General features: G+C 65.6%; 58 protein-coding genes and 1 other RNA gene. 27 read left to right on the top strand and 32 right to left on the bottom strand.

Translation table 11 applies throughout. The annotated features are described in order from the left end of the window. The first annotated feature begins 91 nt into the window (after positions 1-91). Complete coding sequence (locus HV798_RS10870) at positions 92-1,144, top strand: glycosyltransferase family 2 protein (protein ID WP_025137507.1); 1,053 nt, start codon at positions 92-94, stop codon at positions 1,142-1,144. Beyond that, positions 1,144-2,733 carry an ArnT family glycosyltransferase gene (locus HV798_RS10865; protein WP_175195589.1) on the top strand — a complete coding sequence of 530 codons (1,590 nt, stop codon included), beginning with the start codon at positions 1,144-1,146 and terminating at the stop codon, positions 2,731-2,733. Before HV798_RS10870 ends, HV798_RS10865 begins: the two co-directional genes overlap by 1 nt. On the opposite strand, the gene HV798_RS10860 is transcribed toward HV798_RS10865, so the two are convergent. Beyond that, positions 2,690-3,085 (bottom strand): GtrA family protein, encoded by a 396-nt coding sequence (locus HV798_RS10860; RefSeq protein WP_029953778.1) that lies wholly within the window; start codon positions 3,083-3,085, stop codon positions 2,690-2,692. The genes HV798_RS10865 and HV798_RS10860 overlap by 44 nt on opposite strands. 36 nt (positions 3,086-3,121) lie before the next feature. On the opposite strand from HV798_RS10860, the gene HV798_RS10855 reads away from it, so the two are divergent. Then, entirely contained in the window at positions 3,122-3,988 is an 867-nt protein-coding gene (locus HV798_RS10855; protein ID WP_175195587.1) for a ChbG/HpnK family deacetylase, read from the top strand. Positions 3,989-4,030: 42 nt separating this feature from the next. On the opposite strand, the gene HV798_RS10850 is transcribed toward HV798_RS10855, so the two are convergent. Continuing rightward, a complete protein-coding gene (locus HV798_RS10850) occupies positions 4,031-4,894 on the bottom strand; it encodes a LysR family transcriptional regulator (RefSeq protein WP_175195585.1) in 864 nt (287 codons plus the stop codon). A gap of 103 nt (positions 4,895-4,997) precedes the next feature. Between HV798_RS10850 and HV798_RS10845 the strand changes: the two genes are divergently transcribed. Beyond that, positions 4,998-5,477 (top strand): multidrug/biocide efflux PACE transporter, encoded by a 480-nt coding sequence (locus HV798_RS10845; protein WP_025137503.1) that lies wholly within the window; start codon positions 4,998-5,000, stop codon positions 5,475-5,477. Here HV798_RS10845 and HV798_RS10840 read toward each other — a convergent pair. From HV798_RS10840 to HV798_RS10800, 9 genes are all read right to left on the bottom strand, one after another. Beyond that, positions 5,464-6,114 (bottom strand): GntR family transcriptional regulator, encoded by a 651-nt coding sequence (locus tag HV798_RS10840; RefSeq protein WP_025137502.1) that lies wholly within the window; start codon positions 6,112-6,114, stop codon positions 5,464-5,466. The two genes, HV798_RS10845 and HV798_RS10840, sit on opposite strands and share 14 nt — an antisense overlap. Then, positions 6,114-7,079: a branched-chain amino acid ABC transporter permease gene (locus HV798_RS10835; RefSeq protein WP_025137501.1), complete on the bottom strand. Its 966-nt coding sequence runs from the start codon at positions 7,077-7,079 to the stop codon at positions 6,114-6,116. Before HV798_RS10835 ends, HV798_RS10840 begins: the two co-directional genes overlap by 1 nt. Before the next feature lies 1 nt (position 7,080). Then, positions 7,081-7,983 (bottom strand): branched-chain amino acid ABC transporter permease, encoded by a 903-nt coding sequence (locus HV798_RS10830; RefSeq protein ID WP_175195583.1) that lies wholly within the window; start codon positions 7,981-7,983, stop codon positions 7,081-7,083. A gap of 115 nt (positions 7,984-8,098) precedes the next feature. Then, a complete protein-coding gene (locus HV798_RS10825; protein WP_175195581.1) occupies positions 8,099-9,304 on the bottom strand; it encodes an ABC transporter substrate-binding protein in 1,206 nt (401 codons plus the stop codon). Positions 9,305-9,386: 82 nt separating this feature from the next. Continuing rightward, positions 9,387-10,136: an ABC transporter ATP-binding protein gene (locus HV798_RS10820; RefSeq protein WP_175195579.1), complete on the bottom strand. Its 750-nt coding sequence runs from the start codon at positions 10,134-10,136 to the stop codon at positions 9,387-9,389. After that, positions 10,129-10,884 (bottom strand): ABC transporter ATP-binding protein, encoded by a 756-nt coding sequence (locus HV798_RS10815; protein WP_175195577.1) that lies wholly within the window; start codon positions 10,882-10,884, stop codon positions 10,129-10,131. The genes HV798_RS10820 and HV798_RS10815 overlap by 8 nt, the downstream gene beginning before the upstream one ends. Before the next feature lie 74 nt (positions 10,885-10,958). Then, positions 10,959-11,870, bottom strand: coding sequence for a dihydrodipicolinate synthase family protein (locus HV798_RS10810; protein WP_175195575.1), 912 nt, complete (start codon positions 11,868-11,870; stop codon positions 10,959-10,961). 187 nt (positions 11,871-12,057) lie between these two features. After that, the gene (locus tag HV798_RS10805; protein ID WP_175195573.1) at positions 12,058-12,945 is read right to left on the bottom strand and encodes an alpha/beta hydrolase; all 888 of its coding nucleotides are present in this window, start codon (positions 12,943-12,945) and stop codon (positions 12,058-12,060) included. Between the two features lie 71 nt (positions 12,946-13,016). Further along, the gene (locus HV798_RS10800) at positions 13,017-13,904 is read right to left on the bottom strand and encodes a LysR family transcriptional regulator (protein WP_175195571.1); all 888 of its coding nucleotides are present in this window, start codon (positions 13,902-13,904) and stop codon (positions 13,017-13,019) included. A 94-nt stretch (positions 13,905-13,998) separates the two neighbouring features. On the opposite strand from HV798_RS10800, the gene HV798_RS10795 reads away from it, so the two are divergent. Both HV798_RS10795 and HV798_RS10790 read left to right on the top strand, forming a co-directional pair. Next, a complete protein-coding gene (locus HV798_RS10795) occupies positions 13,999-14,418 on the top strand; it encodes a CidA/LrgA family protein (RefSeq protein ID WP_175195569.1) in 420 nt (139 codons plus the stop codon). After that, entirely contained in the window at positions 14,408-15,100 is a 693-nt protein-coding gene (locus HV798_RS10790) for an LrgB family protein (RefSeq protein WP_175195567.1), read from the top strand. Before HV798_RS10795 ends, HV798_RS10790 begins: the two co-directional genes overlap by 11 nt. Positions 15,101-15,166: 66 nt before the next feature. Here the strand turns inward: HV798_RS10790 and HV798_RS10785 are convergent, their stop codons facing one another. Further along, on the bottom strand, positions 15,167-15,811 hold the full coding sequence (locus HV798_RS10785) for a LysE family translocator (RefSeq protein ID WP_025137491.1): 645 nt from the start codon (positions 15,809-15,811) through the stop codon (positions 15,167-15,169). After that, positions 15,808-16,734, bottom strand: coding sequence for a DMT family transporter (locus HV798_RS10780; protein WP_175195565.1), 927 nt, complete (start codon positions 16,732-16,734; stop codon positions 15,808-15,810). Before HV798_RS10780 ends, HV798_RS10785 begins: the two co-directional genes overlap by 4 nt. 174 nt (positions 16,735-16,908) lie before the next feature. Between HV798_RS10780 and HV798_RS10775 the strand changes: the two genes are divergently transcribed. From HV798_RS10775 to fusA, 4 genes are all read left to right on the top strand, one after another. Next, a complete protein-coding gene (locus HV798_RS10775; protein ID WP_175195632.1) occupies positions 16,909-18,303 on the top strand; it encodes an aminotransferase-like domain-containing protein in 1,395 nt (464 codons plus the stop codon). Positions 18,304-18,353: 50 nt separating this feature from the next. After that, positions 18,354-18,698, top strand: a complete 345-nt coding sequence (locus tag HV798_RS10770; protein ID WP_025137488.1) for a protein tyrosine phosphatase family protein — start codon at positions 18,354-18,356, stop codon at positions 18,696-18,698. A gap of 87 nt (positions 18,699-18,785) precedes the next feature. After that, positions 18,786-19,250 carry a universal stress protein gene (locus HV798_RS10765; protein ID WP_025137487.1) on the top strand — a complete coding sequence of 155 codons (465 nt, stop codon included), beginning with the start codon at positions 18,786-18,788 and terminating at the stop codon, positions 19,248-19,250. 306 nt (positions 19,251-19,556) lie between these two features. Further along, on the top strand, positions 19,557-21,668 hold the full coding sequence (gene fusA, locus HV798_RS10760; RefSeq protein ID WP_175195563.1) for an elongation factor G: 2,112 nt from the start codon (positions 19,557-19,559) through the stop codon (positions 21,666-21,668). Positions 21,669-21,711: 43 nt separating this feature from the next. Here the strand turns inward: fusA and HV798_RS10755 are convergent, their stop codons facing one another. Beyond that, entirely contained in the window at positions 21,712-22,668 is a 957-nt protein-coding gene (locus tag HV798_RS10755) for a DMT family transporter (protein ID WP_246288692.1), read from the bottom strand. Positions 22,669-22,911: 243 nt separating this feature from the next. Here HV798_RS10755 and HV798_RS10750 point away from each other — a divergent pair, with 243 nt between their 5' ends. After that, positions 22,912-23,382 (top strand): Lrp/AsnC family transcriptional regulator, encoded by a 471-nt coding sequence (locus HV798_RS10750; RefSeq protein ID WP_175195561.1) that lies wholly within the window; start codon positions 22,912-22,914, stop codon positions 23,380-23,382. Positions 23,383-23,440: 58 nt separating this feature from the next. Here the strand turns inward: HV798_RS10750 and HV798_RS10745 are convergent, their stop codons facing one another. Further along, positions 23,441-24,250, bottom strand: coding sequence for an alpha/beta fold hydrolase (locus HV798_RS10745; RefSeq protein WP_175195559.1), 810 nt, complete (start codon positions 24,248-24,250; stop codon positions 23,441-23,443). Positions 24,251-24,335: 85 nt separating this feature from the next. Here HV798_RS10745 and HV798_RS10740 point away from each other — a divergent pair, with 85 nt between their 5' ends. Continuing rightward, on the top strand, positions 24,336-24,833 hold the full coding sequence (locus HV798_RS10740) for a YbaK/EbsC family protein (protein WP_175195557.1): 498 nt from the start codon (positions 24,336-24,338) through the stop codon (positions 24,831-24,833). A gap of 78 nt (positions 24,834-24,911) precedes the next feature. Here the strand turns inward: HV798_RS10740 and HV798_RS10735 are convergent, their stop codons facing one another. The 10 genes from HV798_RS10735 to HV798_RS10690 all read right to left on the bottom strand — a co-directional run bounded on the left by HV798_RS10735 (position 24,912) and on the right by HV798_RS10690 (position 33,914). Then, positions 24,912-25,718 carry an ABC transporter ATP-binding protein gene (locus HV798_RS10735; protein ID WP_175195555.1) on the bottom strand — a complete coding sequence of 269 codons (807 nt, stop codon included), beginning with the start codon at positions 25,716-25,718 and terminating at the stop codon, positions 24,912-24,914. Continuing rightward, positions 25,715-26,758 carry a FecCD family ABC transporter permease gene (locus HV798_RS10730; RefSeq protein ID WP_175195553.1) on the bottom strand — a complete coding sequence of 348 codons (1,044 nt, stop codon included), beginning with the start codon at positions 26,756-26,758 and terminating at the stop codon, positions 25,715-25,717. The genes HV798_RS10735 and HV798_RS10730 overlap by 4 nt, the downstream gene beginning before the upstream one ends. Then, positions 26,758-27,450, bottom strand: coding sequence for a tol-pal system protein YbgF (gene ybgF / locus HV798_RS10725; protein ID WP_175195551.1), 693 nt, complete (start codon positions 27,448-27,450; stop codon positions 26,758-26,760). Before ybgF ends, HV798_RS10730 begins: the two co-directional genes overlap by 1 nt. Before the next feature lie 85 nt (positions 27,451-27,535). Next, complete coding sequence (gene pal / locus HV798_RS10720) at positions 27,536-28,033, bottom strand: peptidoglycan-associated lipoprotein Pal (protein ID WP_025137478.1); 498 nt, start codon at positions 28,031-28,033, stop codon at positions 27,536-27,538. Between the two features lie 31 nt (positions 28,034-28,064). Further along, the gene (gene tolB, locus HV798_RS10715; RefSeq protein ID WP_425486137.1) at positions 28,065-29,387 is read right to left on the bottom strand and encodes a Tol-Pal system beta propeller repeat protein TolB; all 1,323 of its coding nucleotides are present in this window, start codon (positions 29,385-29,387) and stop codon (positions 28,065-28,067) included. A gap of 20 nt (positions 29,388-29,407) precedes the next feature. Continuing rightward, positions 29,408-30,523: a cell envelope integrity protein TolA gene (tolA, locus tag HV798_RS10710; RefSeq protein ID WP_025137476.1), complete on the bottom strand. Its 1,116-nt coding sequence runs from the start codon at positions 30,521-30,523 to the stop codon at positions 29,408-29,410. 39 nt (positions 30,524-30,562) lie between these two features. Beyond that, on the bottom strand, positions 30,563-31,021 hold the full coding sequence (locus HV798_RS10705) for an ExbD/TolR family protein (protein ID WP_006392914.1): 459 nt from the start codon (positions 31,019-31,021) through the stop codon (positions 30,563-30,565). After that, on the bottom strand, positions 31,021-31,701 hold the full coding sequence (gene tolQ / locus HV798_RS10700) for a protein TolQ (protein WP_025137474.1): 681 nt from the start codon (positions 31,699-31,701) through the stop codon (positions 31,021-31,023). The genes HV798_RS10705 and tolQ overlap by 1 nt, the downstream gene beginning before the upstream one ends. Before the next feature lie 2 nt (positions 31,702-31,703). Then, positions 31,704-32,126, bottom strand: coding sequence for a tol-pal system-associated acyl-CoA thioesterase (ybgC, locus tag HV798_RS10695; RefSeq protein WP_025137473.1), 423 nt, complete (start codon positions 32,124-32,126; stop codon positions 31,704-31,706). A gap of 57 nt (positions 32,127-32,183) precedes the next feature. Then, positions 32,184-33,914: a proline--tRNA ligase gene (locus HV798_RS10690; protein ID WP_175195547.1), complete on the bottom strand. Its 1,731-nt coding sequence runs from the start codon at positions 33,912-33,914 to the stop codon at positions 32,184-32,186. 65 nt (positions 33,915-33,979) lie between these two features. Between HV798_RS10690 and HV798_RS10685 the strand changes: the two genes are divergently transcribed. From HV798_RS10685 to HV798_RS10660, 6 genes are all read left to right on the top strand, one after another. Further along, complete coding sequence (locus HV798_RS10685) at positions 33,980-34,552, top strand: RNA pyrophosphohydrolase (protein ID WP_006217428.1); 573 nt, start codon at positions 33,980-33,982, stop codon at positions 34,550-34,552. Further along, entirely contained in the window at positions 34,533-35,219 is a 687-nt protein-coding gene (locus HV798_RS10680) for a response regulator (protein ID WP_025137471.1), read from the top strand. The genes HV798_RS10685 and HV798_RS10680 overlap by 20 nt, the downstream gene beginning before the upstream one ends. Positions 35,220-35,228: 9 nt before the next feature. Continuing rightward, positions 35,229-36,761: a sensor histidine kinase gene (locus HV798_RS10675; RefSeq protein ID WP_246288689.1), complete on the top strand. Its 1,533-nt coding sequence runs from the start codon at positions 35,229-35,231 to the stop codon at positions 36,759-36,761. Positions 36,762-36,977: 216 nt separating this feature from the next. Next, positions 36,978-37,457 (top strand): tripartite tricarboxylate transporter TctB family protein, encoded by a 480-nt coding sequence (locus HV798_RS10670; protein ID WP_175195624.1) that lies wholly within the window; start codon positions 36,978-36,980, stop codon positions 37,455-37,457. A gap of 6 nt (positions 37,458-37,463) precedes the next feature. Continuing rightward, positions 37,464-38,987, top strand: a complete 1,524-nt coding sequence (locus HV798_RS10665; RefSeq protein ID WP_025137468.1) for a tripartite tricarboxylate transporter permease — start codon at positions 37,464-37,466, stop codon at positions 38,985-38,987. A gap of 113 nt (positions 38,988-39,100) precedes the next feature. Continuing rightward, positions 39,101-40,030, top strand: a complete 930-nt coding sequence (locus HV798_RS10660; RefSeq protein WP_175195545.1) for a 2-hydroxyacid dehydrogenase — start codon at positions 39,101-39,103, stop codon at positions 40,028-40,030. Here HV798_RS10660 and HV798_RS10655 read toward each other — a convergent pair. After that, positions 40,024-40,962 carry a LysR family transcriptional regulator gene (locus tag HV798_RS10655; RefSeq protein WP_025137466.1) on the bottom strand — a complete coding sequence of 313 codons (939 nt, stop codon included), beginning with the start codon at positions 40,960-40,962 and terminating at the stop codon, positions 40,024-40,026. The genes HV798_RS10660 and HV798_RS10655 overlap by 7 nt on opposite strands. Positions 40,963-41,088: 126 nt before the next feature. Between HV798_RS10655 and HV798_RS10650 the strand changes: the two genes are divergently transcribed. Beyond that, positions 41,089-41,721, top strand: a complete 633-nt coding sequence (locus tag HV798_RS10650; protein ID WP_025137465.1) for an FMN-dependent NADH-azoreductase — start codon at positions 41,089-41,091, stop codon at positions 41,719-41,721. Between the two features lie 48 nt (positions 41,722-41,769). Here the strand turns inward: HV798_RS10650 and HV798_RS10645 are convergent, their stop codons facing one another. The 4 genes from HV798_RS10645 to HV798_RS10630 form a co-directional block, all read right to left on the bottom strand. Beyond that, complete coding sequence (locus tag HV798_RS10645) at positions 41,770-42,675, bottom strand: NAD(P)-dependent oxidoreductase (protein ID WP_025137464.1); 906 nt, start codon at positions 42,673-42,675, stop codon at positions 41,770-41,772. Between the two features lie 52 nt (positions 42,676-42,727). Next, entirely contained in the window at positions 42,728-44,332 is a 1,605-nt protein-coding gene (locus tag HV798_RS10640) for a gamma-glutamyltransferase family protein (protein ID WP_175195543.1), read from the bottom strand. A gap of 205 nt (positions 44,333-44,537) precedes the next feature. Continuing rightward, positions 44,538-46,043, bottom strand: coding sequence for a tripartite tricarboxylate transporter permease (locus tag HV798_RS10635; RefSeq protein ID WP_175195541.1), 1,506 nt, complete (start codon positions 46,041-46,043; stop codon positions 44,538-44,540). Between the two features lie 13 nt (positions 46,044-46,056). Beyond that, the gene (locus HV798_RS10630; RefSeq protein ID WP_175195539.1) at positions 46,057-46,521 is read right to left on the bottom strand and encodes a tripartite tricarboxylate transporter TctB family protein; all 465 of its coding nucleotides are present in this window, start codon (positions 46,519-46,521) and stop codon (positions 46,057-46,059) included. Positions 46,522-46,917: 396 nt separating this feature from the next. On the opposite strand from HV798_RS10630, the gene HV798_RS10625 reads away from it, so the two are divergent. The 4 genes from HV798_RS10625 (at position 46,918) to HV798_RS10610 (ending at position 48,825) form a co-directional block, all read left to right on the top strand. Further along, positions 46,918-47,448, top strand: coding sequence for a hypothetical protein (locus tag HV798_RS10625; RefSeq protein ID WP_175195622.1), 531 nt, complete (start codon positions 46,918-46,920; stop codon positions 47,446-47,448). Continuing rightward, a complete protein-coding gene (locus tag HV798_RS10620) occupies positions 47,448-47,759 on the top strand; it encodes a cell division protein ZapA (protein ID WP_025137459.1) in 312 nt (103 codons plus the stop codon). Before HV798_RS10625 ends, HV798_RS10620 begins: the two co-directional genes overlap by 1 nt. Before the next feature lie 42 nt (positions 47,760-47,801). Continuing rightward, positions 47,802-47,986: non-coding RNA, 6S RNA (gene ssrS, locus HV798_RS10615), on the top strand. 74 nt (positions 47,987-48,060) lie between these two features. Then, positions 48,061-48,825 (top strand): SIMPL domain-containing protein, encoded by a 765-nt coding sequence (locus tag HV798_RS10610; RefSeq protein ID WP_175195538.1) that lies wholly within the window; start codon positions 48,061-48,063, stop codon positions 48,823-48,825. Here HV798_RS10610 and lgt read toward each other — a convergent pair. Beyond that, a complete protein-coding gene (gene lgt, locus HV798_RS10605; RefSeq protein WP_175195536.1) occupies positions 48,800-49,588 on the bottom strand; it encodes a prolipoprotein diacylglyceryl transferase in 789 nt (262 codons plus the stop codon). The two genes, HV798_RS10610 and lgt, sit on opposite strands and share 26 nt — an antisense overlap. A 134-nt stretch (positions 49,589-49,722) precedes the next feature. Between lgt and ilvD the strand changes: the two genes are divergently transcribed. Genes ilvD through msrA form a run of 3 tightly spaced genes read left to right on the top strand, consistent with a single transcriptional unit; the run spans position 49,723 to position 52,310 of the window. Further along, complete coding sequence (gene ilvD, locus HV798_RS10600) at positions 49,723-51,408, top strand: dihydroxy-acid dehydratase (protein ID WP_175195534.1); 1,686 nt, start codon at positions 49,723-49,725, stop codon at positions 51,406-51,408. Next, positions 51,392-51,727 (top strand): c-type cytochrome, encoded by a 336-nt coding sequence (locus tag HV798_RS10595; RefSeq protein WP_175195532.1) that lies wholly within the window; start codon positions 51,392-51,394, stop codon positions 51,725-51,727. The genes ilvD and HV798_RS10595 overlap by 17 nt, the downstream gene beginning before the upstream one ends. A gap of 28 nt (positions 51,728-51,755) precedes the next feature. Further along, positions 51,756-52,310, top strand: coding sequence for a peptide-methionine (S)-S-oxide reductase MsrA (msrA, locus tag HV798_RS10590; RefSeq protein WP_025137454.1), 555 nt, complete (start codon positions 51,756-51,758; stop codon positions 52,308-52,310). Between the two features lie 84 nt (positions 52,311-52,394). Here msrA and hppD read toward each other — a convergent pair whose 3' ends face one another. Beyond that, positions 52,395-53,507: a 4-hydroxyphenylpyruvate dioxygenase gene (hppD, locus tag HV798_RS10585; RefSeq protein ID WP_175195530.1), complete on the bottom strand. Its 1,113-nt coding sequence runs from the start codon at positions 53,505-53,507 to the stop codon at positions 52,395-52,397. 156 nt (positions 53,508-53,663) lie between these two features. Between hppD and HV798_RS10580 the strand changes: the two genes are divergently transcribed. Next, positions 53,664-54,140: an Lrp/AsnC family transcriptional regulator gene (locus HV798_RS10580; protein WP_025137452.1), complete on the top strand. Its 477-nt coding sequence runs from the start codon at positions 53,664-53,666 to the stop codon at positions 54,138-54,140. Positions 54,141-55,288 lie beyond the last annotated feature (1,148 nt).

The raw sequence follows: 55,288 nt of genomic DNA, 5'->3' as shown, positions 1-55,288 counted from the left end.
CCATGGACTACGAAACATTTCATGAAAATTCGACGAGCCCCTGCGCATACTGCTTGCCATACCGTCCCGCATTCCAGTTTTTCAGAGCCTTATGCACATCCAATTCCGGTCCGAGCCCATGGGGCAGCAAGTCCTGACCAAAGCGTTTCCCGTGGAAACGGTCTGGCCGACGGCTGCCGCCAACGTGCCCTACGACACCTGCGTGACTTGCGTCATTCCCTGCCTGAATGAATGCGAGAACCTGCGCGTGCTGCTGCCGTTGCTGCGCAGCCGCCTGGCCGCGCTGTGCAGTGGCTGGGAAATCATCGTGGCCGATGACGGCAGCACGGATGGCACCGAAGCGCTGATGGCCGAATGGACCCAGTACGACGGCTTTCGCTACGTGCAGCTGTCGCGCAATTTCGGCAAGGAAGCCGCGCTGAGCGCCGGCCTGGAAAGCGCCACCGGCGACGTGGTCATCTGCCTGGATGCCGACATGCAGCATCCGCCCGCGCTGATCGAGCAGATGCTGGCCCGCTGGGCCGCCGGCGCCGAGATGGTCTACGCCGTGCGCGAGACCCGCAACGACGAATCGTGGATCAAGCGCACGGGCGCCCGCTGGTTCTACAAGCTGCTCAGCGGCGCCCGCGGCGTCGATGTGCCGGCCCATGCCGGCGACTTCCGCCTGATGGACCGCGGCGTGGTGGATGCGCTCAATGCGCTGCCCGAACGCACCCGCTTCATGAAGGGCCTGTACGCCTGGGTGGGCTTCAAGGGCGAAGCGTTGCCCTACACGCCCGACGAGCGCATGCACGGCAACAGCCGCTTCGGCAACATGCGCCTGGCGCGCCTGGCGCTGGACGGCCTGACCGCCTTCACCACCTGGCCGTTGCGCCTGGTCAGCCTGGTCGGCGTGCTGTTCGCCGTGATCGCGATGGCGTACGCAGGCTATCTGGTGGTCGAATACCTGGTGTCCGGCAATGAAGTGTCGGGCTGGACCACGATCGTGACGGCGGTGCTGTTCTTTGCCGGCGTCAACCTGATTTCGCTGGGCGTGGTGGGTGAATACGTCGCCCGCATCTTCGACGAGGTCAAGGGACGCCCGCTGTTCGTGGTGCGCCGCCGCCAGGGGCATGCTGCCCGTACCGACAAGGCCGCACACTGATGAGCACCGCGATGCAACGCCCGGCGCGCTCCGAATGGACCCCGCCGGCAGGATGGTTCCTGCTCGCGATCGGCTTCTGGCTGATCTTCCTGGCCTGGGTGCGTCCGCTGACGCTGCCCGATGAAGGCCGCTACGCAGGGGTCGCCTGGGACATGCTGCGCAGCGGTTCGCATGCCGTGCCGCTGCTCGATGGCATGCCGTATTTCCACAAGCCGCCGCTGTACTACTGGATGACCGAGCTGTCGTTCACGCTGTTCGGCGTGCACCCGTGGGCCGCGCGCGTGCCGTCGCTGCTGGCGTCCTGGGCCGCCATCGCCGCGCTCTACGCGTTCGTGCGCCGCTATCGCGACGCCGCCAGCGCGTCGATCACCGCGCTGGTGCTGGCCACGCTGCCGTTCTTCTACGGCGGTTCGCAATTCGCCAATCTGGATATGCTGGTGGCCGGCCTGATCACGCTGTGCGTGCTGGCCGCGGCCGATACCGTGCTGCGCGCCGAACGTGGCCAGGCCTATCGCTGGATGTCGCTGGCGGCCGCCGCGCTGGCGGGCCTGGCGGTGCTGGCCAAGGGCCTGATCGGCCTGGTGCTGCCTGGCGCGATCCTGTTCATCTGGCTGGTGTGGTCCCGCCGCTGGCGCGGCCTGGCCGCATTGGTGTGGCCGCCGGCTCTGCTGGTGTTCGCGGTGGTCGCCGTGCCCTGGTTCGTGCTGATGCAGATCCGATACCCGGGTTTTTACGACTACTTCTTCGTCTACCAGCACTTCCAGCGTTTCGCCGAGGGCGGCTTCAATAACGCCCAGCCGTTCTGGTTCTACCTGCCGGTGGTGGTGGGGCTGGCGCTGCCCTGGTCGTTGTGGGGCGGCGGCATCCTGCGCAAGGCTTTCTGGGCCGAAGGCCCGCAGCGCGACCTGCGCCGCCTGGCCCTGGTCTGGTTCGTCGTCGTGGTCGGCTTTTTCTCGCTGCCCAATTCCAAACTGGTCGGCTACGTGCTGCCTGCACTGCCAGCGCTGGCATTCCTGTTGGCCGAAGTCATCGTGGCCGCCTGGCGCCAGAAGGGCGACACGCTGGCGCCCCGGCTGGTGCGCATCTGCGTCGGCGTCGGCGCGGGCATCTGCGTGCTGGCCATCGGCATCGCCGCGCACAGCGCCCGCGGCAGCGCCGGCCCCCTGGCCGCCGTGATCCGCCCGCTGGCGCAGCCCGGCGATACCTATGTGTCGCTGCACACCTATCCGTTCGACCTGGCGCTGTATGCCCAGGCGCCCCAGCCGTCATGGGTGGTGGACGATTGGCTCAATCCGGATGTGCCGGTGCGCGACAACTGGCGCAAAGAACTGTACGACGCCGCCAAGTTCGAACCGCAGATCGGCAAGCAGGTGCTGATCAGCCAGCAGGAATTCGATGCCCGCCTGTGCGCCGCGCCGCAAGGCTCGCGCTACTGGGTCTGGGGCACCAGCTCGGACGGCGGCAACTACCGGGCCCTGCAAGGCTTGCAGCCGGTGGCGACCAGCGTGAAATACGTGATCTGGCAGGTGGTGACGGACGCCGCCTTCAAGCAGCGGGCTTGTGGCGAAATGCCCAAAGCCGGCTCGTGATGAAGGTGGCGACCGCCAAGGCGACAAGAATGAGGGCCAGCAGGATGTCGTAGCGTACCGCCGTTACTCGCAGCAACCAGGCGTAAGCGGATTCATTGATGATGAAGCCCACGGCTGAAATGAAGAAGAAACGGCGGACTGCTATGGTCCAGGGTGTGTGGGAATGTCTGAACGTAAGCCGGTAGTGCCCGCTGAAGGAAACCACGAACGCCACCAGCCAGCCGATGAGGTTGGCCAGGAGCGGCGCGGCGCCCAGGGCCTCGACGCAGGTGACGGCCACGCCCCAGTGGGTAGCGGCCGCTGCGCATCCGACGGCGATGAACAGACTGACTTGTTGAAGCAGGGCGCGCATGTGGGGCGTGTCGACGAAGAATGGCGGGGTGAAAACATGACCAGACGCATAGTGGTCTGCGGTGACGATTTTGGCATGAATGCCGACATCGATGAAGGCATGATTGCGCTGGCCGGCATGGGCCGCCTCAGCGCCGTCAGCTGCCTCGTCCAGGGCCCGACCTTTGCCGCCAACGCGCCCCGTCTGGCGGCGTTGGACGTCGACATCGGCCTGCACCTGAATTTCTCCGAATCGCTGGGCCCGGACGATGCCGACGTGCCGTCGCTGTCGCGCTTGATCCTGCGCGCCTATGCCCGCCGGCTGGATGCGGCCTGGGTCGAGCAACGCCTCGAACGCCAGTTCGACGCATTCGAAGCCGCGTTTGGCGGAGCGCCCGATTATGTCGATGGCCATCAGCATGTGCACCAACTGCCCCTCATCCGCGAACGCCTGCTGAGCCTGCTCAAGCGCCGCTACGGCGCCAACATGCCCTGGTTGCGCCAGACCGCGCCGGGCGCGCTCTGCGGCATTCCCGCCAAGGAATCCATCAAGGCCCGCATCATCGGCGCGCTGGGCGCGGCCGAACTGGGTCGCCAGGCACGCCAGGAAGGCTTGCGCACCAATCGCCGGCTGCTGGGCGTGTATGGCTTCGAAGGCGGCAAGCGGCGCTATGCCGATCTGCTGCAGAACTGGCTGTTCAACGCCCACGATGGCGATCTGCTGATGTGCCACCCCGCACTGGACACCCAGGGCGCCAGCGTCATGGCGCGCCAGCGCCGCGCCGAATACGATGTGCTGGCCAGCCCCAAGCTGGGCGAATGGCTGGCTGCCAATGGCGTGCGCATCACGCGCCTGCCGCTGGTGCTGGCCGGCGCTGCCGCGCGCACGCCACGCACGCCGCGCCGCCAGGCCGCGCCGGGCTAGGGCGCAACGTTCATCCTTGCCGCCTGGTGACGACGCCGCCGCCTAGGCCTGCGTCAGATTCTGCAGCAACCACGCACCGGCCGGCCCCAGCGGCCGCCGGGTCGACCAGACCGCATCCACCCGGATCTGCCGCGGCCAGCCCGGCACCGCCAGTTCCACCAGCTGTCCGCGGCCAAAGCGCTGCAGCATCCAGCGCGGCAGCTCGGCCCAGCCGAAGCCCAGGTTGGCCATTTCCAGCAACATCAGATAGCCGGGCGCCGACCAGGTCGACTGCGAGGGCGCGGGGTCCTTGTCGTCGAGCTCGTAGGTGCTCAGGCGCAGTTCGCGCTCGCTTTTCAAGTGGTCGGCCGTGACGCCCTTGAGCGCGGCCAGCGGATGGCTGCGCCCCACGCACAGCACGATCTCGGACGCATCGCGCAGGCTGGCATGCGCCATGTCCGGCGGGTAGCTGTCCTGCGCCGCCATCAGCCCCAGGTGGGCGCGGCCCTGCTGCACCAGCGCCACCACGTCCTCGTATTCCGCGATCAGGCATTCGAAGCGCAGCGCCGGATAGCGCTGGTCGATCTGGCTGAGCATGTTTTCAAAGGTTTCGGACTGAAACGTGTCCGACAGCACCACGGTCAGGCGCGGTTCCAGCCCGGCCGATAACTGGCTGGCGCTGCGGTTCAGGCGGTCGTTGGCGGCCAACACCTGCAAGGCCTGGGTCAAGAGCACCTGGCCGGCCTCGGTCAGCGCCGGTTGGCGCTGGCTGCGGTCGAACAGGGTCACGTTCAGGTCGACTTCCAGATTGGCGATGGTTTCGCTGACGGTGGACTGGCTTTTGCCCAGTTTGCGGGCCGCGGCGGAAAACGTGCCTTCGGCGGCCACCTGGGCGAAGGTGGCCAGGGATTCCAGGGAGTGGCGCATAAGGGGTTTTTATATCGGTTTTTCCGATGGATATTATCTTTATCGTACCGGAAATATCGTCGAAAATCGCCGGGTTACTCAAGCAACCGACCTCAGGTGGGTCATGACGCAAGCCAAGAAAACTCTCAAAGAACGCTTTTTCCACGCATTCCTGTTCGAAATCCTCGCCATCGGCCTGTGCGCGCCCATCGCCGCCTGGGCCATGGGCAAGTCACTGTTCGAAATGGGCGTGCTGACCGCCGTGATCGCCTGGATCGCGCTGGTCTGGAACATGATCTACAACGCCGCGTTCGACCGGCTGGAAAACCGCCTGGGCATCACCCGCAACCTGCGGGTGCGGGTGGTGCATGCGTTCGGCTTCGAGGTGGGGCTGATCCTGATCGTCATCCCGCTGGCGGCCTGGTGGCTGCAGATCAGCCTGTGGCAGGCGTTCGTGCTGGACATCGCGCTGGTGCTGTTCTACCTGCCCTATGCGTTCTTCTACAACCTGGGTTACGACCGTGCCCGCCCGCGCGTCATGGCCTGGCTGACGCGGGGCGCCACCGACGCGGCCGAGCCGGCCGCCGCCGCTACGCGTCAATGACCTTGCGCGTGAACATCTCCAGGTAGTCCATCAGCGAGTCGGCGCCGCGGATGGCCGCGGCGGCATCGCCCGTGGCGATGCCCTCGGCCATGGCCATGTGGCGCCGCGCGCCTTCCGTAATGTCGCCTTCGTGCTGGTAGGCATACCAGAAGCGGCGGCACTGGATGATCAGCGGTTCCACCGCATTCACCGCCGACACATTGCGACAGGCGTTGTGGCAGACGTGGTCCAGCGATTGGTCGGCCTGCATGTAGTCATCCAGGTTGCCGCCTTCGGCCGCGCGGATCATCTGGGCCGCGCATTCCACGATCTGGCTGCGCTGGGCCGGCGTGGCGCGGCGCGCGGCGCTGGCGGCGATCAGCTGTTCCAGCGCCCGGCGGGTCTGGATCAGGTCCATGTGGTCGGCCAGCTGGATCATCGACACCCGCAGCCCGCGGCGCGGTTCCTGGCGGATCAGCCCGGCCGCCACCATGCGCAGCAGCGCTTCGCGCAGCGGGGTGCGGCCCAGGCCGGTTTTCTCGACCAGGTCGGCCTCCACCACCGCGCTGCCCGGCTGCAATTGCAGCGTGGCGATCATGCTCTCGATCTGGTCGTAGGCGACGTCGGCGGCGCGCCGTTTGGGTTCTGCTCCGGCCATCAATTATTGTTTTCCTTCGTTTTGCGCCACTGCGTGTAGGCCAGCCATTCGCCGACGAACCCGCGCCGGAAGAACGACACGCACAGCACGAAAATCAACCCGATGACGATGGTGACGACATCGCCCAGGGTGGCAAGGTAGTTCTGCAGGCTGACCACCAGGGTGGCGCCCACCACGGGGCCCCACACGGTGCCGATGCCGCCCAGCAGCGTCATCAGCAGCACCTCGGTGGAGGTGGCCAGCGACACGTCGTTCAGCGCCACCAATTGCAGCACCAGCGCCTTGAGCGAGCCGGCCAGGCCGGCGACCGAGGCGGACAGCACGAAAGCCAGCAGCTTGCACCGATCCGTATCGTACCCCAGTGAAATCGCCCGCGGCGCGTTGTCGCGGATGGTCTTGAGCACCTGTCCGAAGGGCGAATGGATCACCCGATACACGAACAGGAAGCCCAGCACGAAGACCCCCAGCGCGAAGTAGTACATATGGGTGTCCGAGCTCAGGTCCACCAGCCCCAGGAACTTGCCGCGCGGGATGCCTTGCATGCCGTCCTCGCCGCGCGTCCACTTCACCTGCACCGCCATGAAGTACGCCACCTGCGACAGCGCCAGCGTGATCATCGCGAAATAGATGCCGGTGCGGCGGATGGCCAGCCAGCCGATCGCATAGCCGATGGCAGCGGCCATGGCCACGCCGCACAGCATGGCCAGTTCGGGCGGCAGGCCGGCCGCGCCGTACAGGATCATCATCTGGCCGGCGGCATAGCCCGCCCAGCCGAAGAACGCGGCATGGCCGAACGACACCAGGCCGGTGAAGCCGGTCAACAGGTTGAAGGCCAGCGCAAACAGCGCGAAGCACAGCACCTTCATGACGAACACGGGGTAGACGACCTGTGGAAAGAACGGCACCAGCAGGGCCGGCACCAGCAACAGGGCCAGGATACGGATCGAAAGCGGGAAGCGGGACACCTTATTTCTCCTTGCCGAACAGGCCCGCGGGGCGCATCAGCAGCACCACCGCCATCACGATGAACACGACCACGGTGGACGCTTCGGGATAGAACACCTTGGCCAGCCCTTCCAGCAGGCCCAGCGCCAGGCCGGTGACAATGGCGCCCATGATCGAACCCAGGCCGCCGATCACCACCACCGCGAACACGATGTTCAAGAGGTTCGATCCCATCAGCGGATTGATCTGCATCACCGGCGCGGCCAGCACCCCGGCCACGCCGGCCAGCGCCACGCCAAAGCCGTAGGTCAGGGTGATCATCACGGGCACGTTCACCCCAAAGGCCTGCAGCAGCCGGGCGTTTTCGGTGCCGGCCCGCAGCAGCGCGCCCAGCCGGGTGCGTTCGAACAGGTACCAGGTCACCAGGCAGAGCGACAGCGACGCCACCACCACGAAGGCGCGGTACGCCGGCAGGAACATGAAGCCCAGGTCGAAGCCGCCCTGCAGGATCTCGGGCGGCTCGTAGCCCACGCCGGAAATGCCGTAAAAGTAGCGAAAGCCGCCCTCCATCATCAGCGCGATGCCGAAGGTCAGCAGCAGGCCGTACAGATGGTCCAGGTGATAGAGGCGCTTGAGCAGCGTCTTCTCTATCACCACGCCGACCGCGCCGACGATCAGCGGCGCCAGCACCAGCGCGGTCCAGAAGTTGACCTGGACGCCGGGGCCCAGCAACTGCGGCAACTGGGTGAAGCCGATCCACGCCAGGAAGGCCGCCATCATGAACTGGGCGCCGTGGGTGAAATTGACGATGTTGAGCAGGCCGAAAATGATGGCCAGCCCCATGCTGAGAATGGCGTAGAAGCAGCCGTTGATCAGCCCCACCAGCAGTTGGGCGAGCAGGGCGGGAAGCGATATGTCGAACATAGTGGGCGGCAGGCGGACACGCGGACGCGTCGGTTTCCAGGAAGGCGCGCAGACAGCGCGCGCCTCGAGCGGGTCGAACCGGCGCCGGGCGAGGCTGCCCGGCGCCGGCCACGCATTACGACTTGTTCAACGGGCAGGCGGCCTGCGGCTTGGGGAACACCTCGTCGCCCTTGAGCACCGATTTCACGTGGTAGTAGTCCCACGGCGCCTTGGATTCGGCCGGCGCTTTCACCTGCAACAACAGCATGTCGTGCACCAGCGCGCCGTCGGCGCGCAGCTTGCCGTTGCGGATCACGGCATCGTTGATGGTCATCTCGCGCAGCTTGGCCATCACGGTCGGGGCGTCGTCGGTGCCGGCCGCTTCCACTGCCTTCAGGTAGGACAGCGTGGCCGAATACACGCCTGCCTGCGAGGCCGTGGGCATCTTCTTGGCCTTGTCGAAGAACTTGCGGGCCCAGGCGCGCGAGGCGTCGTCGAAGTCCCAGTAGAACGCCTCGGTCAGGTACATGCCCTGCGCCTTGGCCAGCCCCATGCTGTGCACGTCCGAGATATAGGTCAGCAGCGGCGCCACGATCTGCTTTTTGGTGATGCCGAATTCATTGGCCTGCTTGACCGCGTTGACGGTGTCGTTGCCGGCGTTGGCCAGCGCGATCACGTCGGCCTTGGATGCCTGCGCCTTCAGCAGGAACGACGAGAAGTCGTTGCCGGGGAAGGGGTGGCGCGACACGCCGACCACGCTGCCGCCGTTTTCCTGGATCACTTCGGTGGCGTCTTTTTCCAGCGAGTGGCCGAAGGTGTAGTCGGCGGTGATGAAGTACCAGGTCTTCTTGCCTTCCTTGACCAGCGCGCGCGCCGTGCCGGCCGCCAGGGCGTAGGTGTTGGTGGTCCATTGCGCGTTCAGCGGCGAGCATTTCTCGCCCAGGATGGCCGTGGACAGGCCGGCCGACGGCATCGTCACGCGGTTCTTCTGCTTGGCGATCTCCATCACGGCCAGCGCGGTCGACGCGGTGGGAAAGTCGGTGATCATGTCGACCTTGCCCTGGTCGAACCATTCACGCGCCAGGTTGGCTGCAACGTCGGGCTTGTTCTGGTGGTCGGCGGCCACCACTTCCACGGGCTTGCCCAGCACTTTGTTGCCCATTTCCTCGGCGGCCATGCGGGCCGCGATTACGGAGCCGTTGCCGGCCAGGTCGGAATACACGCCCGACAGGTCGGTCAGCACGCCGATCTTGACGACGTCATCGCTGATGCCGCCCTGGGCGTGGGCCACGCCTGCCAGGCCAAGGGTGCACAACGCTGCTGCGATTCGATTCAATTTCATCTGACTACGCTCCGGATAGGAATGGGGGAACTGCGGTCGGAAAACCACGGGACACTGCAACGACGGGGAACTGCGCGAACTGTCAGATGCCGAGCAGCGCGTTCAGCCGGTCTTGCGACTGCTGCACTTCGGCGCGGTCGATCACGGCGGCCACCTGGCCGTGCTCGATGACGTAATGGCGGTCGGCCAGGTGCTGGGCGAAGCGGAAGTTCTGCTCGACCAGCACGGTGGTGTAGCCACGCTCTTTCAATTGCCGGATCACCCGGCCCAAGGCCTGCACGATCACGGGGGCCAGGCCTTCGGTGATTTCATCGAGCAGCAGCAGGCGCGCGCCGGTGCGCAGGATGCGCGCCATCGCCAGCATCTGCTGCTCGCCGCCGGAAAGCCGCGTGCCGGGGCTGTGGGCGCGCTCTTTCAGGTTGGGGAACATGGCGTAGATCTCATCGATCGACATGCCGCCTGGCCCCACCGAGGGCAGCAGCATCAGGTTTTCCTCGGCGGTCAGCGACGCATAGATACCGCGCTCTTCCGGGCAGTAGCCGATGCCCTTGCGGGCGATCTTGTGCGGCGGCAGGGCGATGGTTTCCTGCCCCATCACCTTGATCGAGCCGCTGCGGCGTCCGACCAGCCCCAGCACGGACTTCAAGGTCGAACTGCGGCCCGCGCCGTTGCGGCCCAGCAGCGTCACGCATTCGCCCGCCCGCACGTCCAGGTCGATGCCGTGCAGGATGTGCGATTCGCCGTACCAGGCGTGCAGGTTGCGGATTTCCAGCATGGCCTGCGATGGGGCGGCGCCCTGCGCGGCAGTGTCGATCGCCAGGGTCTCATTCATCTTCCGCTCCCATGTAGGCTTCGCGTACGGCCGGGTTGGCCGCGACCTCGGCATACGGCCCTTCGGCCAGGATTTCGCCGCGCTGCAGGACGGTGATGGCATCGCAGATGTCGGCCACCACCTTCATGTTGTGTTCCACCATCAGGATGCTGCGGCCCGCGGACACCTGCTTGATCAGGTGCTTGACCCGATCCACGTCTTCGTGGCCCATGCCTTGCGTGGGCTCGTCCAGCAACAGCAGTTCGGGTTCCAGCGCCAGCGTGGTGGCGATTTCCAGCGTGCGCTTGCGGCCGTAGGGCAGGTCGCCTGCCGCCACGTCCAGCTGGCCGCGCAGGCCGACCTGGTCCAGCAATTCGTCCACGCGCTGGTGCAACCGCTCCAGCGTGCTTTCCGAGCGCCAGAAGCAATAGTCCACGCCCAGCTTGCGTTGCAGCGCCACGCGCACGTTCTCGCGCACCGATAGTTGCGGGAACACGGCGGAAATCTGGAACGAACGCACGATGCCGCGGCGCGCGGTCTGCGCCGGCCGTTCGGCGGTGATGTCCACGCCGTCGTAGACGATCTCGCCGCGCGTGGGAACATGGAATTTGGTAAGCAGGTTGAAGACCGTGGTCTTGCCGGCCCCGTTCGGTCCGATCAGCGCATGGATCGCCCCGCGCCTGACGCTCAGGTTGACGTCGTTGACCGCCACGAAGCCGCGGAATTCCTTGGTAAGGCCCCGGGTCTGAAGGATGATGTCGCTTTGCATGGTGTCCGAGACGCTGCGGGAGGACCGCGCGGCCTTCGCGGGCCGCGCCTGTCCTTCGTCCGGGGCTGGGTGGCTTACTTCGACTGGTATTGGCGCGGCCGCTTGGCCAGTTGCGCCTCGATGATGGCGGTGCAGCGCTCGCGTTCGGCGCCCACCAGCGGCAGGCGCGGGCGGCGTACGTGCTCGTTGCCCACGCCGGCCAGCGTTTCGGCCAGCTTGATGTTCTGCACCAGCTTGGTCGAGACATCCAGGTGCAGGAGCGGCGTGAACCACTGGTACAGCGCCAGCGCTTCCTGCCACTTGCCGGCCTTCATCAGGTCGTACAGCGCTACGGTTTCGCGCGGGAAGGCCGTCACCAGGCCGGCCAGCAGGCCGTCGGCGCCCAGCGCCAGGGCTTCGAACGACAGGTCGTCCACGCCGATGAACAGCTGGTAGCGGTCGCCCAGCGCATTGCGCAGGTCGGTCACGCGGCGGATGTCGTCGCTGCTTTCCTTGATGGCCACCAGCCACTTGCAATCGGCCAGCTCGGCCATGTGCTCCGGCTTCAGGTCCACCCGGTAGGCCACCGGGTTGTTGTAGATCATGCAAGGCTTGGCGGCGGCTTCGGCCATCGTGCGGATGCTCTGCATCGCTTCGCGCGAATCGGCCACGTAGATCAGCGACGGCATCAGCATGAAGCCGTCCACGCCCAGCGCCACGGCTTCCTTGATGAAGCGCAGCGCTTCGCGGGTGCTGGTCTCGGACACATTGGCCAGCACCGGAATGCGGCCGGCGCTGACTTCCACGGCGCAACGCGTCACGGCCAGCTTTTCTTCCAGCGTCAGGGTGCTGGCTTCGCCCAGCGAACCGCAGGTGACAAGGCCATGTACGCCGTTGTCGATCAGGAAGCCGAAATGCTTGCGCATCGCTTCGAAGTCGAGGGTTTCGTCGGCATGGAACTTACTGGTTACGGCAGGAAAGACGCCCTGCCAACGCACGTTACTCAACTTGGTTCTCCTCGTAAGGCCGGCGCCGCGAGGGGGGAGCGGCGGGCAGGAGAAAGTCTAATATCGGTTAAATATATTTAGAAGATATTTTGATTTGGGAGTTTCCCGAGAGCGGGTTTTCCCCGGGGCAGGTGATAGAAGGGAACGCGGCGGCAGGGCGACGCCCGCCGCCCCAAGCGCGGGCGGCTCAGCCCGACTTGCGCTGGAACGCCCGGCTGGCGTCCTGCATGAAGGTCTTCACGGCCTTCTCGTACTGCGCGCCGCTGCGGAATGCGCCCGAGTGGGTGGCGCCTTCGATCTTGACCAGCCGCTTCAGGTCCGGTGCGACGTTGCGGGCGGCGGCATACAGCTCGTCGCTCATGGTGTGCGGCACCACGCGGTCGGCGGTGCCATGCATGAACAGCATGGGCGTGTGCAGGGCGGCCAGCTTGTCGACCGAGTCGAACGGCTGCGTGACCAGAAGGCCGGCGCCGGGCACCCGGCCCCACTTCATGGTCGCCAGCATGGCGCCGATGCTGGTGAAGCTGGATTCGACGATCAGGCCGGCGAAGTCGGGCTGTTCCGGCCGCGCGGCCAGGTCGATGGCGATGGCGCCGCCCAGGCTGTGGCCGTAGACGAAGCGGCGGGACGCGTCCGGCTGCAGCCGCGCCAGTTCCTTCAGCCCGGCCATGGCGTCTTCCAATGCACTGGCCTCGGACGGCAGGCGCGGCGTCGACGCGCCGAAGCCGCGGTAGTCGATCGCCAGCACCGAATAGCCCATGCGGGTCCAGCCGTCGATGCGAAAGGCGCTGCCGTTCAGGTTCCAGCGCGCGCCATGCAGATACAGCACGGTGGGCGCATTGGCCTGCGGGCTTTGCCAGTACCAGGCGCGTACCTTGTCGCCGTTGGCCAGCGCCAGGTCATACACCTGGGTGCCCGTGGCAGGCTCGCGCCACCAGGTCTGGGGTTCGGATTGCGGCGAAAAAATGGTCTGCCGCTGCCAGGAATCCAGCTGCGAGCAGCCAACCACGCCGGCGGCGGTCAGCAGGGCGGCGCCGAACAGGCGGCGGTAAGTGAATCGGGGCAGGGCAGGCATGGAGAATATGACTCGCGCGAACGGATGCGGTTCCGCCGGCAGCTTACAACGCGGCCCGGCAGCCGATCGCATCAAGCCGTATCTGGATGCATCTCGCGGGCCAGCGCCAGCCAGGCCTGCGCGGCCTGCGACAGGTAGCCGCCACGGCGCCACACCAGGCCCATCTCCCAGTCCGTGCGGGCATCGCGCAGCGGCACCTGCGACACGCCCGCGCAGCGTTCCTCGTCGGCCTTGATGCGCGGCAGGAAGGCCACGCCCAGGCCCGCCGTCACCAGCGCCACGATGAAATCGATCTGCCCGCTGCGGGCCGCGACGGCGGGCGCAAAACCCGCTCGCAGGCAGGCGTCCTGGATGATGCGGTTCAGTGCAAAGCCGCTTTCGAACAGGATGAAAGGCGAATTCCGCAGGTCGGCCAGGCCGACGGATGCCGCGTTGGCGCAGGGGTGGTCGGCGGGCAGCAGCGCGATCAGCGGCTCGCGCGCCACCGGCTGCCATTCGAAGTTGGCGGATTCTGGCCGCAGCGAGGCGGCCAGCTCGATGTCGCCGGCCATGACCATCTCTTCCAGCCGGTGGCCGCCGTGTTCCAGCAGGCTGATCTCGATGCGCGGATAACGGCTGCGAAAGCGCGCAAACATCGGCGCGAACAGCGCGTTGCTGCCCAGCGGCGGCAGGCCCAGGCGCAGCGAGCCGCGCGCCAGGCCGCGCAGTTCGTCCAGCTCGGCGTACAGATCGTCGCGTTCGGCCAACATCTTCACGGCGCGGCGATAGACGATATCGCCGGCTTCGGTCAGGCGCGGCGGCTGGGCCTGGCGGTCCAGCAGGGGCATGCCGATTTCGTCTTCCAGCTGGCGCACGGCCTTGCTGACCGTGGGCTGGGTGGCGAACACCGTCTTGGCCGCCTGCGAAAAACCGCCCTGGCGAACCACCTCCACCAGCGCGCGCAAGGTACGCAGATCCATGGTTATGCCTATATAGAATAGAGTGAATTCAACAAATTCATTTTATCTATGGCGTGCGCAGGCGTAAAACGTTTCCATCCGCTGGAATCGCCCCATGTCACCGCTGCTCTTGCTCCCCACCCGCACCCCCGTCCGATTGCGCAGCCTGCTGCGCCGCAGCCGCGTGCTGCAGATCACCCTGCTCATCCTGTTCTCGCTGCTGGGCCAGGCGCTGGCCAACGCCGCCGGCCTGCCGGTGCCGGGCGGCGTCATCGGCATGGCGCTGGTACTGGCGCTGCTCGCCAGTGGCCTCTTGCGGGTGCGCAACGTGCATCGCGGCGCCAACTGGCTGCTGGGCGAGATGCTGCTGTTCTTCGTGCCCGCGGTGATGTCGCTGCTGGATCACCGCGAATTCCTGGGCGTGCTGGGCTTGAAACTGCTGGTGATCATCCTGGTGGGCACCGCGCTGGTCATGGCAGGCACGGCGCTCACGATCGATCTTTGCTACCGCTGGATGAATCGCCATGCGGGCTGATTTCAACCTGCTGTTCTGGCCGCTGGCGACCGTGCTGGCCTACGTCTGCGCGCGGTTGTTCTACCGCCGTTATGCCTACTGGTGGACGTCCACGCTGGTGGTGGCGCCGGCCTTGCTGCTGGTCCTGGCTCTGGCGTTGCACACGGGCTATCGCGACTACATGTCCGGCTCGCACTGGCTGATGATGATGCTGGGCCCGGTCATCGTCGCGTTCGCGCTGCCGCTGTACGAGCAGCGCGCGCTGATCCGCCGCTACTGGCCGGTGCTGGTGGCCGGCGTGGCGGTGGGCAGCCTCATCGCGGGCGCCAGCGCCTGGGTGTTGGGCAGCCTGCTGGATCTGCCGCCCGACCTGCGCCTGAGCCTGCTGCCGCGGTCGGTGGCCACGCCGTTCGCCATTGCGGTGTCGGCGCACGTCGGCGGCGTGCCGGACCTGACCGCGGTATTCGTGATTGTCACGGGCGTGTTCGGCGCAGCCATCGGCCAGTTGATGCGCGGCTGGCTGCCCTTGCGGTCGGCACTGGCGCGTGGCGCACTGTTCGGCATGGGCGCCCATGGCGCCGGCACTGCCAAGGCCCGCGAACTGGCCGCCGAAGAGGGCGCCGTGGCGGGCCTGGTCATGGTGATGGCGGGCTTGTTCAACGTGCTGGTCACGCCCGCCGTAGTGGCGGGTCTGCTGGCTTAGGCGCAGCGCCGGGTCGGGTTGGCCGGCCGTGGGGCGCGGCGCCGACGCCGGGTAGCCATTGACGGGTCAGTGCAGCGCTTCGAGCACCACGGGGTACAGCGAGGCCACCAGCAGCAGCGCCATGCCGATGTTGAACGCGCGGATCGCCCAGGGCTTGTGCAGCACGCGGCGCAGCGCCGTGCCGAACGTGACCCAGATGCCGATGCTGGGCAGGTTGACGATGCCGCACACCACGGTGGCGATGACCAGGTTGGCGAAGAAACCGGCCTGCGGCGTATAGGTGGCCACCACGCCCACCGCCATCACCCAGGCTTTGGGGTTGACCCACTGGAATGCCGCGGCCTGCAGAAAGGTCAGCGGCTTGGCGCGGGCCTCGCCTTCTTCCATGCCGCCCGAATTGGCGATCTTCCAGGCCAGGTACAGCAGGTAGGCGGCGCCCACGTACTTCAGCACCGTGTACAGCACGGGCACTTGCTGGAACACCGAGCCCAGCCCGACGCCCACCAGGAAAATCATCAAGGTAAAGCCCAGGTTCACGCCCAGCAGGTGCGGCATGCTGCGGCGAAAACCGAAATTCAGGCCGGACGAGGCCAGCATCACGTTGTTCGGGCCGGGCGTGATCGAGCTGACCAGGGCGAACAGCGCCAAGGGGCCCAGCAACGACAACGAGGCAAGCGGCACATCGGCCAGATTGGCGGGGAACAGCGTCATTTCTTGACTCCAACGATCGCGCGGCGTCCGCCGGCGATGACAACGATGACGGCGGCGGCAAACAGGAACGTCGCCAGGTCCACCGATTCACCAAAAAACAGGGCAGCGGCCAGTACCGTCAGGAACGGTTGCAGCAGCTGGATCTGGCCGACGCGCGCGATGCCGCCCGCGGCCAGGCCGCGGTACCAGGCAAAAAAGCCCACGAACATCGACCCGAACGCCAGGTAAGCGCAGGCCCAGACCACGTTCGCGCCGGGCCAGGCAGCCTGCTGCCACGCCATCCAGCCCACCGGCACGGCGATCACCGGCGCACTGACCGCCAGCGCCCAGCAGATGGTGCGCCAGCCGCCCAGGGTGCGCGCGGCGCGGGCGCCTTCGGCATAGCCCATGCCGCCCAGCACCACGGCCAGCAACAGCCAGAAGTCGCCCACGGCCAGCGTGCCGTGTCCCTGGCGCAGGGCGAACGTGCACACCAGCGCGGCGCCCACCAGGGCCCAGGCCCAGAACGACGGCGATGGCCGCTCACCGCTGCGCCAGGCCGCGAAGGCTGCGGTCGACAGCGGCAACAGACCGTTGAACACCGCGCCGTGCGACGACGACACGCTCTGCATGGCCAAGGTCGAGGCCAGGGGCCACCCCACTACGATGCCCACCGCGGCCAGCAGCACGCCGGGCCACTCCCGGCGGTCGGGCCGGCGGCTGCGCGTGATCCAGAGCAGTACCAGCGCCGGTACAGCGGCCAGCAGCGCGCGTCCCAGGCCCACCAGCAAAGGCGGCAGTTCGGACACCGCCACGCGGGTCATCGGCAGGGTCAGCGAAAAGATCAGTACGCCCAGGAAGCCATAGCCATAGCCCTCCCAGGGCGACGCCACCGGCGCGGCGGGCGCGGTCTGGGGCGACGGGTACAGCACGGAGGGGCGCATGGAGATCATCCAGAAAACAGGGTCCCATGGTCGCCTACTTGCGGGCCTGGGGCATTGCTGTCACTCTACGCATAGTTATCGGTACAGTACCGGTACACTTTGGCATATCACTTTAACCACTGGCCTGGTGAAATCCCCATGACAGTTGCTTCCCCCTCTATGCCCTGGCAGCCCGTGCGCCAGGCCGACGCCACCCTGGTGGCGCAATTGGCCGACGGCCTGGCCCGCCGCATCGACGAGCAGGGCCTGCGCCCGGGCACCCGTCTGCCGTCCATCCGCAAGATGGCCGAGCAGTCCGGTGTCAGCCGCTTCACGGTGGTGGAAGCCTACGACCGGCTGGTGGCGCGCGGCCTGGTGCAGTCGCGCCGCGGCGCCGGCTTTTTCGTGCGCGCCCGCAGCGGCCCGTTGGCGCCGGCCGCCACCCAGGTGGTGCAGCCGTTCGCGGCGCCCGCGCGCATCGACGTGGCCTGGCTGCTGCGCAGCATGTTCCGCGCAGGCGGCGGCCCGGGCATGCCGGGCGGCGCCGGCCTGTTGCCGGCTGAATGGCTGGACCCGGACATGGTTGCCGGCGCCGTGCGCGCTGTCGGCCGTTCGGTGCGGGGCCAACTGGTGTCGTATGGGCATCCCCAGGGCTTCGCGCCGCTGCGCCAGCAGGTCGCCGCCTCGTTGCAGAGCGAAGGCGTGCCGGCGCACCCCGAACGCAATCTGCTGACCACCAACGGCGTCACCCATGGCCTGGACCTGATCGCCCGCCACCTGGTGCAGCCGGGCGACGTGGTGCTGGTCGAAGACCCCGCCTGGTTCGTCATCTTCGGCCGCCTGGCCGCGTTCGGCGCCCGCCTGATCGGCGTGCCGCGCGGCCCCAATGGCCCCGACGTCGCGCAGCTCGAGCAATTGGCCGCGCAGCACAAGCCCAAGCTGTTCATCGTCAACAGCGCGGTCCACAACCCCACCGGCCATACCTTGTCGGCCGGCGTTGCCTACGACATCCTGCGCATCGCCGAGCGCCACGATTTCATGGTGGTCGAAGACGACACCTACGGCGACCTGCACCCCGGCGGCGCCATGAAGCTGGCCGTGCTGGACCGGCTCAACCGCGTCATCCTGGTCAGCGGTTACTCCAAGATGCTGGCGGCCAGCCTGCGGGTCGGCTATGTCGCCGCCAACCCCGACATCCTGCAGAAACTGGCCGACCTGAAAATGCTGGCGGGGCTGACCTCGCCCGAGCTGGGCGAGCGGGTGGTGCACCGCGTGCTCATGGAAGGGCAGTACCGGCGCCACATCGAGCGCGTGCGCCTGCGCGTGGACGAAGCCCGCCAGCGCTGCGTCAAGGGGCTGCTGAAGCTGGGCCTGACGATTCCGCACGAGCCGCACGCCGGCATGTTCGTCTGGGCCGATTGCGGCCGCGACAGTGAAGCGCTGGCCCGCGCCGCCGCCGACCGGGGCATGCTGCTGGCCCCGGGCACGTTGTTTTCGCCGTCGCAGGCGCCGTCCACCATGTTGCGCTTTTCCGTGTCCATGGCGGACGACCGCGGCGTCTGGAGCGTGCTGGAAAAACTGTTCGCCTGAAACCGCCCCGACAAGCAATAATATTTAGCTGTCCCCATCAAGGAATCGCCATGTCCGCACCCATCAAGCCCCTTACCGAGAACTTCGCCGTCGCCCCGCAGCTGGGCCCCGACGACATGGCCGACGTGGCCGCCGCCGGCTATAAAAGCGTCATCATCAACCGCCCCGATTTCGAAGGCGGCCCCGACCAGCCCACCGCGGCCGACGTCTCCAAGGCCGCCGCCGCCGCGGGCCTGAAAATCGAATACCAGCCCGTCGTGGGCAGCGCCATGACCGCCGCCGACGTGGTCCGGTTCGCCGAGCTGCTGCGCACCCTGCCGGGTCCGGTGCTGGCGTACTGCCGCACGGGCACCCGCTGCACCAACCTGTTCGCGGCCGCCCAGCAGCTGGGTTGACGCGCATCAAGCCCCCCAGGTTCGCTTGATGTGAACCTGGCGGGTTTCCGGTAGCATGGAGCTTCCTCTCAAACAGGAGCAGGCAAGATGTTCAAGAAGATCCTGATTCCCACCGACGGCTCGCCGCTGTCGGCCCAAGCCGCCAACGCCGGCATTTCCTTCGCACGTTCCGTGGGCGCCGACGTCGTCGCGCTCTACGTGACGCAGCCTTTCGCCGCCACCATCGGTTTTGACGGCATGGCCGCCGCCTACGCCATCACCGACGAAGACTACGAAAAGGCCTCCGCCGAACAGGCCGACAAGTACCTCAAGCAGATCACCGACCGCGCCGACACCGGCGGCGTGAAGGCCGAGGCGCGCGCCGTGTCCAACTTCAACGTGGCCGACGGCATCGTCCAGGCCGCCGCCGACGCCGGCTGCGACCTGATCTTCATCGGCAGCCACGGCCGCAGCGGCCTGTCGCGCCTGCTGCTGGGCAGCGTCACCGCCAAGGTGCTGTCGCTGGCCAGCACTGCCGTGCTGGTCTACCGCGTCAAGGAAGAAAAGAAGTAATCGCCAAAGCGTCAGGCGGCTGTCAGGCCGCCCGGCGTTGCCAGGCCGGAAACCTGGCCGATGCATGGCTAAGCCCCTCGTCTTGCGAGGGGCTTTTTTCATGCCCGGCCCGCCGCGCGCGCCATCCCCTATGGCGCTTATGGCTAAAGCTTGTAAACGCGCCTGCGGCGCGTAATATTTACGGATAAGTGCGGGCGCGATTTCGCAACATCCCGAGCACACCTCTCACGCGGCATGGCGCCCGCCGCGGCAGCGTCCGGTCGGACCCTGCCGTTCTTCCTGGTGATTACTGCAAGGAACGAGGCCATGACTCGCAAGACGCCTATCGAGCTATACCGGAACATCGGCATCAGCGCCCACATCGACGCGGGCAAGACGACGACCACCGAGCGCATCCTCTTCTATACCGGTATCACCCACAAGATCGGCGAAGTGCACAACGGCGCCGCCGTGATGGACTGGATGGAACAAGAGCAGGAACGCGGCATCACCATCACGTCCGCCGCCACCACGGCCTTCTGGAAAGGCATGGCTGGCAACTATCCCGAACACCGTATCAACATCATCGATACGCCGGGCCACGTCGACTTCACGATCGAGGTCGAACGCTCGATGCGCGTGCTGGATGGCGCCGTGATGGTCTACGACGCCGTGGGCGGCGTGCAGCCGCAATCCGAAACCGTCTGGCGCCAAGCCAACAAGTACCGTGTGCCGCGCCTGGCGTTCGTGAACAAGATGGACCGCGTCGGCGCCGACTTCCTGCGCGTGCAGCGCCAGATACACGAACGCCTGAAGGGCGATGCCGTGCCGGTGCAGCTGCCGGTGGGCGCCGAAGACGGCTTCGAAGGCGTCATCGACCTGGTCAAGATGAAGGCCATCATCTGGGACGACGCCAGCCAGGGCGTGCGCTTCGAATACCGCGACATTCCCCCCGCGCTGCAAGCGCAGGCACAGGAATGGCACGACAAGATGGTCGAGAAAGCCGCCGAGGCCAACGAGGCGCTGCTTGAAAAGTACCTGGGCGGCGAAACGCTTACCGAAGCCGAGATCAAGCAGGGCCTGCGCCAGCGCACGGTTGCCAACGAAATCGTCCCCATGCTGTGTGGCAGCGCGTTCAAGAACAAGGGCGTACAGGCCATGCTGGACGCGGTGATCGACTACCTGCCGTCGCCGGTCGACGTGCCCGCCATCAAGGGCCACGACGAACGCGACCACGAAATCGAACGCCATCCCACCGACAAGGAACCGTTCTCGGCGCTGGCCTTCAAGATCATGACCGACCCCTTTGTCGGCCAGCTGGTCTTCTTCCGCGTGTATTCCGGCGTGGTGAAGTCCGGCGACTCGGTCTACAACCCGGTCAAGGAAAAGAAGGAACGGCTGGGCCGCATCCTGCAGATGCACGCCAACGAACGGCGCGAGATCACCGAGGTCTACGCGGGCGACATCGCCGCGGCCGTGGGCGTCAAGGACGTCACCACGGGCGACACGCTGTCCGATCCCGCGCACGTCATCGTGCTCGAACGCATGGTCTTTCCCGAACCGGTCATTTCGCAGGCGGTCGAGCCCAAGACCAAGGCCGACCAGGAAAAAATGGGCATCGCCCTGGGCCGCCTGGCGCAGGAAGATCCCTCGTTCCGCGTGCGCACCGACGAAGAATCCGGCCAGACCATCATTTCGGGCATGGGCGAGCTGCACCTGGAAATCCTGGTCGACCGCATGAAGCGCGAGTTCGGCGTCGAGGCCACGGTGGGCAAGCCTCAGGTGGCCTACCGAGAAACCATCCGCAAGACCTGCGACGAGGTCGAAGGCAAGTTCGTCAAGCAGTCCGGCGGCCGCGGCCAGTACGGCCACGTCGTGCTCAAGCTTGAGCCGCAAGAGCCGGGCAAGGGCTACGAATTCGTCGATGCCATCAAGGGCGGCGTGGTGCCGCGCGAGTTCATCCCCGCGGTGGACAAGGGCATCCGCGAAACGCTCAACGCAGGCGTGCTGGCGGGCTACCCGGTGGTGGACGTCAAGGTGACGCTGTTCTTCGGCTCGTACCACGACGTCGACTCCAACGAAAACGCCTTCAAGATGGCGGGTTCGATGGCCTTCAAGGACGGCATGCGCCGGGCCGACCCGGTATTGCTCGAACCGATGATGCAGGTCGAGGTCGAAACGCCCGAAGACTTCACCGGCAACGTCATGGGCGACCTGTCGTCACGCCGCGGCATGGTGCAGGGCATGGAAGACATCGCCGGGGGCGGCGGCAAGGTGGTGCGCGCCGAGGTGCCGTTGGCCGAGATGTTCGGCTATTCGACCTCGCTGCGTTCGCTGACGCAAGGCCGCGCCACGTACACGATGGAGTTCAAGCACTACGCCGAAGCGCCGCGCAACGTGGCGCAGGAAGTCATCGCGGCCCAAGGCACGGGCCGTTGATCGGCAACGGCCGGCAGCGTAGCCGCTGCCGGCCGCCCCGGCTTTACGCGGGGGCGGCGGCCGTCGCGGCGCGGGCGCGCAGCCGCGTCGACGCCAGCTTCACGCCCAGCAGGATCATCACGAAGCCGTAGGCGTGGAACAGCTGCGGCGCCTCGCCCAGCAGCGGCCAGGCCAGCAGCGCGGCATACACCGGCACCAGGAACATCGACAGGCCCGCCGTCGCCGGTCCGGCGCGGCTGATCAGTCGGCCATAGACGTAATACGCGCCCAGGCTGGGCACCACCGCCAGAAACAGCAGCACCGCCGCCAGGCGCGGATCGGTCCAGGGCGGCGTGGCACCGGCCGCAGCCTCGATGCCGGCAAACGGCGCCAGGGCAATCACGCCGCCCAGCATCATCGTCGCCAGGCGCGCGCTGTCCGGCACCGCCGGCAGCGTCAGGCGCTTTTGCAGCACCGTGTAGAACGCCCAGCCGGTGGCGGCCAGCAGCACCCACAGGTCACCCTGGCCGAACGCCAGCCGCGCCAGGGCGTGGGCATCGCCGCGCGTCAGCACGACCAGCACGCCGCCCAGCGCCAACGCCAGGCCGGCCGCGCGCAGCGGCGGCAAGGGCTTGCGCCACAGCAGGGCTTCCAGGAGCGCCACCAGGATCGGGCTGCAAGAGAAGATCAGAGCGATGTTGGTGGCGCTGGTGGACTGGGCGCCGATGTATTGCGGCGCCACGGCCACGCCCATGCCCAGCACCGCCAGCGGCAGCAACGCGGGCAGGCCGCGCCACAGGGCCTGGCGATGCCGCAGCAGGGCCGGCGCAGCCAGCGGCAGCAGGATCAACAAGGCGATCAGCCAGCGGCCGAAGGCCAGGAAAACGGGGGGGAGGGCGGCGTCGTGGGCCCAGCGGGCGGCCACCATATTCGAGGCGAATAGCGCCGGTGCGGCCAGGAGCATGGCGGTGCCGGACAGGCCCAGGCCGGTTCTTGCGGGTACTGCTGCTGCGTGAGACATGATTTTCCGCCGCGCGGATCGACGCGCGGCCTGCTGCGAGAGACGCCCGGCGCGGGCGCCGGGTTGTGCCGCGGCGCTTCACGCTGGATACGACGGGCGGGGTAATGCCCGTCTTGCTGGAAAGTCTACGGCCAGGCCGGGAAAATAGGTTTCCTGTTTCCCGTCAGATTGCGTGAAAAAGGAAAAGGCTTATCCTCTAAAATCGTCTTTTGCAGGGAAATTCTCTTCTACGGATCCGCCGCCGTGTCCACCGCCCCGAAAATCGACGAAACCGACCGCAAGATCCTGCGCGCGCTGCGCACCGACGGCCGGCTCACCAATCTCAAGCTGGCCGAACAGGTCGGCCTGTCGCCCACGCCGTGCTGGAACCGGGTCAAGGCCCTGGAAGATGCCGGTGTCATCGAAGGCTACGCGGCGCTCTTGAACCAGAAGGCGCTGGGCCTGCCCGATACGGTCATGATCGAGGTCACCCTCGAACACCACGATGACGACACCCTGGCGCGCTTTGGCGACGCCATCACCCGCTTGCCGCAGGTGGTCGAGGCGTTCCTGGTCACCGGCGAATACGACTACCTCATCAAGGTGGCCGTGGCCGGTACCGAGGGCTATGAGGAATTCCTGCGCAAGCGGCTCTACAAGCTGCCCGGCGTGCGGCACAGCCGCTCCACCTTCGTGCTCAAGCGCCTGAAGCACACGCCGTCGGTCGAACCCTGACGGCGCGGGCGGGCCTGGCGGCTGACCGCCGCGCACAGGCCGATGATCGGCAACCCGCCTAGCCGCGCAGAAAGGCTTCGATGGCGCCGTTGAAGGCGCGCGGATTGCCCAGGTTCATGCCGTGCGACGAGCCCGCGATGGTCACGCGTTGCGACTGCGGCAGCCATTGTTCCAGCGTGTCGAGCAGGGCCGGGTAGGGCGCAGGGCTGAGCGCGCCGCCGATCAGCAGCGTGGGCAGCGCAATCGATCCGATCTCGGCGGCGCCCAGCGCGGCCGGCGTTTCGCGGGCCTGGCCGAACAGCGTGCCGACGTTGTCGCGCACCATGTCCTTGAACCACGGCACCATGCGCTGCCAGGTGTCCGGCCCGGTCACCGTATCCACGAACAGCGCCAGGCCTTCCTCGATGGCGCCGTCGCGGATCAATTCCAGCGCACGCTGGCGAAAGCCGCCGCGCGCGTCATCATCGCCGGGCAGCGCCAGGCCGGGGTCGGCCAGCGTCAGGCTGCGCAGCGCGTCCGGCCGCGTCAAGGCGGCTTCCAGTGCCACGCGGCCACCACGCGAGTGGCCCACCAGATGGGCGGGTTCGCCCGCCACGCGATCGATGAATTCCAGTACGTCGGCGGCATGCTGGGCTACCGAGAAGCCGTCGCCTTCGCCATCCCAGGTCTCAGGCCAGTAGCGCCGCAGGCACACCGCCAGCACCCGGAACGAGCGCCCCAGCGGCGCCATCTGCGATTTCCAGTAGCGGCTGTCAGACAGCGAACCGTGCACCAGCACCAGGGGCGCACCCTCGCCGTATTCGGTGTAGGACAGGGCGTAGCCGCCGATTTCGGCGGTCTGCAGGGGCAATACGGGTTCGGAACGCATGGGGTACGGGTAGGAAAAGCCAGGCCCGCATTTTAGGCTGATACACTCATTTCCCGATTTCTTCCCTACGAACGGAGTCCGCCCGATGTCATCCGCCACGCTCGCCGAGCTTCCCGAGTCCGCCCAGCGCGTCGCCCGCCTGCTGCAGCAACTGGGCCACGACAAGCCCGTGGTGGTGCTACCGCAAACCGGCAAGACCTCGGCGGAAGCAGCAGCAGGCCTGGGCTGCGAAGTGGCGCAGATCGCCAAGTCGATCATCTTTCGCCGCGCTTCCGATGACGCGCCGGTACTGGTGATCGCCAGCGGCATCAATCGCGTGGACGAGGCCAAGGTGGCGGATCAGGTCGGCGCACTGGCCAAGGCCGACGCCAAGTTCGTGCGCGAAATGACGGGCTACGCCATCGGCGGCGTCTGCCCCATCGGCCACGCCGTCAAGCCGGTCATGCTGCTCGACCAGGACCTGTTCCAGTACGACAGCCTGTGGGCCGCCGCAGGGCATCCGCACGCCGTGTTCAACCTGACCCCGCAGCAACTGGCCGCCATGACGGGCGCGCCCGTGGCCGACGTGGCGCTGCGCGCCTGAGACGGCGCAGGGCGCGCGGCTCGGGCGCGTCATTTTGGAGCGGGCGGGCAGCCTGAATCCGGCTTCACCCAGATCGCGTCAGTGCGGCCGCGCTTGCAGGTCGTCGATCAGCACTTGCAACCGGCCGCGCGAGCAGGCCTCGACCCGGCCCTGTACGCCGTATACGGCCGCCAGCGCGGCCGGCGTGATCACCTCGGCAGGCGCGCCAGCCGCCACCAGCCGGCCGCCATGGATCATCACCGCGCGGTCGGCGTGCTGTAAGGCCACGTTCAGGTCGTGCAGCACGATCACGGTGATCAGCCCGTGGTCGTCGGTTTCCTGCTTCAACAGCCGCATCACATGGAACTGGTAATTCAGGTCCAGCGCCGATAGGGGTTCGTCCAGCAGCAGCACCCGTGGTCGGCGCACCAGCGCCTGGGCCAGGCCCACCAATTGCTTCTGTCCGCCGGACAGCGCATCCAGGTAGTGCAGGGCCAGGTGGCCGATGCCCAGCCGCTCCAGCAGGCGGTCGATATCGTGCAGGCTGGCCGGCGGCCCCACGGCCTCGCTGGCGCGAGCCGCCACCAGCACCGACTCGAATACCCGCAGGTGCACCGCGGCAGGCAGGCTTTGCGGCAGGTAGACCAGGTGCCGCGCACGCGTGGCGAAATCCAGGTGCACCAGGTCCAGCCCATCCAGCTTCGCGTGGCCGGTACGCACCCGTATCAGGCCGGCCAAAGCCTTGAGCAACGTCGACTTGCCGCTGCCGTTCGGGCCCAGCAGGGCGGTGACTTCTCCCGCCTTCAGATCAGGCAGCGACAGGTCGTGCAGCACGTCCGCGCCGCCATAGCCGGCGCTGATGTGGCTGACCGCCAGCGCGGGGTGCGGGGCAGGCGCCGCCGTCACGGCATGCTCCGGCGCAGCACCACCGCCACGAAAAAGGGAATGCCGATCAACGAGGTCACGATGCCCACCGGCACGATCACGCCCGGCGCCAGGTTCTTCGATGCCACCGACGCCAGCGACAGGATGACGCCACCCACCAGGGCGCTGCCCGGCAGGAAAAAGCGGTGGTCTTCGCCCACCAGCCGGCGGGCGATATGCGGGGCGATCAGGCCGATGAACCCGATCGTGCCGACGAAGGCCACCGCCAGCGCCGACAGCAGGCTGACGCGTGCCAGGGCGGTCACGCGCACACGCCGCACGTCGACGCCGAAGCTGGCCGCGCGTTCTTCGCCCAGCCGCAGCGCCGTCAGCTTCCAGGACTGCCGCATGGCCAGCGGCAACGCCAGCGCGAATGCCAGGCCCAGCGCGGCCACCGTGGTCCAGCTGGACCGCGACAGGCTGCCCATGGTCCAGAACACCAGGTTCTGCAACGCCTCGGCGCTGGCCGTGAACTGCACCAGCGACACCAGCGCATTGAAGGTGAACACCATGGCGATACCGAACAGCACCACGCCGGATGTATTCATGCCGCCGCGGCGCGCCACGAAATCCAGCAGCAGGGCGGCCAGCATGGCAAACAGGAATGCATTGCCGGCGATCAGCCAGCCGTCCGGAATGCCGGGGATGCCCAGCCCCAGCACGATCGCCAGCGACGCGCCGAAGGCGGCGGCCGACGACACGCCCAGGGTGAAGGGGCTGGCCAGCGGGTTGTTCAGGATGGTCTGCATCTCGGCGCCGGCCAGGCCCAGCGCCATGCCGACCAGCGCGGCCATCAGTGCGTAGGGCAGCCGGATGTCCCAGACGATCACCCGCAATGTCGGGTCGGCCGAGTCCGGCCCGGCCAGGGTGCGCCACAGCTCGCCCCAGCCCAGGCCCGAGGGCCCCAGGGTGAAATCCAGCAGCAGCCCAATGAAAATCGCCGCCAGCAGCAGGGCGATGAGCCCTGCGCGGCGGCGCAGGATGTGCCGGTAAGCGGCGACCGCGGATGCGGCGGCGGCCATTACTGCAGCAGTTGCAGGCGGCTCTTGGCCGTGCTGGCGGCCGGTGCGTTCGGGTAGTCGCGAACAATGCGCTGAAGCGTCGTCTTGGCGGCGGCGCGGTTGTTCATTTCGATCTGGCTGCCGGCAATGACCAGCAGCGCATCGGGCGCGCGGCCGTTGTCCGGGGCCTTCTGCACCATGGCGTTCAGCTGTTCGATCGCGCCCTTGAAGTCCTTCAGGGCGTAGCGGCTGCTGCCCAGGTAGAACTGGGCACTGGGGGCCAGTTGGCTGGCGGGGTAGAGCGCGGTAAAGGCGGCCAGCGATTCGGACGCTTCCTTGTACTGGCCCTTGCGGAACAGGTCGATGGCGCCGTCATAGGCGGCCTGCTCTTGCGGATCGCCGGCGGTCGCGCCCGGCGGGTTGGCGCCACCCGCGGCGCCGCCCGGTTTGTTGGCGCTGGGCTGTTGGCGCGACACCAGCTCGAGCTGGTCACGCAGTTGGGCAACTTCCTGCTGCAGGGCTTGAATCTGGTCGGCCAATTGGAGCTTGGCGCGTTGGCTCTGCTCGTTCTGCTGCTGTACTTGCTGGCGCAAATCCAGGATGGCCTTGCGGGCCTCATCATCGGAAAAAGCGTGGGCGGGCGCCGTCAGGGCCGCAAGCACCAGGCCGGTGGCCGCAATCAAAGGACGCAGGGACAGAACGTTATCGCGCATGAAAATTCCCGGGTATAAAAACAAACGTCGGGACGGCCGGCTGACCGTCCCGACGCGTGGTGGGGCACTTAGCTATACGGAAAGCTTAACGCTGATATTCGATATCGGCGCGGCGGTTTTCCGCAAAGTCGGCTTCCGACGTACCAGTCGCCTTCGGCTTTTCTTTACCAAAGCTGATGGTCTCGATCTGGTTGTCGCTGACGCCCAACAGGGTCATCATGCGACGCACTGCGTCGGCACGGCGCTGGCCCAGGGCCAGGTTGTACTCGGCGCCGCCGCGTTCGTCGGTGTTGCCTGCGATCTTGATTTTCTGCTGCTGGTGCGAAGCCAGGTAACGGGCGTGGGTTTCCACCAAACCGCGGTACTGGTCGGACACCGTGTAGCTGTCGAAGTCAAAGTACACCGAGCGCTGTTGCGCCAGGATGCTTTGGGGGTTGAAGGGATCAAGGATCTGGCCAGAGGCCGATCCTTGGCCAGCGCCTCCGCCCTGACCCGCTTTATCGTCGAGAGGGACGGAGCTGCAAGCTGCCAGGGTGGCGGCCAGAGCGGCGATGGTTAGGCTTTTGGCAATGCGCGACTTCATGATAGTTCCTTTGCAAAGAGAGTCACACGTGTTATCGGGTAAATGGGCCCCAAGTCGGTTCACGTATTTCCCCGTTCAGTACCGAAAGCGTTTGTCGTACGCGGCCATCGCTCGAGACGCCAGCAAGCACGCTACGGCCATTTTGGATGGCGGCGTAAAGGACTTGCATGCCGTTCGGCGCGAAGCTTGGCGACTGATCGTCACGACCATCGGTCAACAAGTTCTCCGAGCCGGAGGACAGGTTCAACGATGCGATCCGGAACGCGCCGTCGCGTCTGGCAACGTACAGCAACGTCGATCCATCGGGGGAAATTCGGGGTGAGATGTTGTAACCACCATTAAACGTGAGGCGGCGAGCATCGCCACCGTCCAGGCCGGTTTGATAAATCTGCGGCCCGCCGCTGCGGTCACTGGTAAAGATAATGGAACGGCCGTCTGGCGTAAAGCTCGGCTCGGTGTCAATCCCGGGAGAACGCGTAACTCGCTTCATATTCGAGCCGCCGGCCGCGCTAACGATGTAAATTTGCGACAAACCGTCACGCGTCAGAGCCACGGCCAGCTGGGTGCCGTCGGGCGACCAACCGGGGGCGCTGTTGTTGCCCTTGAAGTTGGCGACCGGCACGCGGGCGCTGGTGGCCAGGGTGTGAACGTACACGACCGGCTTGCCGGATTCGAAGCTCACGTAGGCCAGCTTCGAACCATCGGGCGACCAGGAGGGCGAAATGATCGGCTCGCGCGAACGCAGGGCAACCTGCGGGTTCTGGCCGTCGGCATCAGCCACTTGCAGTTCGTAGGTCGGGCCTTGCTTGAGCACGTAGGCAATGCGGGTCGAGAACACGCCGCGCACGCCGGTGATCTTTTCGTAGATGCGGTCGGCGATCTGGTGGGCCACGCGGCGCAGTTCCTGCTCGGTGCCCGAGAACGCCACGCCGTCCAGCTGGCCCTTCTTGACCGTGTCGGCCAGGCGGTAGCGCACGTCGTAGCGGCCATCGCTGCCGCGCACGATGCTGCCGTAGGCGATGAAGTCGGCGCCCTTGCCGCGCCAGTCGTCGTGGGCGATGGGCGAATCGACGTTCAGGCCCGAACCGGCGGCGCTGATCAGGCGGAACTGGCCCGTGCGGGTCAGGTCGGCGCGGATCACTTCAGCCAGGGCACGGCCATGGGTGTCATCCACCGCGAAATCGGCGATGGCGACCGGATATTGGGTGGCGCCGGTACCCGAGATGTCGACACGAAGCTGCGCCTGGGCGGGCTTCATGGCCATCAGGCAGGCCAGCGCGAGCAGCAGCAGTCCGAGTCCGTACAGTCGCCACAGGGCGGGTTGGGGGGCTCGTCGGCTAGGGGCGGGAGTCATAATCAGCAATCTCCTGTCTATTAGTACATGCTGTACTCACCGTAGATACTCGGTTCGTAGCGGCCATTAGAAGGTTTCGGGAACGGGTTGCAGCGGCGGATGCCGCTTTCGATTGCGCGGTCAAACGCGGGAATACCCGAAGATCTGGTAATCGTAACCGCAGTGACCTTTCCGTCTGAGGTATTCAACTTTACTTGGTATTCGGCCGTCGGGTTATCGGCGCCGCTGCGAGGCGGGGTCGGATAGGCCACGCCCGGCTGCACGCAAGCGCGCACCTTGGCGCCGTAGCCCGCATCGCGGCCACCCGCGCCACCCGTCTGGTTGCGGTCGGCGGTGCCGCCGGGGATGCCGGCTGCGCCCAGGGCGTCGTTGCGGAACGCGTCCTTCAGCGCCTTGTCGGCGGCGGCCTTCTTGGCGGCTTCTTCCTTGGCCTTCTTTTCGGCGGCAGCCTTCTCGGCAGCGGCCTTGTCGGCAGCGGCTTTTTCCGCCGCCGCCTTGTCCGCAGCCGCCTTGTCGGCCGCGGCCTTGTCAGCGGCGGCTTTTTCGGCGGCCGCCTTCTTGGCGGCGTCGTCCTTGGCCTTCTTTTCGGCAGCGGCCTTCTCAGCCGCGGCCTTGTCGGCGGCAGCCTTCTCGGCAGCCTGGCGTTCCTGCTCCAGGCGCTTCTTTTCCTTCAGTTCGGCCTGCTTGCGCTCGTCTTCCAGGCGCGCCTTTTCCTTGGCGGCCTCGGCGGCCTGGCGAGCCTGTTCTTCCTGCTCGCGCTTTTTCTTGGCTTCCTGCAGCGCGATTTCCGGATCCACTTCTTCGGTCTTGGGCTGGACCTGGGGGTCCGGCTTGGGCGGTGGGGGCGGGGGCTCGGGCGCTTTTTCAGGCTCGGGCTGGGGCTGCGGCTTCGGTTGAGGCTGCGGCTTGGGCGGTTCCGGCTGGGGCTTGGGCGGGGTCGCGTCCGGCGACACGCCGTCGGCCCATAGCTGGACTTCCACGGGGCCCGGGGTCTCGGTGCGCCAGTTCAGGTTGAAGATCAACACGGCCAGCAGCAGGGCGTGCACCAGCAACGCCAGGATCAACGCGATCCGGTTGTCGTTGTTGGGCGGGGTGGCCGGCGGGCCGCTGTGGTGTCGAATGATGGGTGGCGTCATGAGCGTTGCAAGCCGGCAGGGCCGGCGGAGGGCGTCGCGTTAGCGTTTTTTCGCGGGGGCAGGCTGATTGCCGCCGGCGGACTGGTCCACCAGCAGGCCCAGGCGGGTAATGCCATTGGTACGCAGTTCGTCCATGACCTTCACGACCGTCTCGTAGGGCACCTTGCCGTCGGCGGCGATCACCACCGGCGTTTCGGCGGTGATGCGCGAGCGCACCTGCGCCACCAGTTCGGGGCGGGCGATGTCCTGCAGGGTGGCGCCGGGCTCGCGCATGCGCAGCGCGATCTTGCCGTCTTCCGAAATCTGGACTTCCAGCGGTTTGACCGGCACGTCGGATGCCGCGCCGACCGAAGGCAGCTGGATCAGGCCCGGCGTGATGAGAGGCGCGGTCACCATGAAGATGACCAGCAGCACCAGCATCACGTCGATGTACGGCACCACATTGATGTCGGCCTTCATGCGGCGGCCGGACCTGCCGCGCGAGCTTACCGAGGGCATTAGCGCACCTGCCGTTGCAGAATGTTCAGGAATTCATCGACGAAGCTGTCGAAACGGATCGAGATGCGGTCGATGTCGTTGGTGAAGCGGTTGTAGGCGACGACGGCCGGAATGGCGGCGAACAGGCCGATGGCGGTGGCGATCAGCGCTTCGGCAATACCGGGGGCCACCGAGGCCAGCGTGGCCTGCTGCATGTTCGACAGGCCGATGAAGGCGTGCATGATGCCCCACACGGTACCGAGCAGGCCGATGTACGGCGATACCGAACCGGCCGAGGCCAGGAAGTTCAGGTGCGATTCCAGCGCGTCCATTTCGCGCTGGTAGGCCGCGCGCATGGCGCGGCGCGGGCCGTCCAGCAGGGCGGTGGCGTCGCTGCCGGCGTTGCCGCGGCGGGCCTTCAGGAATTCGGTCATGCCGGCATCGAAGATGCGGGCCAGGGCGCCTTGCTCGTCGCGGCGCGAGGCCACGGCCTGTTGCAGCATGGACAGGTCGCCGCCCGACCAGAAGTCGTCTTCGAAGCGGCGGGTCTGGGCGTGGGCGCGCTTGATGGCGAGCCGCTTGGCGAAGATGTACGTCCAGGACATGATCGAGATGCCCAGCAGCATCAGCATGATCAGCTGGACGGGCACGCTGGCGTGCGAAATCAACGAAAGCAACGACATGTCGTTGGTGGCTTGCATGGTTATTCCTGAATTGATTCCAGTTTGGCGCGGACGTCGGCCGGTAGTTCCACCGGCCGCATGTTGACGGCATCGACGCAGCAGACTTGGATGTTGCCTTCGGCAAGCAGTTCCCCGTCCCGTTCTGCGCGCTGCGCGAAGTGTATCGAAGCGCGGCCCAATTTTGTGACCCGGCTGCGAATAGTTAGCAAATCGTCCAGTTTGGCGGGTTTGCGGTAGGACATGTCCAGCGAGCGGACAACGAACAGGCGTTGCTCGCCGGTGGCCAGGTCGGATTGGTTGACGCCCAGGTCGCGCAGCCACTCGGTGCGGGCGCGTTCCAGGAATTTCAAGTAGTTAGCGTAGAAAACCACCCCGCCCGCATCCGTGTCTTCGTAGTAGACACGGACTTGCAGGCGGGATTCGGCGGACTTCGGATCGGTCACGATGCGGGCTTCGATAATGCGGGTCGGGACGCGAAAAGTCCGTAGTTGCTTTAGGGTTTACAGCGTGTCGAGTTTCGTCAGCACGGCTTCAAGCGCGGACTCTACCGGAATCTTGGCCGCTTCGGTTTCCCGACGGGCCTGCAATTCCACCACACCGTCGTTCAATCCGCGTTCTCCAACTGTTACGCGCAGCGGAGCGCCGATCAGTTCCCACTCGGCAAACATCACGCCGGGGCGGGCATCGCGGTCGTCCAGGATGACGTCCACGCCGCGCGCCAGCAGCGATTCGTACAGCTTCAGGGAGGTGTTACGCACGGTTTCGCTTTTGCCCCAACCCACCGGGCAGATCACCACTTCGAACGGCGCAATGGCACGGGGCCAGATGATGCCGCGGGCGTCATGGTTCTGCTCGATGGCGGCGCCGACGATGCGGGTCACGCCAATGCCGTAGCAGCCCATCTCCAGGGTGGCCGGCTTGCCGGTTTCGTCCAGGAAGGTGGCCTTGAGGGCTTCGGAGTACTTCTTGCCCAGGTAGAACACGTGGCCCACTTCGATGCCGCGCTGGATGGACAGCGTGCCCTTGCCGTCCGGCGACGGGTCGCCCGCGACCACGTTGCGCAGGTCGGCCACGAGCTCGGGCTCGGGCAGGTCGCGTCCCCAATTTACGCCCTGGATGTGGAAGTCTTCGCGGTTCGCGCCGCAGACGAAATCGGCCATGTTGGCCACGGTGCGGTCGGCAATGACGTGCACCGGGCGCACGGTGCGGACCGGGCCCAGGTAGCCCGGCTTGCAGCCGAAGTGCTCGACGATCTCGGTTTCCGTGGCGAAACGGAAGCCGGCCAGGCCCGGCAGCTTGCCGGCCTTGATTTCATTGAGTTCGTGGTCGCCGCGCAGAAGCAGCAGCCAGACGTCGACCTTGCCCTTTTCGCCGTCGGTGGCCAGGACGATGGACTTCACCGTCTGTTCGAGCGGGATGCCCAGCAGGCGGGCCACGTCTTCGCACTTGGCCGCGCCCGGGGTGGCCACGTCGGCCATCGCCTGGGTGGCGGCGCCGCGGGTGGGGTACAGGCAGGGCGCCTCGGCCAGCTCGATGTTGGCGGCGTACTCGGAATCGGCGTTGTAGACCAGCAGGTCTTCGCCGGTGTCGGCGATGACCTGGAATTCATGGCTGCGGGTGCCCCCGATCGAGCCCGTATCGGCGGCCACGGCGCGGAATTCCAGGCCCAGGCGGCCGAAAATGCGCATGTAGGCGGCGTACATGATGTCGTAGCTGCGCTGGGCGCCGGCTTCGTCGCGGTCGAAGGAGTAGGCGTCCTTCATGGTGAATTCGCGGCCGCGCATCAGGCCGAAGCGCGGGCGGCGTTCGTCCCGGAACTTGGTCTGGATGTGATAGAAATTCAGCGGCAGCTGGCGGTAGCTGTGGATTTCATTGCGTGCGATGTCGGTGATCACCTCTTCCGAGGTCGGCTGCAGCACGAAATCGCGCTGGTGCCGGTCCTTGATGCGCAGCAGTTCGGCGCCGTATTGCTCCCAGCGGCCCGATTCCATCCAGAGCTCGGCCGGCTGGACCACCGGCATCAGCAGCTCGATCGCGCCGGAGGCGTTCATTTCCTCCCGGACGATGGCCTCGACCTTGCGGATGATCTTCAGGCCCAGGGGCATGTAGGTGTAGATGCCGCCCGCGAGCTTGCGGATCATCCCGGCCCGGGTCATCAGCTGGTGGCTGGCGACTTCGGCTTCGGAAGGGGCTTCTTTGAGGGTGTTGATGTGGTAGTTGGATGCGCGCATGTTTAAAGGTGGCAGCAGATACGTATAATCGACTGTAATTGTATTGAATTCGGTGGGGGTGGCCCATGCTTGACCGCGAAGGCTACCGCCCCAATGTCGGCATCATTCTCGTCAATAGCAGAAACGAGGTCTTTTGGGGCAAGCGTATCAGGGAACATGCCTGGCAGTTCCCTCAGGGTGGCATCAAGTACGGCGAAAGCCCGGTGCAGGCCATGTATCGCGAGCTCCATGAAGAGGTGGGCCTAAAGCCCGAGCATGTCCGTATTTTGGGGCGTACACGCGATTGGTTACGTTATAACGTGCCCGATCACTTCGTCCGGCGTGAGTGGCGTGGCCACTATAAAGGACAAAAACAGATTTGGTTCTTGTTGCGCCTGGTGGGACGTGACAGCGACGTGTGCCTGCGCGCGACGCAGCATCCGGAATTCGATGCCTGGCGCTGGAGCCAGTATTGGGTGCCCCTGGATGCCGTCATCGAGTTCAAGCGAGACGTCTATACCCAGGCGTTGAACGAGTTGTCAGCAATCCTCTTTCGGCGTCATCACGAAACCCGCTACCTGCGTCAGCGCGTGCATGGGCAGCGGGCGGCAGAGAACTTGCCCGAAGGAACGGACGGTCATGCGCATATTGTTGGTTGAAGATGAACGGGACATGGCGTCCTGGCTCATGCGCGCGCTTGCGCAAAGCGGGTTCGTGCCCGATCACGCGGCCGATGCCCGCACGGCGGAAGCCTTCATGGCGGGCACCGAATACGATGCCATCGTCATGGACCTGCGCCTGCCGGACAAGCACGGCCTGGTCGTGCTGCGCGAAATGCGCAACCGCGACGACCGCACGCCCGTCCTGCTGCTCACCGCCCAAGGCGCGCTGCAGGACCGGGTGCGCGGCCTGAACCTGGGCGCCGACGACTTCCTGACCAAGCCGTTCGCCCTGGAAGAACTCGAAGCCCGCCTGACCGCCCTGGTGCGCCGCAGCCGCGGCCGCCAGCATCCGCGGCTGCAGTGCGGCTCGCTGTCCTACGACAGCGAAAGCCGCGCCTTCACGCTCGATGGCTCGCTGCTGTTCCTGACCCCGCGCGAACACGCCGCCCTGGCAGCCCTGCTCACCCGCAGTGGCTACCCCGTGGACAAATCGCAGCTGTTCGGCAAGGTGTTCACGCACGACAGCGAGGCCAATCCCGACGCCATCGAAGTGGTGCTGCACCGCCTGCGCAAGAAATTGGCCGGCAGCGACGTACGCATCGTGACCGTGCGCGGGCTGGGCTACATGCTGGAAAGCGTCGCCAGCGAAGCCGCCGACACCTGATCGGTCCCCGTGAGCCTCCGGATCCCTGGATTGCCGCGGGTCGGCATTCGCGCCCTGCTGATCATCCTGCTGCTGCCCGGCGTGGTGGCGCTGCTGGTCATCGACAGCCTGAACGACTACCGCACCCTGTCCGAGATCACCAACGAGGCCTACGACAGCGCGCTGGTCGAACCGGCCCGGGTGCTTGAAAGCAGCCTGGAATTCACGCCGGACGGCTCGCTGCAGGTGGCTACGCCCCTGTATGCCCAGGTCATGCTCGAATCGCGGGCAGGGCTGCGCAAGTATTTCCGCATCGAGCAGATTGATCCGCCCCTGCCTGACGAATCGCCCGTGCCCGCCGAGCAGGGCAAGACCCTGCTGGGCATGCCCGACCTGCCGCGACCGCCCACCTGGCCGCGGGCCAACGGCATGCCGGTGTTCTACGACGGCGTCTACCGCAACGACCCGGTACGGGTCGTGTCGGTGGTGCGCGACCTGTATTACCAGGGCAATCACCGCCAGGTGCTGGTGCTGGTCGCCGAAAGCACCGGCAAGCGCATCGAGGCCGAAGACAGCGCCCGGCGCCAGGAAATCCTGCGCGACGCCCGCATGCTGGCGCTGGTCGTGCTGCTGGTCTGGTGGGGCGTGTCCTGGGCGCTCAAGCCCCTGCGCCGCCTGCGCGCCGATATACGCAACCGCCGGCCCGACGACCTGACTCCGCTGGACGCCTCGCGCGTGCCGGGCGAAGTGGCGCCTCTGGTCGATGCCGTCAACCACCACATCGCCCGCTACCGGCGCGTGCTCGAAGAACAGTCGGGCTTTCTGGCCGATGCCTCGCACCAGTTGCGCACCCCGCTGGCCATCATGCTGACCCAGGCGCAGTACGCGCTGCGCGAACGCGACCCCGCGCGGGCGCAGGAAGGCTTGCGCGCCATCGTCGACCAACTGGGCCGTACCCGCCGCCTGACCGAACAGTTGCTGTCGCTGGCGCATGCCAACCAGGCCGATCCGCTGCCGCGCCAACTGCTGGACATGAACGCCGTCTCGCGCGAAGTGGTGCTGCAATACCTGCCGCTGGCGCACGAAAAGCAGCAGGACCTGGGGTGGGTGCAGGCCGTCAACGAGCAGGGCCAGGAGGTCGGCGCGCCCGTGTCCGGCAACGAGGCCGAACTGCACGAGGCCTTGTCCAACCTGGTCCACAACGCCATCCACTACGCACCCGTGGGGGCGCGCATCACGGTTTCGGTCAGCCGGGTCGACAACCGCGCCGAAGTCGCCGTGTCCGACAACGGCCCCGGGCTCGAGCCGCTTCTGCGCGCTCGCGCCTTCGCCCGCTTCGAGCGGGTCGGCACCGACAAGCCGGTGGCCTCGTCCGGATCGGGCCTGGGCCTGGCGATCGCCCGCGCCTACGCCCGCCGCAACGACGGCGACATCGAGCTGCGCGACGGCGAGTCCAACGACCAGGGCGGGGTGGGCCTGGCGTCCGTGCTGTGGCTGCCCTTGGCCCCCACGGTGTCGCAGTATCCGCGTCCCACCGACGTCGAGTTCACGGGCGAACAGTAGATTTGTCCAACTCAGCTTTCATTCTTTCCTCCTAGCCATCATTGCCGAAGCGGCCTGTTTCCATCAGGGATAACCCCTGGATTCAGGAATGCGACAGCGCATAGAAAGCGGATTAGCAGCTTGCTTCCGTAATCTGCGAGCCGGTCTGTCGTAAAGGGCCGGGTGGCGCTCGATCTGAGCGGCGCCTCAAGGGCTGCACGGCCCTGCTTCAGGAGGATGGAAGTGCAAAAAACAATTAACAGAAAGGACTACTACGGCGGCGCGCTGATGGTCCTTATCGGATTGGGGGCGATTTACGGTGGTACGGACTATCACATCGGATCGCTCAGCCACATGGGCCCGGGGTTCTTTCCCGCGGCATTGGGCGGCCTGCTGGCGCTGACCGGAATACTGATCGCGATCTCCGCGCGTTCGGGCGAGGCGACCCCGCCGGCGCCGGGCGACGGCCACGCGCATGGCCTGCCGGATTTCCGCGGCGGCGCCTGCATCCTGCTGGGCACCCTGGCGTTCCTGGTGCTGGGTCACTGGGGCGGCCTGCTGCCCGCCACGTTCGCCATCGTCTTCATTTCTGCCCTGGGCGATCGCAAGAACACGATCAAGCAGGCATTCGTACTGTCGCTCGGCATGTCCGTCATCGCGGTGGTGGTTTTCTGGTGGGCGCTGCAACTGCAGCTGCCGCTGTTTCGTTGGGGTTGAAGCGCCATGATCTCTCAATCTTTGATGGACCTCTGGTACGGCTTCGGCGTCGCGTTCCAGTTCCACAACCTGATGTGGTCGTTCTTCGGCGTGCTGGTGGGCAACCTCATCGGCGTGCTGCCCGGCATGGGCGCGCTGTCGGCCATTTCCATCCTGCTGCCGCTGACCTACGTGATGCAGCCGGTGCCCGCCATCCTGATGCTGGCCGGTATCTTCTACGGTTCGCAATACGGCGGCGCCATTGGCGCGATCCTGCTCAACCTGCCTTCGCATCCGCCGCACGCGGTGACCTGCCTTGACGGCTATCCCTTGACCAAACAGGGCAAGGGCGGAACCGCGCTGGGCATCACAATGATCTGTTCGTTCTTCGCGGCTTCGGTCGGGATCATCGTCATGATCTTCGCTTCGCCCTTGCTGGTCGAAGTGGCGTTCAAGTTCGGTCCGACCGAGATCTTCTCGATCATGCTGCTGGGCCTGCTGGCCGGCGCGACCATGTCGCGCGGCTCGCCCCTGAAGGGCGTTGCCATGACGCTGTTCGGCCTGATGTGCGGCGTGGTGGGCACCGACGTCAACACCGGCACCATCCGCTTCTCGTTCGGCCTGCTCGACCTGTCCGACGGCCTGGAACTGGTGGCGATCTCGATGGGTCTGTTCGGCGTGGCCGACTTCCTGATGAGCGTCAACCGCATGACCATCATCGGCAGCGGCGCCAAGCTGCGCCTGCGCGACATGCGGCCCAGCAAGCAGGAACTGAAGACGGCCTTCTGGCCCATGGTGCGCGGCACCGCGGTGGGCACGCTGTTCGGCGCCATGCCCGGCACCGGCCCCACCATCACCACCTTCGTGGCCTACGCGCTGGAACGCAAGATCTCGAAGACGCCCGAGAAATTCGGCACCGGCATGATCGCCGGCGTGGCCTCGCCCGAAGCGTCGTCGCACTCGAAGACGCAGGTCGACTTCATCCCGACGATGAGCCTGGGCATTCCGGGCGACGCCGTGATGGCGCTGATCCTGGGTGCGCTGCTGATCCAGGGCATCCAGCCCGGCCCGCAGCTCATCACTGAGCATCCGGACATCTTCTGGGGCCTGATCGCCAGCTTCTGGGTCGGCAACGTGCTGCTGATGGTGCTGAACGTGCCGCTGATCGGCGTGTGGGTCAAGCTCTTGCAGGTGCCGTACCGCTACCTGTTCCCGTCCGCGCTGTTCTTCATCGCAGTGGGCGTGTTCAGTACGCAGAACAGCCTCTTCCAGATCTGGGAAGTGCTGGCCTTCGGTGTGATCGGCGCCATCCTGATGACGCTGGAATTCTCGGTTGCGCCCATCCTGCTCGGCTTCGTGCTCGGCCCCATGGTCGAAGAGAATTTCCGTCGCGCGCTGCTGTTGTCGCGCGGTGACCTGGCGGTGTTCGTGCAGCGCCCGATCAGCGCCTGGTTCATCGGCGCCAGCGCACTCTTGATCCTGTTGCAGGTGTGGGCCTTCCTGCGCCGCAACAAGGGCAAGAACAAGCCGCAGGTCACGCAGACGGCCTGATCCGGCTGGCGGTACCTGATGTGCGCACGGCCCGGCTTTCATGCCGGGCCGTTTGATTTACGGGCCGCCTTGCCGCATGCTTGTGGTTTATCCAGCCCGCACAGATCACCGTCATGCACATACTCTTTGCCTGCCCCCTGCACGATCCCGATGTCTGGGTCCCGCGCCTGGAAGCCGCCATGCCCGGTTGCCGCATTTCCGTCTGGAATCCCGATGGCCCGCCGTCGGGCGCCGAAGTCGCCCTGGTCTGGCGGCCGCCGGCAGAACTGTTCAGCCACGAAACCGGCATCACCACCTTGTTCAATCTGGGCGCGGGCGTGGACGCCTTGCTCAAGATGCCCGAGATTCCGCCGCAGGTGCGCATCGTGCGTCTCGAAGATGCCGGCATGTCGGTGCAGATGGCCGAATACGCGCTCTACGCCTTGCTGCGCGTGTCGCGTGATTTCCAGGCCTTTGACGAAGCCCAGGCGCGCCAGCATTGGGATACGCGTGAAGGCACGCGCCAGGTGGACTGGCCGGTCGGCGTGCTGGGCCTGGGGCAGGTCGGCGCGCGCGTGGCGCAGACACTGGCCGAATTCGGCTACCCCGTGGCGGGCTGGTCGCGCACGCCGCGCGATATCCCCGGCGTGCAGACGTTCTCCGGGCAGGACGCCTTGCCGGCCTTCCTGGCCCGCACGCGCTTCCTGGTCAACGTACTGCCGCTCACCCCCGATACCCGCGGCATCCTCAATCGCGACACGCTGGGTCAGTTGCTGCCCGACGCGCATCTGGTCAACGTCGGCCGTGGCGAACATCTGGTCGAAGAAGACCTGGTGCAGATGCTCGAAGAAGGCGAGATCGCCGGCGCCACGCTGGATGTCTTTCACACCGAGCCGCTGCCCAAAGACCATCCGTTCTGGCGCGATCCGCGCGTGCACGTCACGCCGCACATCGCCGCGCGTACCCTGCGCGACGAAAGCATCGAGCAGATTGCGGCCAAGGTAGCGCTGTTGATGCGCGGCGAGCCCATCACGGGCGTGGTCGAACGCTCGCGCGGTTACTGAGCAGGCAGCGCAGTGCCTTGCTTTTCCAGCCGTTGGTAGGTGGCGGGCAGGCGCTGCGACAGGAAATCCAGCAACGTGCGTACCGCGGGCATCATGCCGCGGCGCGACGGATAGATGCAGTGCACGATGCCTTCCGGCGATTGCCACTGCGGCAGCACCGGCACCAGCTGGCCGCGCCGCAGTTCTTCGTGCGTCGCAATCGAGGGCAGCAGCGCGATGCCGCGGCCGCGCACCGCGGCCTCCACCAGCACGATGAAGTCGTTGCATGACAGCTGCGGCTTCAATTCGACGTGCACCTCTTCGCCCTTGTCATTGCGCAGGGGCCAGCGCACTTCGTTCTGCGGATCGCTGAAGCTCAGCGTGGTGTGCGAGGCCAGGTCCTGCGGCGTATCGGGCGTGCCGTGGCGTTGCAGGTAGCCGGGGCTGGCCACCAGCGTGCCACGCGCCGTGCCCAGGTGGCGCACCACCAGTTCGGCATCGGTATCCAGTTTGGTCCGCACGCGCAGCGCCAGGTCTACGCCTTCGCGGATCAGGTCCACCCGGCGGTTGGTCACCAGCAGCTGCACCGAAATCGCCGGCCAGGCATCCAGGAATTCGGGCAGCAGCGGGGCCAGCACATCCTGCGCGATCGACACCGGGCAACTGACGATCACCGGGCCGGACGGTTCGGACTGCAACTGGCGCATGGCGTCGTCCGCCGCACGGGCCGACGCCGCCATTTCGCGGCAGTAATGCAGATAGCGTTCGCCCGCGGCCGTCAGCCGAAGCCGGCGGGTCGTGCGTTGCAGCAGCCGCACGCCCAGGCTTTCTTCCAGGTGGGAAATGCGGCGCGACAGGCGCGATTTGGGAATATCCAACGCCCGGGCCGCCGCGCTGAAGCCGCCCTGCTCGACGACTTGGGAGAAGTAGTAGAGGTCGTTCAGATCTTGCATGATTGTTCTATGTGTGGAACGAGTAGTTCATCATACAGGGGTTTATGTGATCAATTAAGCGATCTACAGTGAGGCCATGCATTCAGGACCTGCCCCATCCGCGCGGTCCCCACTGGAGATTAAGACATGAAGACCCTGGTAATCCTTTCCTCGATTCTCGGCGACCGCTCGCACAGCAAGCAATTGGCCGACCACCTGGTCGCCCGCGTCAAGCAGGCCGAGCCCGCCGCAGTCATCACCACCCGTGATATCGGCGCTGCGCCGCTGCCGTACTTCGATGGCGCCACCGCTGGCGCGTTGTTCACCCCGGCCGACGCACGCACGCTCGAACAACAGCGCATCGTCGAACTCAGCGATACGCTGGTGGCCGAACTGAAGGAAGCCGACCGCATCGTGTTCGCCGTGCCGGTCTACAACTTCAACCTGCCCGCGCAGTTCAAGAGCTATCTGGACTACGTGGCCCGTGCCGGCGTCACGTTCCGTTATACGCCGGAAGGCGTGCCCGAGGGCTTGGTGAAGGGTAAGCAGGTGTTCGTGTTGACCGCGCGTGGCGGCAAGGCCGAAGGCACCCCGTCGGACACCATGACGCCGTACCTGCGGCAGATGCTGGCCTTCCTGGGCATGACCGACGTCACCTTCATCGCCGCCGAAGGCATGGCGATGGGCGAGACCGCTGCGCTGGAAGGCGTGGCGCTGGCCCGTGAGCGTATCGACGCGCTGCTGCAAGCGCCGGCCTCGGCCGCGCAGCAAGCGGCCTGAATGAAAAATGCGGACCCAAGGGTCCGCATTTTTTTCAAGTCGGCCGGATCAGTCGCGCAGGCGCTTGATCAGGCTGGACGTATCCCAGCGGCCGCCGCCCAGTTTCTGCACGTCGCCGTAGAACTGGTCGACCAGGGCCGTCAGCGGCAGGCGCGCGCCGTTGTGGCGGGCCTCGGCCAGCACCAGGCCCAGGTCCTTGCGCATCCAGTCCACCGCGAAACCGAAGTCGAACTTGTCGTCGACCATCGTGCCGCCGCGGTTTTCCATCTGCCAGCTCTGGGCCGCGCCCTTGCTGATCACATCCAGCACCAGCTTCATGTCCAGGTCGGCGGCCTGGCCGAACGCCACCGCTTCCGACAGGCCTTGCACGATGCCGGCGATGCAGATCTGGTTGACCATCTTGGCCAGTTGCCCGGCACCGGGAGGGCCCACGCGGGTGACCGCGCGGCCGAAGGCCTGCGCCACCGGCTTGATGGCATCGAACACGGCCTGTTCGCCGCCGCACATGATGGTCAAGACGCCATTCACCGCCCCGGCCTGGCCGCCGGAAACCGGTGCGTCGATGAAATTCAGACCCAGGTCCTTGGCTTGTGCGTAGAGCTCGCGCGCCACGTCGGCCGACGCGGTGGTGTGGTCCACGAACACGGCGCCCGGCGCCATGCCCGAGAAGGCGCCGTCAGGGCCCAGCACCACGCTGCGCAGGTCGTCGTCATTGCCCACGCAGGCAAACACGATCTGCGCGCCCGCCACGGCCTCGCGCGGCGTCATGGCGCTGTGGCCGCCGAATTCCGCGGCCCAGGCCTGGGCCTTGGACGGCGTGCGGTTGTAGACGGTGACGTCGTGTCCGGCGCGGGCCAGGTGGCCGGCCATGGGCAGGCCCATCACGCCCAAACCGAGGAATGCGACTTTCTGGGCCACGACCGCGTCGTAGCTCTTGGTACCGATCGATGCCATGCAGGGGACTCCGCAGAGGAAAGGAAAACCTGAGGCAGTAACCTTAACGCAATCAAAAGCCGGCGGCGAGTCCATCGCGACGGCTGTCGCTGGCGCTGACGTAGCCATCGACCGCCGGGTCGCCCAGGCGCCAGATGAACTGGCCCGAGCCGAAGTCCATGTAGGGGTCTTCGATGCCTTCCAGCACGTGGCCGCGTGCGCGCAGGCCGTCGGCCACGGAAGGCGCCATCGAGGGCTCGACGTCCACCGCCAGCCCCTGGTTCCATTTCCAGCGCGGGGCGTCGCAGGCCGCCTGGGGCTGCTGCCCGTAGTCCAGCATGCGCACCAGCGTCTGCACCTGGCCCTGCGGCTGCATGTTGCCGCCCATCACCCCGAAGCTCATCACTGGCGCGCCGTCGCGCATCAGGAAGCCCGGAATGATGGTGTGGAAAGGACGCTTGCCGCCCGCCACGACGTTGGGATGATCGGGCAGGGTACTGAAGCAATGGCCGCGGTTCTGCAGGCTGACGCCCGTGCCCGGCACCACCACGCCCGAGCCGAAGCCCATGTAGTTGGACTGGATGAAGCTCACCATCATGCCGTTGCGGTCGGCGGCCGTCAGGTAGACCGTGCCGCCTTGCGGCGCATGGCCACAGGCGAAGGCCTGCGCCACATTCGGGTCGATCAGCCGCGCGCGTTCGGCCAGGTAGTCCGCGCGCAGCATCTGCGCCACGGTCAGGCGCATGTGGCGCGAGTCGGCCACATGGGTATAGACGTCTGCGAACGCCAGCTTCATGGCCTCGAGCAGCAGGTGCTGGGTCTCGGGGTGGTCGACCGGCCTGGATGCCAGGTCGAAATTCTGCAGGATGCCCAGCGCGATCAGGGCGGCGATGCCCTGGCCGTTGGGCGGAATCTGGTGCAACGTATGCCCGCGGTACAGCTGGCTGATGGGCGTGACCCATTCGGGCGCGTAGTCGCGCAGGTCGGCCAGGGTCAGCGCCGCATCATGGGCCTGCGCATGCGCCACCAGCTTGTGGGCGGTTTCGCCTTCATAGAAATCACGGCCGCTGCTGGCCGCAATGCGCTTGAGCGTCGCGGCGGCACCTTTCAGCACGAAATGCTCGCCCACGTGCGGCGCGCGGCCGCGCGGCAGGAAGTGTTCGGCAAAGCCCGGTTGCGGCTGCAGCACGTCCGCTTGCGCAGCCCACTTCTGATGCACCATCGGGCTGATGGCAAAGCCCCGCTCGGCATAGTCGATCGCGGGCGCCAGCACATCGGCGAACGCCATGCTGCCCAGCCTTTCATGCAACGCGGCCCAGCCGGCCACGCAGCCAGGCACCGTGACGCTATCCCAGCCACGGGTCGGAATCGCACCCTGGTGGCGGCGGCGGAAATAATCCAGGTTCCAGCCGGCGGGCGCGGGGCCCGAGGCGTTCAGGCCATGCAGCTTGGCGCCGTCCCACACGATGGCGAAGCAATCCGATCCCAGGCCATTGCTGACCGGCTCGGTCAGCGTCAGCGTGGCCGCTGCCGCGATGGCGGCGTCCACGGCGTTGCCGCCATTGGCCAGGATGCGCAGGCCCGCCTGCGCCGCCAGCGGCTGCGAGGTGGCCACGACGTTGCGCGCGAACACCGGCGTGCGCGTGGTGGGATAGGGGTTGTTCCAGTCGAAATTCATGTCGAATCGTCGCGTGGGGTAAACCCGTAGCTTAACGTAGAAGATCGACGTTGCCGCGCATCCTGTAGCGCGTTGTAATTATTAGTAGCTTTTGCCGTGCCAAGCTTACCGTTGCGGCGTAGCGGGCGGGCAAAGAAAAACCCCCGGCAAGCCGGGGGTCTGGAAGGAGTCTGCAACCGCTGCCGCGCGGGCAGCGGTCAAGGCATCACTCTTCTTCGACGAAGGTCTCTTCGCGCTTCTTGCGGATGGCCGGCAGGGCCACCAGGATCACCAGGAACACGGCCACGGCCAGCAGCGATGCCGACAGGGGGCGCGTCACGAAGGTGCTGAAATCACCACGCGACAGCAGCAGGGCGCGACGGAAGTTCTCTTCCATCATGGGGCCCAGCACCAGGCCCAGCAGCAGCGGGGCGCCTTCGCACTTCAGCTTCGACCAGACATAGCCCACGATGCCGAACATGGCGGTCGTGAAGATATCGAACGAGTTGTAGTTCAGCGAATACACACCGATCGTGCAGAACACCAGAATCGCCGGGAACAGGATGCGGTAGGGCACCTTGAGCAGCTTGACCCACAGGCCGATCAGCGGCAGGTTCAGCACCACCAGCATCAGGTTGCCGATCCACATCGAGGCGATCAGGCCCCAGAACAGCTCGGGGTGGCTCGTCATGACTTGCGGGCCGGGCTGGATGTTGTGGATCGTCATGGCGCCGACCATCAGCGCCATCACGGCGTTACCCGGGATGCCCAGGGTCAGCAGCGGGATGAACGACGTCTGCGCGGCGGCGTTGTTGGCCGATTCCGGGCCAGCCAGGCCGGCCGGGTGGCCCTTGCCGAAGCGTTCCGGATTGCGCGAGATCTTCTTTTCCAGCGTGTACGACGCGAACGACGACAGCACGGCGCCACCGCCCGGCAGGATGCCCAGGGCCGAACCCAGGGCCGTGCCGCGAATGACCGCGGGATACGATTCCTTGAATTCCTGCTTGTTGGGATACAGCGAGCCGATCTTGTCGGTGATGTCGACGCGGTTTTCCTTCTGCTCGAGGTTGGTCATGATTTCGGCAAAGCCGAACACGCCCATGGCCACGATGGCGAAGTCGATACCGTCTTGCAGTTCCGGCACGCCGAAGTCGAAGCGGGCAACGCCCGAGTTGACGTCAGTGCCGACCATGCCGAGCAGCAGGCCCAGGATGATCATCGAGATTGCCTTGGGCAGCGAGCCCGAGGCCAGCACCACGGCGCCGACCAGGCCCAGGCACATCAGCGAGAAGTACTCGGCGGGGCCGAACTTGAAGGCGACTTCAGCCAGCGGGGGCGCGAAGGCGGCCAGCAGCAGCGTGGCCACGCAACCGGCAAAGAACGAACCCAGGGCGGCAATCGCCAGGGCGGCGCCAGCACGGCCATTGCGGGCCATCTGGTGACCGTCCAGCACGGTCACCACCGCGGACGTTTCCCCTGGCAGCGCCACGAGAATTGCCGTGGTCGAGCCACCATATTGGGCGCCGTAGTAAATACCGGCCAGCATGATCAGGCCGGCCACCGGCGGCAGCACGTACGTGATCGGCAGCAGCATGGCGATGGTCGGGACGGGGCCGATGCCCGGCAGCACGCCGATCAACGTACCCAGGACGCAGCCCAGCAGCGCGTACAACAGGTTCTCGGGCGTAAACGCCACCGAGAAACCCAACATCAGGTTGTCAAACAATTCCATGACCGGTTGCTCCTTAGTTCATGCCCAGAAACGACGGCCACAGCGGGAAAATCAGCCCCAGCCCCTTGACGAATGCGAGATACGAGAACACCACCAGGAAGATGCCGTTGGCAACGGCGACCTTCAGGCTGAACTCGTGGCTCGCCAGGCTGCTGATCACAACCAGGATGAACACCGAGATATAGATGCCCAGCAGCTTGAGGACCAGACCGTAGATGACCACGGATCCGACCACCAGCAGGACGATGCGCCAGTCGAACTTGTCGACGTGGGTCTCCTGGGCCTTCTTGGACAGCGAGCCAAGCAGCACGATGGCGCCCAGCAATGCCAGAACAATGCCTAGCCAGAAAGGAAAATACCCGGGGCCCATCCGGGCGGCAGTACCCATTTGGTAGCTGCTGGCTTGCCAGGCGAATCCCAGTCCAAGGGCGATGAACATCACCCCCGACCAGAAGTCCTGTCGATTGCGTAGCTGCATGATTGGTTGGCTCCTGTTTACAGCATGTAGATAAAAAAGGGCTTGTGATCTGCCAGACGGGCCGAAAGGCGAGTGACAGGCACAAAAAAGGCACGTCGCGGTGCCTTGGGTCTTTTGAAAGCGTCGGCGAGGCTTCTTGAAAGGCCGAATGGTAATGGACGCCCGCGGCGATGCAAACCCTGTAAGCTCGGTGAAAGCCTGGGGTTTTCCCTAGAATTGGGGAACTCCCGATCCCCAGATGTAACGGGGCGGGCAGATTGATGGCGTTTTGAAAGCTAAGTGAAAGTTTATAGAAAGAAATGCGAAAGCGGACCGAGTCGATCCGTCGAATTCCAGGCGCGCGGGACTTTTCTAGTTGGTCCTGATCGGTTATGTTGCCGGCCGCTGGAATGACAGCTGCATTTCCTACTGAATATTGCCGTGTTTCTCACCTTGCGTGAAGAGGCCCGATTCCCACCTGGATGGTTTACGATAGCGCCCATGCTGCAAGACCTAGACCAACTCGCCGCCCGTATCGGGCAACTGGTGCAACGCACCCGGCACCTCCACGCCGAGCGCGATGCTCTGCGCGCGCGCCTGAATGAATCCGAAGCCGAACAGCGCGTGCTCAAGCAACGCGCTGCCGAGCGCGACGCCGACATCGCCGCCTTGCAGCACAAGCTGCAAGACAACGACGGCGCCGTCACCGCGATGCTCGAGCAGGCACAGAAGGCCGAAGTGGCCCTGCGCGAACAGCTCGCCCGCGAAACCGCCGAGCGCCACTCGCTCGAAGCGCGTTTCTCCGCCCGGGAAACCGAGCTGCAGGGCAGCCTGCAAGTGCGCGACACCGAACTACAGCGCTTGCGCGCGGCCGCTGCCTCGGCCCGCGAGCGCATCGACGCCGTCCTGGCCCGCTTGCCGGGTGCGCCGTCCGGAGAGCAACACTGATGGAACGCGTTGACGTAACCATATTGGGGCGCGACTACTCGCTGGCGTGCTCCGCCGAAGAAAAGCCCACGCTGATGGCCGCCGTGCGCCACGTCGACCAGCTCATGCTGCGCATCCAGGGCACCGGCAAGGTCTCCAGCAACGAACGCATCGCCGTGATGGCCGCGTTGCAGGTCGCTGGCGAGCTCCTTGCCATGAAAGCGCCCGATGGTCCGCTGGGCGGTTTGGCGGTCGGCGACTTCAAGCGTAGAATTGAGGACATGAACGCAGTCCTCGACGATGCCTTGTCGGGCCAAGAAAAACTGCTCTGACGTTCATACGCGGTTTTCAACAGTTTTTTCAGTATTTTCAGTTTGTCCCTGCCGTGTCCGTGACTTGGCCATACATTCTCTGAACCTATGTCTTATGGCATATTGGTTGCGGGAGTGCAGAGCTGGCGTGATTGTCTCTCGTAGATGAACCCAAGGCTCTTCGGAACGCGACCACCTTGAACCTCAGGGTTCGAGATGCCGGCCTAGACGGCACAGGCGGGGCATCTATCCCAGCGGACCTGCCACGAGCGCAGGTCCGCGTCGGGCGCCTCCCCATCGTCCTCCCTCATAGGACCAGTCCATGTTCAAACACCCCGTTTTTTCGCTGACCAAACTTGGCGCGGCGTGCGCAGCCGTGGCCGCTCTGTCCATGGCACAGCCCGTGTTCGCGCAGGCGCAGACGCCCGCGCCGACGGAAGCCACGGCCAACCGCTCGCCCGAGTTGACCCTGCAGGCGACGGCCTCGTCCGAGGTCAAGCAAGACACGGTGCGTATTTCGCTGTCCGCCGAGGTCGAAGCCGCGGATCAGCCCACGGCCGGCCAGAAGCTGACCGCCATGCTGGACGACGTGGCCAAGCGGGCCCGCGATACCAAGGGGGTGGATGTGCGCACCGGCAGCTTCAATGTCTGGCCCAATTCCAGCAGCGGCAGCAAGGTGTCCAAGAATGCCGGCTGGCGCGGCCAGGGCGAGATCATCCTGGAATCCAAGGACTTCGCGGCTGCGGCCGCGCTGGCTTCCAAGCTGTCCGACAAGACTGCCATTTCGAACATCAGCTTTTCGCTGTCGCGCGAAGTGCGCGAAGCCGAAGAACGCAAGCTGCTGAAAGAAGCCGCGCAGGCCTTCAAGGACCGCGCGCTGGCGGCATCGAACGCCTTCGGTTTCTCGGGCTACCGCTTGAGCAAGCTTGAGCTGGGCGGCTCGGGCGGCGTCACGCCGATGCCGCGCATGATGGGCGCGATGGCCAAGGATGCCTCGGGTGGCGCCGGCTTCAGCGCGGACGTCCCCCTGGAAGCGGGAGACGTCACGGTCAGCATCTCGGTCAACGGGACGATCGTTTTGCAGTAAGAATGAACATGATGGCGCCCAGGGCGACCATCGGCAGGGACAGCCACTGTCCCATGCTCAATCCGCCCGCGAGCAGGCCCAGGAAGTTGTCCGGCTCGCGGGTGAATTCCACCAGGAAACGGAACGTTCCGTAGCCCATCAGGAATACCGCGCTCACCTGCCCCAGCGGGCGCGGCTTGCTCGAAAACCACCACATCAGCGCGAACAGCACGATGCCTTCCAGGCCCAGCTCATAGAGCTGCGACGGATGGCGCGGCACGCCATCGCCGCTGCTCGGGAACACCATCGCCCATGGCACGTCGGTGGGGCGGCCCCACAGTTCGCCGTTGATGAAATTGCCCAGGCGGCCAAAGCCCAGTCCCAGCGGGATGAGCGGTGCGATGAAATCGCTGACTGCGAAAAACGGCAGCTTTTTCTTGCGGGCGAACAGCAACATCACCAGGATCACCCCGATCAGGCCGCCGTGGAACGACATGCCGCCTTCCCACAGGTACAGCACTTCCAGCGGGTGCGACAGGTAGTAGCCCGGCTTGTAGAACAGCACGTAGCCCAGTCGCCCGCCCAGCACCACGCCCAGCACGCTGTAGAAGATCAGGTCTTCCAGGTCGCGTACGTTCAGCGACGTGGTATGGCCGCGCGTGATGCGGCGCCGGCCCAGGAAATACACCAGGGCGAAGCCCAGCAGATACATCAGCCCGTACCAATGGATAGCCAAGGGCCCGATCTGCAGGGCAACGGGGTCGAATTTTGGATATTGCAGCATGTTCCGCCCGACACAATGAAGTTGAATGATAATAACCGGCGAGCCTTGAAGATTCGCATGCGAGCGAGCCAGGCCACCCTCCCGGGCGCGGCCGCCATGTCCGCGCCCTGACGGCCGACAGGAGACAACAGACCATGTCGCACAACGAACGTTCCCGCCATATCACCCACGGCGTCGCCCGGGCGCCCAATCGCGCCATGTATTACGCGCTGGGCTACCAGGAAGCCGACTTCGAGAATCCGATGATCGGCGTGGCCAACGGCCATTCCACCATCACCCCCTGCAACAGCGGCCTGCAGCGCCTGGCCGACGCCGCCATCGAGGCCATTCGCGGCGCCCGCGCCAACCCGCAGGTATTCGGTACGCCCACCATCTCGGACGGCATGTCGATGGGCACCGAAGGCATGAAGTATTCGCTGGTGTCGCGGGAGGTCATCGCCGACTGCATCGAAACCGCCGCTCAGGGCCAGTGGATGGATGGCGTGGTGGTCATCGGCGGCTGCGACAAGAACATGCCCGGCGGCATGATCGCCCTGGCGCGCATGAACGTGCCCGGCATCTACGTCTATGGGGGCACCATCAAGCCGGGCCACTACAAGGGCAAGGACCTGACCATCGTGTCGGTCTTCGAAGCCGTGGGCGAGTACACCATGGGCCGTATGCCCGAGGCTGACTTCAAGCAGATCGAGAAGTGCGCCATCCCCGGGTCGGGCTCCTGTGGCGGCATGTACACCGCCAACACCATGAGCTCGTCCTTCGAAGCCATGGGCATGAGCCTGCCGTACTCCAGCACCATGGCCAACGAAGACGACGAAAAGGTCGTGTCCGCGGCCGAATCGGCGCGGGTCCTGGTCGAAGCAGTCAGGCGTGGCCTGCGCCCGCGCGACATCATCACCCGCGAATCCATTGAGAACGCCGTCTCGGTCATCATGGCCACGGGCGGCTCGACCAACGCGGTGCTGCATTTCCTGGCCATCGCGCATGCCGCCGAGGTGCCCTGGACCATCGACGATTTCGAACGCATCCGCAAACGCGTGCCCGTGCTTTGCGACTTGAAGCCTTCCGGCAAGTACGTCGCCACCGACCTGCATCGTGCTGGCGGCATCCCGCAGGTCATGAAGCTGCTGCTCAATGCCGGCTTGCTGCACGGCGATTGCATGACGATCACCGGCAAGACCATCGCCGAGACCCTGGCAGACATCCCGGATGCGCCGCGCGCCGACCAGGATGTGATCATGCCGCTGGACCGCGCCCTGTATCCGCAGGGCCACCTGGCCATCCTCAAGGGCAATCTGTCGCCCGAGGGCTGCGTGGCCAAGATCACCGGCCTGAAGAATCCGGTCATCACCGGGCCGGCGCGCGTCTTCGATTCCGAAGACGACGCCATGGCCGCCATCATGGCGCGCCAGATCAAAGACGGCGACGTGGTGGTGATCCGCTACGAAGGTCCCAAGGGAGGGCCCGGCATGCGTGAAATGCTGGCGCCGACCTCCGCCCTGATCGGGCAGGGCCTGGGCGAAACCGTCGGCCTCATCACCGACGGCCGATTCTCCGGCGGCACCTGGGGCATGGTCGTGGGCCACGTGGCGCCCGAAGCCTTCGTAGGCGGCCCGATCGCGCTGATTCGCGAGGGCGATTCGGTTACCATCGATGCCCACAAGCTGCTGTTGCAGCTCAATATCAGCGACGAAGAAATGGCGGCTCGTCGTCAGGCCTGGGTCCAGCCCAAGCCGCGTTATAGACGCGGTGTGCTTGCCAAGTTCGGCAAGCTCGCCAGCACCGCGAGCCGTGGGGCAGTAACCGATGCATTTGATACGTAGTTTGTGGGTAGTCGCCGCCGGCCTGCTGGTCGCCGGTGGGGCGCAGGCCCAGACCACCGGCCTGGACCTGGCCAAGAGCAAGGCCTGTATGGCGTGCCACCAGGTGGACGCCAAGCGCGTGGGCCCGCCGCTGGCCAGCGTGGCCGAGCGCTATGCCGGGCAGGGCGACGCCATGGTGGATTACCTGGCCGGCAAGATCCGCGGGGGCGGCCGCGGCGCCTGGGGCGCCGTGCCCATGCCGGCGCAAACCCACGTCAGCCCTGAAGACGCGCGCCTCCTGGCCGAATGGATCTTGTCGCTCGCGCCGCCCAAGCAGTAGTCTTATCGTCTTCTAGAAAGGAATCGTCATGGCAGAACAACCTTCCCCGGGCAATGAAGTCGCCGTTCTTGGCGGTGGCTGCTTCTGGTGCGTCGAAGCGGTCTTCGAGAATCTGCGCGGCGTCAAGAGCGTGCTGCCCGGCTATAGCGGCGGCCACGTGGACAACCCCAGCTACGAGCAGGTCTGCGGCAAGGACACCGGGCACATCGAAGTGGCCCGCGTCGAATTCGATCCGGCCGAGCTTTCCTACAGTGACCTGCTGCGCGTCTTCTTCGCCACCCACGACCCGACCACCCCGGGCCGCCAGGGCAACGATATCGGTCCGCAGTACGAATCGGCCATCTTCTGGCAGAACGACGCCCAGCGCGAACAGGCCGAAGCCGTCATCGCCGAAGTCGATGCGCAGAAAATCTACGATGCGCCCATCGTCACCAAGGTGTTGGCACCCGCCAAGTTCTGGCAGGCCGAAGACTATCACCGCAATTATTTCGCCCTGCACCCCGAGCAAGGCTATTGCCAATTCGTCATCGCGCCCAAGGTGGCCAAGTTCCGCAAGCAGTTCCAGGACCGCCTGACGAAATAACACCGGCGAAAAAAAACCTCACGCAAGGTGAGGTTTCAAGGCCAGCGCGCGGCGCAAGACGCCGGGCGCTGGAGGGGGAAGCGGTCAGTCGACGTTTTTCACCACGCCGCGGCGCATCTGGTCCAGCTCGATCGACTCGAACAGGGCCTTGAAGTTGCCTTCGCCGAAACCGTCGTTGCCCTTGCGCTGGATGATCTCGAAAAAGATCGGGCCGATCTGGTTTTCGGTGAAGATCTGCAGCAGCAGTCCACCGTCGGGGGCGCCATCCAGCAGGATGCGGTTCTTCTGCAGGCGGGCCACGTCTTCGCCGTGGTTGGGCAGGCGGCGGTCCAGCAGCTCGTAATAGGTTTCCGGCGTATCCAGGAACACTACACCGTTGGCGCGCAGCGCCTCGATGGTGCCGTAGATGTCTTCGGTGGCCATGGCGATGTGCTGGATGCCTTCGCCGCGGTACAGGTCCAGGTATTCCTGGATCTGGCCTTTCTCTTCCGTGCCTTCCTCGTTGATCGGAATGCGGATATTGCCGCAGGGCGACGTCATCGCCTTGGACTTCACGCCCGTCACCTTGCCTTCGATGTCGAAGTAGCGCACTTCGCGGAAGTTGAACAGGCGCTCGTAGAACTCGGACCATTCGGCCATGCGGCCCTTGTGCACATTGTGCGTCAGGTGATCCACCAGCGTCAGGCCCGCGCCGCGATGGTTCAGGTCGGCCTGCGCGTTGTCCGGGTCCACCGGCACGAAGTCCACGTCATAGATGCTGATGTCGCCGATGCCGCCGTGGCCTTCCTTGCCCTGCCAGCGATCCACCAGGTAGATCAGCGAATCGCCGATACCCTTGATGGCGGGAATGTTCAGTTCCATCGGGCCGCTGTGCGAATCGAAGCCCCAGGCGCCCAGTTCCAGCGCGCGCTTGTAGGCGGCCGCGGCATCTTGCACGCGAAAGCCGATGGCACAGATGGACGGGCCATGCAGGCGGGCAAAGCGCTGGGCGAACGAATCGGGTTCGGCGTTGATCAGGAAGTTCACGCCGCCCTGGCGGTACAGCGTCACGTCCTTGTGGCGGTGCTTGGCGATGGCCTTGAAGCCCAGCAGTTCGAACACCTTGCGCAGCGCGGCGGGGTCCGGCGCGGCGTACTCGATGAATTCGAACCCGGCGGTGCCCATCGGGTTGTCCCAGGGTTGGAAAGCGCTGCTCATAGGTCTGCTCCCTTGAATCGTTGTGCGGTCGACTTGTTCTCCAAGTCCAGGATGAAGATTGTAGGGAGGAACCGCAGGCAGACAATTGCAAACATGTCGCGAAAGCGGCAAGGTTGGGCAATAATATTGCCGAAGATAAAACATCTGGGGCTAAATATGTCTGACTTGGAGCTTGATAGGACAGATCTAAGGATTCTGGCCGAGTTGCAACGCGATGGCCGGCTCAGCAATCAAGAGCTGGCCGACCGCGTATCCCTGTCGCCCAGTCCCTGCCTGCGCCGGGTCCGGCGCCTGGAAGAGAAGGGCTTCATCAAGAAGTACGTGGCGCTGATCGACGCCGAAAAGGTGGGGCTCGGTCTGCTGGCGTACGTGAACATCCGCCTGAACAAATACAGCGGGTCCAGTCACGCCCCGATGAGCGACTTCGCCCGCGACGTGCAGCTCTGGCCCGAGGTAGTCGAGTGCTACGCCATGTCTGGCGACATGGACTATCTGCTGCGCATCCAGGTCGCTGACCTGGCCCACTTCTCCAAGTTCGCCATGGACACCTTGATGCGCCACCCGGCGGTGGTCGACATGCGATCCTTCTTTGCGCTTCAGCAAATCAAGGAAACCACCGAACTGCGGCTGTAGTCCGTGGGGGCGAGGCAGGACTTTCGCGTGCTCTATATAAGAGGGCCGCAAGGGTGGCGAACATAGGGAGGGCAGACCAGGTCGGCACTCCTATATAGAGAGACGCGCCTTACCTATATAGAGGGAACTGTCCGTGCCAGACTGCCCCTCTATATGGAGGAGAAGCTACAGGAACCCCAGGGTCTCAAGGGGTGCGTCCCCCGAAAACATCATCTTTCTGCAAAGTGGGTGTCATCCTGGCGTGACAAGCCAAAAATCTGTGCTATAGTCTCGCTCCTTCGCAGTTCAAGCAGTTTTGTGAACCGCGAAGCCAAGCAAGTGCAACGGATCTGGATGCCTCGGCAAGACAGATTTGCCGCAGGGCTCCAAGGCGATGAGTGGGTCAGCAGTTTGTGACCTGATTCTCGAACCAGCAGTCAGCGGGTTTTGCAAAAGATGGTGCAAATCAGGCAGAAGCCAGTTGCACAATCTGCAAAAATTGTGCTATAGTCTTGGGCTTGGCTGGTGACAGCGAATCAGGGTTTACCCGGTAGGGTGGTCTGAATCAAGTTGCTAGCCGACTGGGCGGTAACCAACCTCTGGGGTTTCCCGGGGCTGCTGGAAAGTGAAGTGATTCACCGGATAGCGGGGTTGCAAGATAGGGTGCAAATTAGGCAAAAGCCGGTTGCATAATCTGCAAAAGTTGTGTTATAGTTTCAGGCTTGGCAGTTGCCGAAAAGTTAGGGTTAACCCTGATGTTTCGATAGCTGCTAAGGCGAGACCTGAAGGGGTCGAGTGGCAAGGCGGTGAAGTTGAGTTGAAAAACGAAAGTTTTAAAGCGAAACGAAGCTGACTTGACAAACGATAAAAACTTCTTCATAATCTCGTTTCTCTGCTGCAACGACAGCGACGACGCGAAAGCGAAGTTAGCCGAAGTTGAGGGGCAGATAGCAGTAAGAAGTAAACGCAGTACAGAATTTAGCAGTGCCGCTCTTTAACAATTAAACAACCGATAAGTGTGGGCGCTTGATGCGGGTGCATAGTGACTTCGGTCACAAGCACAATGAAATCAAGTGCTCACTAGAAGTGAAGTACCTTAGACGTCAAGTTTAAGAACATACCTCACTTCCTTTGAGTAGCGACGTATGACTCGACCCTTTCGGGGGTTA

The organism is Achromobacter deleyi (genome assembly GCF_902859705.1).
In the GTDB taxonomy this organism is placed as follows: domain Bacteria; phylum Pseudomonadota; class Gammaproteobacteria; order Burkholderiales; family Burkholderiaceae_B; genus Achromobacter; species Achromobacter deleyi.
Note: the sequence above shows the minus strand (reverse complement) of the source record. Positions and strands in the feature narration are given on the sequence as shown.

Bases quoted from the DNA above. Each gene is read 5' to 3' on its own strand.
- HV798_RS10870 (WP_025137507.1), top strand. From the start codon at position 92: ATGCACATCCAATTCCGGTCCGAGCCCATGGGGCAGCAAGTCCTGACC.
- HV798_RS10865 (WP_175195589.1), top strand. From the start codon at position 1,144: ATGAGCACCGCGATGCAACGCCCGGCGCGCTCCGAATGGACCCCGCCG.
- HV798_RS10860 (WP_029953778.1), bottom strand. From the start codon at position 3,085: ATGCGCGCCCTGCTTCAACAAGTCAGTCTGTTCATCGCCGTCGGATGC.
- HV798_RS10855 (WP_175195587.1), top strand. From the start codon at position 3,122: ATGACCAGACGCATAGTGGTCTGCGGTGACGATTTTGGCATGAATGCC.
- HV798_RS10850 (WP_175195585.1), bottom strand. From the start codon at position 4,894: ATGCGCCACTCCCTGGAATCCCTGGCCACCTTCGCCCAGGTGGCCGCC.
- HV798_RS10845 (WP_025137503.1), top strand. From the start codon at position 4,998: ATGACGCAAGCCAAGAAAACTCTCAAAGAACGCTTTTTCCACGCATTC.
- HV798_RS10840 (WP_025137502.1), bottom strand. From the start codon at position 6,114: ATGGCCGGAGCAGAACCCAAACGGCGCGCCGCCGACGTCGCCTACGAC.
- HV798_RS10830 (WP_175195583.1), bottom strand. From the start codon at position 7,983: ATGTTCGACATATCGCTTCCCGCCCTGCTCGCCCAACTGCTGGTGGGG.
- HV798_RS10825 (WP_175195581.1), bottom strand. From the start codon at position 9,304: ATGAAATTGAATCGAATCGCAGCAGCGTTGTGCACCCTTGGCCTGGCA.
- HV798_RS10820 (WP_175195579.1), bottom strand. From the start codon at position 10,136: ATGAATGAGACCCTGGCGATCGACACTGCCGCGCAGGGCGCCGCCCCA.
- HV798_RS10815 (WP_175195577.1), bottom strand. From the start codon at position 10,884: ATGCAAAGCGACATCATCCTTCAGACCCGGGGCCTTACCAAGGAATTC.
- HV798_RS10805 (WP_175195573.1), bottom strand. From the start codon at position 12,945: ATGCCTGCCCTGCCCCGATTCACTTACCGCCGCCTGTTCGGCGCCGCC.
- HV798_RS10800 (WP_175195571.1), bottom strand. From the start codon at position 13,904: ATGGATCTGCGTACCTTGCGCGCGCTGGTGGAGGTGGTTCGCCAGGGC.
- HV798_RS10795 (WP_175195569.1), top strand. From the start codon at position 13,999: ATGTCACCGCTGCTCTTGCTCCCCACCCGCACCCCCGTCCGATTGCGC.
- HV798_RS10790 (WP_175195567.1), top strand. From the start codon at position 14,408: ATGCGGGCTGATTTCAACCTGCTGTTCTGGCCGCTGGCGACCGTGCTG.
- HV798_RS10785 (WP_025137491.1), bottom strand. From the start codon at position 15,811: ATGACGCTGTTCCCCGCCAATCTGGCCGATGTGCCGCTTGCCTCGTTG.
- HV798_RS10780 (WP_175195565.1), bottom strand. From the start codon at position 16,734: ATGCGCCCCTCCGTGCTGTACCCGTCGCCCCAGACCGCGCCCGCCGCG.
- HV798_RS10770 (WP_025137488.1), top strand. From the start codon at position 18,354: ATGTCCGCACCCATCAAGCCCCTTACCGAGAACTTCGCCGTCGCCCCG.
- HV798_RS10765 (WP_025137487.1), top strand. From the start codon at position 18,786: ATGTTCAAGAAGATCCTGATTCCCACCGACGGCTCGCCGCTGTCGGCC.
- fusA (WP_175195563.1), top strand. From the start codon at position 19,557: ATGACTCGCAAGACGCCTATCGAGCTATACCGGAACATCGGCATCAGC.
- HV798_RS10755 (WP_246288692.1), bottom strand. From the start codon at position 22,668: ATGTCTCACGCAGCAGCAGTACCCGCAAGAACCGGCCTGGGCCTGTCC.
- HV798_RS10745 (WP_175195559.1), bottom strand. From the start codon at position 24,250: ATGCGTTCCGAACCCGTATTGCCCCTGCAGACCGCCGAAATCGGCGGC.
- HV798_RS10740 (WP_175195557.1), top strand. From the start codon at position 24,336: ATGTCATCCGCCACGCTCGCCGAGCTTCCCGAGTCCGCCCAGCGCGTC.
- HV798_RS10730 (WP_175195553.1), bottom strand. From the start codon at position 26,758: ATGGCCGCCGCCGCATCCGCGGTCGCCGCTTACCGGCACATCCTGCGC.
- ybgF (WP_175195551.1), bottom strand. From the start codon at position 27,450: ATGCGCGATAACGTTCTGTCCCTGCGTCCTTTGATTGCGGCCACCGGC.
- pal (WP_025137478.1), bottom strand. From the start codon at position 28,033: ATGAAGTCGCGCATTGCCAAAAGCCTAACCATCGCCGCTCTGGCCGCC.
- tolB (WP_425486137.1), bottom strand. From the start codon at position 29,387: ATGACTCCCGCCCCTAGCCGACGAGCCCCCCAACCCGCCCTGTGGCGA.
- tolA (WP_025137476.1), bottom strand. From the start codon at position 30,523: ATGACGCCACCCATCATTCGACACCACAGCGGCCCGCCGGCCACCCCG.
- HV798_RS10705 (WP_006392914.1), bottom strand. From the start codon at position 31,021: ATGCCCTCGGTAAGCTCGCGCGGCAGGTCCGGCCGCCGCATGAAGGCC.
- tolQ (WP_025137474.1), bottom strand. From the start codon at position 31,701: ATGCAAGCCACCAACGACATGTCGTTGCTTTCGTTGATTTCGCACGCC.
- HV798_RS10690 (WP_175195547.1), bottom strand. From the start codon at position 33,914: ATGCGCGCATCCAACTACCACATCAACACCCTCAAAGAAGCCCCTTCC.
- HV798_RS10685 (WP_006217428.1), top strand. From the start codon at position 33,980: ATGCTTGACCGCGAAGGCTACCGCCCCAATGTCGGCATCATTCTCGTC.
- HV798_RS10680 (WP_025137471.1), top strand. From the start codon at position 34,533: ATGCGCATATTGTTGGTTGAAGATGAACGGGACATGGCGTCCTGGCTC.
- HV798_RS10670 (WP_175195624.1), top strand. From the start codon at position 36,978: ATGGAAGTGCAAAAAACAATTAACAGAAAGGACTACTACGGCGGCGCG.
- HV798_RS10665 (WP_025137468.1), top strand. From the start codon at position 37,464: ATGATCTCTCAATCTTTGATGGACCTCTGGTACGGCTTCGGCGTCGCG.
- HV798_RS10660 (WP_175195545.1), top strand. From the start codon at position 39,101: ATGCACATACTCTTTGCCTGCCCCCTGCACGATCCCGATGTCTGGGTC.
- HV798_RS10655 (WP_025137466.1), bottom strand. From the start codon at position 40,962: ATGCAAGATCTGAACGACCTCTACTACTTCTCCCAAGTCGTCGAGCAG.
- HV798_RS10650 (WP_025137465.1), top strand. From the start codon at position 41,089: ATGAAGACCCTGGTAATCCTTTCCTCGATTCTCGGCGACCGCTCGCAC.
- HV798_RS10645 (WP_025137464.1), bottom strand. From the start codon at position 42,675: ATGGCATCGATCGGTACCAAGAGCTACGACGCGGTCGTGGCCCAGAAA.
- HV798_RS10640 (WP_175195543.1), bottom strand. From the start codon at position 44,332: ATGAATTTCGACTGGAACAACCCCTATCCCACCACGCGCACGCCGGTG.
- HV798_RS10635 (WP_175195541.1), bottom strand. From the start codon at position 46,043: ATGGAATTGTTTGACAACCTGATGTTGGGTTTCTCGGTGGCGTTTACG.
- HV798_RS10630 (WP_175195539.1), bottom strand. From the start codon at position 46,521: ATGCAGCTACGCAATCGACAGGACTTCTGGTCGGGGGTGATGTTCATC.
- HV798_RS10620 (WP_025137459.1), top strand. From the start codon at position 47,448: ATGGAACGCGTTGACGTAACCATATTGGGGCGCGACTACTCGCTGGCG.
- HV798_RS10610 (WP_175195538.1), top strand. From the start codon at position 48,061: ATGTTCAAACACCCCGTTTTTTCGCTGACCAAACTTGGCGCGGCGTGC.
- lgt (WP_175195536.1), bottom strand. From the start codon at position 49,588: ATGCTGCAATATCCAAAATTCGACCCCGTTGCCCTGCAGATCGGGCCC.
- ilvD (WP_175195534.1), top strand. From the start codon at position 49,723: ATGTCGCACAACGAACGTTCCCGCCATATCACCCACGGCGTCGCCCGG.
- HV798_RS10595 (WP_175195532.1), top strand. From the start codon at position 51,392: ATGCATTTGATACGTAGTTTGTGGGTAGTCGCCGCCGGCCTGCTGGTC.
- msrA (WP_025137454.1), top strand. From the start codon at position 51,756: ATGGCAGAACAACCTTCCCCGGGCAATGAAGTCGCCGTTCTTGGCGGT.
- hppD (WP_175195530.1), bottom strand. From the start codon at position 53,507: ATGAGCAGCGCTTTCCAACCCTGGGACAACCCGATGGGCACCGCCGGG.
- HV798_RS10580 (WP_025137452.1), top strand. From the start codon at position 53,664: ATGTCTGACTTGGAGCTTGATAGGACAGATCTAAGGATTCTGGCCGAG.